Source organism: Alteromonas sp. B31-7, assembly GCF_015767655.1.
GTDB lineage: Bacteria > Pseudomonadota > Gammaproteobacteria > Enterobacterales > Alteromonadaceae > Alteromonas > Alteromonas australica.
On record NZ_CP065233.1, the window covers coordinates 1 to 57,671 of the forward strand.

The 57,671-nt window shown below is 44.8% G+C and carries 49 protein-coding genes and 3 rRNA genes (1 of these 52 running past the window's edge); 25 read left to right on the forward strand and 27 right to left on the reverse strand.

What is annotated here, in order from left to right:
* Window positions 1-495: 495 nt before the first annotated feature.
* The 4 genes from dnaA (at window position 496) to gyrB (ending at window position 6,782) form a co-directional block, all read left to right on the forward strand.
* On the forward strand, window positions 496-2,058 hold the full coding sequence (gene dnaA, locus IUA53_RS00005) for a chromosomal replication initiator protein DnaA (protein WP_196897745.1): 1,563 nt from the start codon (window positions 496-498) through the stop codon (window positions 2,056-2,058).
* 32 nt (window positions 2,059-2,090) lie between these two features.
* A complete protein-coding gene (gene dnaN, locus IUA53_RS00010) occupies window positions 2,091-3,191 on the forward strand; it encodes a DNA polymerase III subunit beta (RefSeq protein WP_196897747.1) in 1,101 nt (366 codons plus the stop codon).
* Between the two features lie 73 nt (window positions 3,192-3,264).
* Complete coding sequence (gene recF / locus IUA53_RS00015; RefSeq protein ID WP_196897749.1) at window positions 3,265-4,353, forward strand: DNA replication/repair protein RecF; 1,089 nt, start codon at window positions 3,265-3,267, stop codon at window positions 4,351-4,353.
* Between the two features lie 8 nt (window positions 4,354-4,361).
* Entirely contained in the window at window positions 4,362-6,782 is a 2,421-nt protein-coding gene (gyrB, locus tag IUA53_RS00020) for a DNA topoisomerase (ATP-hydrolyzing) subunit B (RefSeq protein ID WP_196897751.1), read from the forward strand.
* Window positions 6,783-6,987: 205 nt separating this feature from the next.
* Here gyrB and IUA53_RS00025 read toward each other — a convergent pair whose 3' ends face one another.
* From IUA53_RS00025 to glyQ, 3 genes are all read right to left on the reverse strand, one after another.
* The gene (locus IUA53_RS00025) at window positions 6,988-7,431 is read right to left on the reverse strand and encodes a hypothetical protein (protein WP_196897753.1); all 444 of its coding nucleotides are present in this window, start codon (window positions 7,429-7,431) and stop codon (window positions 6,988-6,990) included.
* A 100-nt stretch (window positions 7,432-7,531) separates the two neighbouring features.
* Entirely contained in the window at window positions 7,532-9,607 is a 2,076-nt protein-coding gene (gene glyS / locus IUA53_RS00030) for a glycine--tRNA ligase subunit beta (RefSeq protein ID WP_196897755.1), read from the reverse strand.
* A gap of 2 nt (window positions 9,608-9,609) precedes the next feature.
* Window positions 9,610-10,515, reverse strand: a complete 906-nt coding sequence (gene glyQ / locus IUA53_RS00035; protein WP_196897757.1) for a glycine--tRNA ligase subunit alpha — start codon at window positions 10,513-10,515, stop codon at window positions 9,610-9,612.
* A gap of 138 nt (window positions 10,516-10,653) precedes the next feature.
* On the opposite strand from glyQ, the gene IUA53_RS00040 reads away from it, so the two are divergent.
* Window positions 10,654-11,238: a DNA-3-methyladenine glycosylase I gene (locus tag IUA53_RS00040; RefSeq protein ID WP_196897759.1), complete on the forward strand. Its 585-nt coding sequence runs from the start codon at window positions 10,654-10,656 to the stop codon at window positions 11,236-11,238.
* A 77-nt stretch (window positions 11,239-11,315) separates the two neighbouring features.
* Here the strand turns inward: IUA53_RS00040 and IUA53_RS00045 are convergent, their stop codons facing one another.
* From IUA53_RS00045 to IUA53_RS00060, 4 genes are all read right to left on the reverse strand, one after another.
* Window positions 11,316-11,780: a DUF2489 domain-containing protein gene (locus IUA53_RS00045; protein ID WP_196897761.1), complete on the reverse strand. Its 465-nt coding sequence runs from the start codon at window positions 11,778-11,780 to the stop codon at window positions 11,316-11,318.
* A 19-nt stretch (window positions 11,781-11,799) separates the two neighbouring features.
* Window positions 11,800-12,312: a Der GTPase-activating protein YihI gene (gene yihI / locus IUA53_RS00050; protein WP_196897763.1), complete on the reverse strand. Its 513-nt coding sequence runs from the start codon at window positions 12,310-12,312 to the stop codon at window positions 11,800-11,802.
* Between the two features lie 53 nt (window positions 12,313-12,365).
* The gene (locus tag IUA53_RS00055) at window positions 12,366-13,013 is read right to left on the reverse strand and encodes a class I SAM-dependent methyltransferase (RefSeq protein ID WP_196897765.1); all 648 of its coding nucleotides are present in this window, start codon (window positions 13,011-13,013) and stop codon (window positions 12,366-12,368) included.
* A gap of 338 nt (window positions 13,014-13,351) precedes the next feature.
* A complete protein-coding gene (locus IUA53_RS00060; RefSeq protein ID WP_044055410.1) occupies window positions 13,352-13,975 on the reverse strand; it encodes a c-type cytochrome in 624 nt (207 codons plus the stop codon).
* 174 nt (window positions 13,976-14,149) lie between these two features.
* Between IUA53_RS00060 and yihA the strand changes: the two genes are divergently transcribed.
* On the forward strand, window positions 14,150-14,791 hold the full coding sequence (yihA, locus tag IUA53_RS00065; protein WP_196897767.1) for a ribosome biogenesis GTP-binding protein YihA/YsxC: 642 nt from the start codon (window positions 14,150-14,152) through the stop codon (window positions 14,789-14,791).
* A 395-nt stretch (window positions 14,792-15,186) separates the two neighbouring features.
* Here the strand turns inward: yihA and polA are convergent, their stop codons facing one another.
* A complete protein-coding gene (gene polA / locus IUA53_RS00070; RefSeq protein WP_196899368.1) occupies window positions 15,187-17,982 on the reverse strand; it encodes a DNA polymerase I in 2,796 nt (931 codons plus the stop codon).
* A gap of 411 nt (window positions 17,983-18,393) precedes the next feature.
* Between polA and elbB the strand changes: the two genes are divergently transcribed.
* Together elbB and IUA53_RS00080 are read left to right on the forward strand one after the other, a co-directional pair.
* The gene (gene elbB / locus IUA53_RS00075) at window positions 18,394-19,047 is read left to right on the forward strand and encodes an isoprenoid biosynthesis glyoxalase ElbB (protein WP_196897769.1); all 654 of its coding nucleotides are present in this window, start codon (window positions 18,394-18,396) and stop codon (window positions 19,045-19,047) included.
* 134 nt (window positions 19,048-19,181) lie between these two features.
* Window positions 19,182-20,633, forward strand: coding sequence for a TrkH family potassium uptake protein (locus IUA53_RS00080; protein WP_196897771.1), 1,452 nt, complete (start codon window positions 19,182-19,184; stop codon window positions 20,631-20,633).
* Window positions 20,634-20,647: 14 nt separating this feature from the next.
* Here the strand turns inward: IUA53_RS00080 and trkA are convergent, their stop codons facing one another.
* From trkA to def, 4 genes are read right to left on the reverse strand one after another with little or no spacing between them, the layout of a single operon-like run.
* Window positions 20,648-22,027: a Trk system potassium transporter TrkA gene (gene trkA, locus IUA53_RS00085; protein WP_196897773.1), complete on the reverse strand. Its 1,380-nt coding sequence runs from the start codon at window positions 22,025-22,027 to the stop codon at window positions 20,648-20,650.
* Between the two features lie 24 nt (window positions 22,028-22,051).
* Window positions 22,052-23,374, reverse strand: coding sequence for a 16S rRNA (cytosine(967)-C(5))-methyltransferase RsmB (rsmB, locus tag IUA53_RS00090; protein ID WP_196897774.1), 1,323 nt, complete (start codon window positions 23,372-23,374; stop codon window positions 22,052-22,054).
* Window positions 23,374-24,330 (reverse strand): methionyl-tRNA formyltransferase, encoded by a 957-nt coding sequence (gene fmt, locus IUA53_RS00095; protein WP_196897776.1) that lies wholly within the window; start codon window positions 24,328-24,330, stop codon window positions 23,374-23,376. The genes rsmB and fmt overlap by 1 nt, the downstream gene beginning before the upstream one ends.
* A gap of 8 nt (window positions 24,331-24,338) precedes the next feature.
* Window positions 24,339-24,848, reverse strand: coding sequence for a peptide deformylase (gene def / locus IUA53_RS00100; protein ID WP_196897778.1), 510 nt, complete (start codon window positions 24,846-24,848; stop codon window positions 24,339-24,341).
* 205 nt (window positions 24,849-25,053) lie between these two features.
* Here def and IUA53_RS00105 point away from each other — a divergent pair, with 205 nt between their 5' ends.
* The 7 genes from IUA53_RS00105 to IUA53_RS00135 all read left to right on the forward strand — a co-directional run bounded on the left by IUA53_RS00105 (window position 25,054) and on the right by IUA53_RS00135 (window position 30,698).
* The gene (locus IUA53_RS00105; RefSeq protein ID WP_196897780.1) at window positions 25,054-26,130 is read left to right on the forward strand and encodes a LysM peptidoglycan-binding domain-containing protein; all 1,077 of its coding nucleotides are present in this window, start codon (window positions 25,054-25,056) and stop codon (window positions 26,128-26,130) included.
* Between the two features lie 36 nt (window positions 26,131-26,166).
* Window positions 26,167-27,288 carry a DNA-processing protein DprA gene (gene dprA / locus IUA53_RS00110; protein ID WP_196897782.1) on the forward strand — a complete coding sequence of 374 codons (1,122 nt, stop codon included), beginning with the start codon at window positions 26,167-26,169 and terminating at the stop codon, window positions 27,286-27,288.
* A gap of 1 nt (window position 27,289) precedes the next feature.
* On the forward strand, window positions 27,290-27,766 hold the full coding sequence (locus tag IUA53_RS00115; RefSeq protein ID WP_044055419.1) for a DUF494 family protein: 477 nt from the start codon (window positions 27,290-27,292) through the stop codon (window positions 27,764-27,766).
* Between the two features lie 26 nt (window positions 27,767-27,792).
* The gene (locus tag IUA53_RS00120; protein ID WP_196897784.1) at window positions 27,793-28,347 is read left to right on the forward strand and encodes a DNA topoisomerase family protein; all 555 of its coding nucleotides are present in this window, start codon (window positions 27,793-27,795) and stop codon (window positions 28,345-28,347) included.
* An 18-nt stretch (window positions 28,348-28,365) separates the two neighbouring features.
* On the forward strand, window positions 28,366-28,941 hold the full coding sequence (locus tag IUA53_RS00125) for a Sua5/YciO/YrdC/YwlC family protein (protein WP_196897786.1): 576 nt from the start codon (window positions 28,366-28,368) through the stop codon (window positions 28,939-28,941).
* Entirely contained in the window at window positions 28,938-29,870 is a 933-nt protein-coding gene (gene hemF, locus IUA53_RS00130; RefSeq protein ID WP_196897788.1) for an oxygen-dependent coproporphyrinogen oxidase, read from the forward strand. Before IUA53_RS00125 ends, hemF begins: the two co-directional genes overlap by 4 nt.
* A 153-nt stretch (window positions 29,871-30,023) precedes the next feature.
* Complete coding sequence (locus IUA53_RS00135) at window positions 30,024-30,698, forward strand: OmpW/AlkL family protein (RefSeq protein ID WP_196897790.1); 675 nt, start codon at window positions 30,024-30,026, stop codon at window positions 30,696-30,698.
* A 68-nt stretch (window positions 30,699-30,766) separates the two neighbouring features.
* Here IUA53_RS00135 and IUA53_RS00140 read toward each other — a convergent pair whose 3' ends face one another.
* Complete coding sequence (locus tag IUA53_RS00140; RefSeq protein ID WP_196897792.1) at window positions 30,767-31,198, reverse strand: group II truncated hemoglobin; 432 nt, start codon at window positions 31,196-31,198, stop codon at window positions 30,767-30,769.
* Between IUA53_RS00140 and aroE the strand changes: the two genes are divergently transcribed.
* On the forward strand, window positions 31,197-32,018 hold the full coding sequence (gene aroE / locus IUA53_RS00145) for a shikimate dehydrogenase (protein ID WP_196897794.1): 822 nt from the start codon (window positions 31,197-31,199) through the stop codon (window positions 32,016-32,018). The genes IUA53_RS00140 and aroE overlap by 2 nt on opposite strands.
* Window positions 32,019-32,086: 68 nt before the next feature.
* On the opposite strand, the gene IUA53_RS00150 is transcribed toward aroE, so the two are convergent.
* Window positions 32,087-32,620, reverse strand: coding sequence for a gamma carbonic anhydrase family protein (locus IUA53_RS00150; protein WP_196897796.1), 534 nt, complete (start codon window positions 32,618-32,620; stop codon window positions 32,087-32,089).
* A gap of 534 nt (window positions 32,621-33,154) precedes the next feature.
* On the opposite strand from IUA53_RS00150, the gene IUA53_RS00155 reads away from it, so the two are divergent.
* The 3 genes from IUA53_RS00155 to rrf all read left to right on the forward strand — a co-directional run bounded on the left by IUA53_RS00155 (window position 33,155) and on the right by rrf (window position 38,183).
* Window positions 33,155-34,680: ribosomal RNA gene (locus IUA53_RS00155) — 16S ribosomal RNA — on the forward strand.
* 380 nt (window positions 34,681-35,060) lie between these two features.
* A 23S ribosomal RNA gene (locus IUA53_RS00160) occupies window positions 35,061-37,938 on the forward strand.
* A 129-nt stretch (window positions 37,939-38,067) separates the two neighbouring features.
* A 5S ribosomal RNA gene (rrf, locus tag IUA53_RS00165) occupies window positions 38,068-38,183 on the forward strand.
* Together the 16S, 23S and 5S rRNA genes form the textbook arrangement of a ribosomal RNA operon.
* Window positions 38,184-38,231: 48 nt before the next feature.
* On the opposite strand, the gene IUA53_RS00170 is transcribed toward rrf, so the two are convergent.
* The 10 genes from IUA53_RS00170 to IUA53_RS00215 form a co-directional block, all read right to left on the reverse strand.
* On the reverse strand, window positions 38,232-39,083 hold the full coding sequence (locus tag IUA53_RS00170) for a DUF2785 domain-containing protein (RefSeq protein WP_196897798.1): 852 nt from the start codon (window positions 39,081-39,083) through the stop codon (window positions 38,232-38,234).
* A 158-nt stretch (window positions 39,084-39,241) separates the two neighbouring features.
* Complete coding sequence (locus IUA53_RS00175) at window positions 39,242-39,769, reverse strand: acyloxyacyl hydrolase (protein ID WP_044055426.1); 528 nt, start codon at window positions 39,767-39,769, stop codon at window positions 39,242-39,244.
* Between the two features lie 163 nt (window positions 39,770-39,932).
* Window positions 39,933-40,667, reverse strand: a complete 735-nt coding sequence (locus IUA53_RS00180) for a substrate-binding periplasmic protein (protein WP_231401211.1) — start codon at window positions 40,665-40,667, stop codon at window positions 39,933-39,935.
* Window positions 40,668-40,769: 102 nt separating this feature from the next.
* Entirely contained in the window at window positions 40,770-41,561 is a 792-nt protein-coding gene (locus tag IUA53_RS00185; protein WP_196897799.1) for a hypothetical protein, read from the reverse strand.
* 46 nt (window positions 41,562-41,607) lie between these two features.
* Entirely contained in the window at window positions 41,608-44,679 is a 3,072-nt protein-coding gene (locus IUA53_RS00190; RefSeq protein WP_196897801.1) for an error-prone DNA polymerase, read from the reverse strand.
* Window positions 44,679-46,079, reverse strand: coding sequence for a Y-family DNA polymerase (locus IUA53_RS00195; RefSeq protein WP_044055430.1), 1,401 nt, complete (start codon window positions 46,077-46,079; stop codon window positions 44,679-44,681). Before IUA53_RS00195 ends, IUA53_RS00190 begins: the two co-directional genes overlap by 1 nt.
* Window positions 46,080-46,081: 2 nt before the next feature.
* Entirely contained in the window at window positions 46,082-46,765 is a 684-nt protein-coding gene (gene imuA / locus IUA53_RS00200) for a translesion DNA synthesis-associated protein ImuA (protein WP_044055431.1), read from the reverse strand.
* Between the two features lie 126 nt (window positions 46,766-46,891).
* Window positions 46,892-47,407: a hypothetical protein gene (locus IUA53_RS00205; protein ID WP_231401212.1), complete on the reverse strand. Its 516-nt coding sequence runs from the start codon at window positions 47,405-47,407 to the stop codon at window positions 46,892-46,894.
* The gene (locus IUA53_RS00210; protein WP_196897803.1) at window positions 47,404-49,164 is read right to left on the reverse strand and encodes a DUF885 domain-containing protein; all 1,761 of its coding nucleotides are present in this window, start codon (window positions 49,162-49,164) and stop codon (window positions 47,404-47,406) included. Before IUA53_RS00210 ends, IUA53_RS00205 begins: the two co-directional genes overlap by 4 nt.
* 42 nt (window positions 49,165-49,206) lie before the next feature.
* Complete coding sequence (locus IUA53_RS00215; protein ID WP_044055433.1) at window positions 49,207-49,542, reverse strand: DUF1820 family protein; 336 nt, start codon at window positions 49,540-49,542, stop codon at window positions 49,207-49,209.
* A 158-nt stretch (window positions 49,543-49,700) separates the two neighbouring features.
* On the opposite strand from IUA53_RS00215, the gene IUA53_RS00220 reads away from it, so the two are divergent.
* Window positions 49,701-51,338 (forward strand): M28 family metallopeptidase, encoded by a 1,638-nt coding sequence (locus IUA53_RS00220; RefSeq protein WP_044058618.1) that lies wholly within the window; start codon window positions 49,701-49,703, stop codon window positions 51,336-51,338.
* Between the two features lie 94 nt (window positions 51,339-51,432).
* Here IUA53_RS00220 and IUA53_RS20215 read toward each other — a convergent pair whose 3' ends face one another.
* Window positions 51,433-52,272, reverse strand: a complete 840-nt coding sequence (locus tag IUA53_RS20215; protein WP_231401213.1) for an adenylyltransferase/cytidyltransferase family protein — start codon at window positions 52,270-52,272, stop codon at window positions 51,433-51,435.
* Window positions 52,273-52,389: 117 nt separating this feature from the next.
* Here IUA53_RS20215 and IUA53_RS00230 point away from each other — a divergent pair, with 117 nt between their 5' ends.
* Window positions 52,390-53,454 carry a CDP-glycerol glycerophosphotransferase family protein gene (locus tag IUA53_RS00230; RefSeq protein WP_196897805.1) on the forward strand — a complete coding sequence of 355 codons (1,065 nt, stop codon included), beginning with the start codon at window positions 52,390-52,392 and terminating at the stop codon, window positions 53,452-53,454.
* A 90-nt stretch (window positions 53,455-53,544) separates the two neighbouring features.
* Here IUA53_RS00230 and slmA read toward each other — a convergent pair whose 3' ends face one another.
* Together slmA and coaBC are read right to left on the reverse strand one after the other, a co-directional pair.
* On the reverse strand, window positions 53,545-54,132 hold the full coding sequence (slmA, locus tag IUA53_RS00235; protein ID WP_044055435.1) for a nucleoid occlusion factor SlmA: 588 nt from the start codon (window positions 54,130-54,132) through the stop codon (window positions 53,545-53,547).
* A gap of 128 nt (window positions 54,133-54,260) precedes the next feature.
* The gene (gene coaBC, locus IUA53_RS00240; protein ID WP_196897807.1) at window positions 54,261-55,463 is read right to left on the reverse strand and encodes a bifunctional phosphopantothenoylcysteine decarboxylase/phosphopantothenate--cysteine ligase CoaBC; all 1,203 of its coding nucleotides are present in this window, start codon (window positions 55,461-55,463) and stop codon (window positions 54,261-54,263) included.
* Window positions 55,464-55,643: 180 nt separating this feature from the next.
* On the opposite strand from coaBC, the gene radC reads away from it, so the two are divergent.
* The 4 genes from radC to IUA53_RS00260 form a co-directional block, all read left to right on the forward strand.
* Window positions 55,644-56,321 carry a RadC family protein gene (gene radC / locus IUA53_RS00245; RefSeq protein ID WP_044055437.1) on the forward strand — a complete coding sequence of 226 codons (678 nt, stop codon included), beginning with the start codon at window positions 55,644-55,646 and terminating at the stop codon, window positions 56,319-56,321.
* A 92-nt stretch (window positions 56,322-56,413) separates the two neighbouring features.
* Complete coding sequence (locus IUA53_RS00250; RefSeq protein ID WP_196897809.1) at window positions 56,414-56,773, forward strand: hypothetical protein; 360 nt, start codon at window positions 56,414-56,416, stop codon at window positions 56,771-56,773.
* Between the two features lie 100 nt (window positions 56,774-56,873).
* Window positions 56,874-57,566 (forward strand): YjbF family lipoprotein, encoded by a 693-nt coding sequence (locus tag IUA53_RS00255; protein WP_044055439.1) that lies wholly within the window; start codon window positions 56,874-56,876, stop codon window positions 57,564-57,566.
* Window positions 57,563-57,671, forward strand: the beginning of a protein-coding gene (locus tag IUA53_RS00260) for a capsule biosynthesis GfcC family protein (RefSeq protein ID WP_196897811.1). 632 nt of this gene lie beyond the right edge of the window; 109 of the gene's 741 nt are visible here — the first part of the coding sequence; its start codon is at window positions 57,563-57,565; its stop codon lies off the right edge, out of view. The genes IUA53_RS00255 and IUA53_RS00260 overlap by 4 nt, the downstream gene beginning before the upstream one ends.

Consider the following 57,671-nt stretch of genomic DNA (forward strand, 5'->3'; position numbering starts at 1 on the left):
GACGCTGAATTCTAGAGATCTCGGGGGCTGCTGTCAATGGATAATCCACTTTTTCCGTAGAAAATGTGAACAAACCGGGTAGAAATTTTTATCGCTTGTATATTTCGACATCTGGGCATTGTGAATAACGCACCTGAAGTGGGCACTTTATCCACAATTTGTTCATTTCGATGTGTGAGAATTGCGATGATTTGCAGAGATCAAGCCTTTATTACCCCCATGTTAATACTGTTTAATGCTAAATTAATGAGAAAACAGAATATAAATAAAGTTGTTATAAATCATGTATATGTCATTTTGATCTCAAAGATCGATCGAGATCGGGATTTACTTTTTGTTGATAAAATAAGATAATCCACAGCGATTAAAACATATAACTAAACTTCTTGCTGCTACCCGACACAATTTCCACCGTTCTCTTTAAGGTGCGCATTTCGGTGCCTTGTTTTCTATGTTGTGGGTTTCCTAGCGAGTCACGGGAGCTGTATACCTACCATGTCATTATGGAACCAATGTCTTGAGCGACTTCGCCAAGAATTACCCACCCAGCAATTCAGTATGTGGATTAGGCCGTTAGTTTCTCAAGAAGAAGATGGGACTGTTGCCTTATATGCACCTAACCGTTTTGTATTGGATTGGGTGCGGGATAAGTATTTAGATAACATTACAGGCTTACTTCGCGAGTTTGCGGGTAGCGACGCTCCGCAACTGCGCCTTGAAGTGATGAGTCGAGAGTCATTAAGTCGAAGCAGAGCTAGCTCGCCTAACTCAAACGGAACGACAGGCTCTAATACGTTTTCTGGCAGTGGCAATTCGAGCCATGCTAGTCACCATGCTACCGCGCCTAGTGCACCCGTTTCGTATAGCGAGAGTCAAGGTGTTTCGCCTACGCGATCGCAACATAATCCTTATGTGGGATCGCCACAAAATCAACAGTATGATCAAAGGCGGGATCATCAAGCACATGCACCAGTGCAACCACAACGATCGCAGCCTCCTTCACCCAAGGTGATCCCGATCCCTGAAGCAATGAAGCATAAAAGTAATATCAATCCAACCTATCAGTTTGATAACTTCGTAGAAGGTAAATCTAACCAGCTTGCGCGTGCTGCGGCTACGCAAGTGGCTAACAATCCGGGCGGGTCATACAATCCACTGTTTATTTATGGTGGTACGGGTTTAGGTAAAACTCATTTATTGCACGCAGTGGGTAATGGCATAGTCGCAAACAATGCTGACGCTAAAATTGTTTATATGCACTCTGAGCGTTTTGTACAAGATATGGTTAAGGCGTTACAAAATAATGCTATTGAAGACTTTAAGCGTTTTTATCGTTCAGTCGATGCTTTGTTGATTGATGATATTCAATTTTTTGCCAACAAAGAGCGTTCGCAAGAAGAGTTCTTTCATACCTTTAATGCGTTGTTAGAAGGTAATCAACAAATCATACTCACCTCAGATCGTTATCCTAAAGAAATTGATGGGGTAGAGGATAGATTAAAATCTCGTTTTGGTTGGGGCCTAACTATTGCTATAGAGCCACCAGAACTGGAAACCCGTGTTGCCATTTTAATGCGCAAGGCAGCAGAGAACAGAATTCACCTACCTAATGAAGTTGCCTTCTTTATTGCTAAACGTCTACGTTCGAATGTACGTGAATTAGAAGGCGCATTAAACCGGGTCATTGCCAATGCAAACTTTACTGGCCGCCCTATAACTATAGATTTTGTCCGCGAAGCGTTACGAGATTTATTGGCGTTACAAGAAAAGTTAGTCACAGTGGATAATATTCAGAAAACTGTCGCAGATTATTATAAGATTAAAGTTGCTGACATCTTGTCTAAGCGCAGAAGTCGAAGTGTGGCCCGTCCAAGGCAAGTCGCCATGGCGCTAGCGAAGGAGCTCACCAATCATAGCTTACCAGAACTGGGTAATGCTTTTGGTGGCCGAGACCATACAACGGTTCTGCATGCATGTCGTAAAATAGAGCAGCTTAGAGAAGAAAGTCATGATATAAAAGAAGACTATAAGAACCTCATACGGACTTTGTCTTCGTAAAAAATGACCTTGAGAGGCGAGATAGCACTGCGATGAAATTTTCTATAAGCCGCGAACAGTTTTTACAACCCCTGCAATTGGTATCGGGTGCCGTTGAGCGCCGTCATACTTTACCTATTCTTTCAAACATACTCATAAAAGTGAGTGAAGACGCACTTTGGCTAACGGGTACCGATTTAGAGGTTGAGTTAATCTCAAGCGCTAAATTAGAAGGTGATTTTACTGAAGGTGAAATTACCGTTCCTGCCAAAAAGCTCTTCGACATCATTAGAGGAATATCTGAAGGTACAGATATTCATTTCAGTTTAGATGGCAATAAAGCACTCATTCGTGCTGGTCGTGGTCGCTATACGTTATCGACGTTGTCGGCAAATGATTATCCTAACCTTGAAGATTGGGAAGGCGAAGTAGAGTTTGAGCTATCATGCACTGACATGAAACGCCTTATCGATGCCACCAGTTTTTCCATGGCGCAGCAAGACGTTCGCTATTATTTAAACGGTATGTCGTTAGAGACTGAAGAAAACGTTATTCGTACTGTTGCTACTGATGGTCACCGGTTAGCCTTATGTCGTCTTAATTACGAAACCTCATTGCCATCTCGCCAAGTTATTATACCGCGAAAAGGGGTGTTAGAAATATCTCGCTTAATTAGCGAAGATGATAAATCGATAAAAGTACAAATTGGTGCAAATCACCTCCGTATTTTTTCGAACGACTTTATTTTCACCTCTAAGCTTGTAGATGGTCGTTTTCCTGATTATAGACGTGTGCTTCCACAAAATGGTGACAAAGAAATTACTGCCAGCAAAGCGGTATTAAAAGACGCGTTCTCTCGTGCGGCTATTCTCTCAAATGAAAAATTCCGAGGCGTGAGGCTAAATCTAGCGTCAGGTGAGTTAAAGATTACTGCGAATAACCCAGAGCAGGAAGAAGCTGAAGAAATTGTTGATGTGCAGTATCAGGGCGACGATTTAGAGATTGGTTTCAATGTTGCCTACCTTATTGATGTCTTAAACTCACTAGGGTCTGACACCGTTAAAGTCAGTTTGTCTGATTCTAATGCCAGTGCATTAATAGAGGATAATGCTGATGACGCGGCTTTGTATGTGATCATGCCAATGCGTCTTTAATTTTGTATTCTTGTCTCAAGGTGAGCTGTATACATACTGCAGCTCACTTTCGCGTTTTAGTTAGAGTTTCCTCATGAAACTGGACCAAGTCCAGCTTACGAATTTTCGTAATATAAAGTCAGCTTCGTTTTCACCTTCATCTTCATTGAGTGTGTTTCGTGGAGTAAATGGTAGTGGTAAATCATCAATTATAGAGGCTTTATATTATTTAGGGTTTGGGCGGTCGTTTCGTACTGGCAAGCCAAGCTCTGTCATCCAGCATGGGGAAGAAGGGTTTAGTGTCTTTGCATCGTGTAAGGATGAAAATGATGTGCTAATGAAGCTGGGGTTTCAAAGAAGTAGAAGTGATAGCTTTCTTTGCAGCATTAACGGTGAACATTCGTCTAAGCTTTCTAAACTTGTCAGCCTAGTACCCACGCAACTCTTTACGCCACAAAGTACCGATTTGATTATAGGGTCGCCTTCAGAGCGTCGAAAGTTTTGTGATTGGGGATTGTTCCACGTGGAACATGGTTTTCAAAAGCTAGCCAATCAATACACAAAAGTATTGAAACATCGCAATGCGTTGTTGAAGCAAGGCGCGAATTTACAGCGTCCGGAAAATCGGTATTGGGAACACATTTTCATTGAAAATGCTGAAGCACTATCGAAAAAACGCGTAGCGTATGTGGAATCGCTCATTCCAATCTTCGAGCGTTATGCTAATGAATTTCTACCAGACTTCGATGTGGTACTTTCATATCAAAAAGGTTGGGAAAAAGACGCCTCTTTAGCAGAAAGCTTAGTTAAAAAAAGTGAGTATGATGTTAAAATGGGACATACCACTTCTGGGCCTCACAAAGCCGATGTACGGTTAAAAGTGAATGGGGTTAATGCACAGGAGTTACTATCGCGGGGACAACTGAGAATGGCTGTCGCTGCGTTACAAATGGCGCAAACTGCGTTGTTTAATTCGCTTACCAATAGAAAAAGCATATTTTTGCTAGATGATGTTGGTGCGGAACTAGATGCTGAAAAGCGAGAACGATTTATTGACGGGTTGTTATTTATGGATACGCAGGTTTTCGTTACTGCTATTGAATCTTCGCAACTCGAATTTATACAAAAATACAACGAAAAGAAAATGTTTCACGTGGAACATGGAAGCGTGAAAGAGGAGTAAAAGCTAGTATGTCAGAACAGAACAACTACGACTCGTCGAGTATTAAAGTACTTAAAGGATTAGACGCCGTACGTAAACGTCCCGGTATGTATATCGGTGACACAGATGATGGTACGGGACTTCACCACATGGTATTTGAGGTGGTCGATAACTCAATTGACGAAGCACTAGCTGGGCACTGCTCAGATATTGTCGTGCAAATACATTCAGACGGTTCTGTCTCTGTCTCTGATGATGGTCGAGGGATACCCACCGAAATCCATTCGGAAGAAGGCGTTTCTGGAGCGGAAGTTATCATGACCGTACTCCATGCCGGCGGTAAGTTCGATGATAACTCGTATAAAGTATCAGGTGGATTACACGGCGTAGGTGTATCGGTAGTAAATGCGCTTTCAAGCCGATTAAAATTGCGTATTCGCCGAAATGGTAAAACCCATGAGCAAGAATACAAGCATGGTGTGCCTCAAGAGCCATTAGCCGTAGTAGGTGAAACGGAAAAAACTGGGACTACCATTCGTTTTTGGCCTAGTGAAGATACGTTCACGAACACGCTATATCACTACGATATCTTAGCTAAACGTCTTCGCGAGCTTTCATTCCTAAACTCTGGTGTTTCAATTCGTCTTAAAGATGAACGCGACGGTAAAGAAGACCACTTCATGTATGAAGGCGGTATCCAGGCATTTGTGGAATATTTGAATCAAAAGAAAACACCCGTGCATCAAAAGGTGTTCCATTTTGCTTCGGAGCGAGAAGATGGCATTTCAGTAGAAGTGGCCATGCAATGGAACGATAGCTTCCAAGAAAACATCTTTTGCTTCACAAACAATATTCCTCAGCGCGACGGTGGTACTCACTTAGCGGGGTTCCGTGGTGCATTAACGCGAACGTTAAATAACTACATGGAAAAGGAAGGCTTAAATAAAAAGGCTAAAACCAACGCCAGTGGGGATGATGCCCGAGAAGGTTTAACGGCCGTTATTTCGGTGAAAGTTCCTGATCCTAAGTTCTCGTCTCAAACCAAAGATAAGCTAGTATCTTCAGAAGTGAGACCAGCCGTAGAGTCAGCGATGAATGAAAAGCTTGCAGAGTTTCTACTGGAAAACCCAGTAGAAAGTAAAATAATTGCAGGCAAAATTATTGATGCAGCGCGTGCGCGAGAAGCAGCACGTAAAGCCCGTGAAATGACCCGTCGTAAAGGCGCGTTAGACTTAGCAGGCCTTCCTGGAAAGCTCGCAGATTGTCAGGAAAAAGACCCGGCACTCAGCGAACTGTACATAGTGGAGGGTGACTCTGCCGGCGGTTCAGCTAAGCAGGGTCGTAACCGTAAAAACCAAGCAATACTTCCGCTTAAAGGTAAGATTCTAAACGTAGAGAAAGCGCGTTTCGATAAAATGTTGTCTTCACAAGAAGTGGCGACGCTAATTACCGCATTAGGGTGTGGTATCGGTAGGGATGAATATGATCCTGAGAAATTAAGATACCATAGCATCATTATCATGACTGATGCGGACGTGGATGGTTCACACATTCGTACACTGCTGCTAACTTTCTTCTATCGTCAAATGCCTGAAATAATTGAGCGTGGTTATGTATATATTGCTCAGCCGCCACTATATAAAGTGAAGAAGGGTAAACAAGAACAGTATCTGAAAGACGATGATGCGCTGACCAACTATCTCACCTCTATTGCAATAGATGGCTCTTCGCTGCATACAAGCTCGGATGCGCCAGGGATCACAGGGCTTGGTTTAGAAAATCTAGTGAAGCAGTACCAGAATATTGAAAAGATGATTGCGCGTATGAGACGTGTAATGCCTTCTTCAATTCTATATCGCATGCTATACACACCTACGCTAAATCTAGCCGATTTAAAAGATGAGGCAACACTATCTAATGTAGCTGAGCACTTTGTCGCACAGCTTACCGAGCGTGAGAAGGATGGTGCAACCTATCGCTATGAAATAAGAAGAGATGCAGAACTCAGCGAATTCTACATCACGATTATTATGCGTATGCACGGTATCGACTACGAATACATCATTGACCATGAATTTATTGAATCTCCAGAGTATCAACGACTGAAAACGTTGAATCTCGAAATCAATGACATGATGGGCGAAGGCGCATACATTCAACGTGGTGAGCGTAAGCAACCTGTTGAGTCATTTAAAGAAGCACTTGAATGGTTGATGAACGAAGCTAAACGTGGCCAGTACATTCAACGCTATAAAGGGCTAGGTGAGATGAACCCAGAACAGCTTTGGGAGACCACCATGGATCCTGAAAGCCGCCGTATGTTGCAAGTTACCATTGAAGACGCTATTGGATGTGACCAATTATTCACAACTCTGATGGGCGACCAGGTAGAACCTCGCCGTGAGTTCATTGAAGCCAATGCACTTAACGTAGAGAACCTTGACGTGTAGTGAAAGCGTGTTGCCCCTTAGTGCCATTCACTATGGGGCGCTAATTCACACGTTTAAAACGAAAAAACCGACATTTTCATGTCGGTTTTTTTATATCTACAAAAAAGAAAAAGCTGAGTAAGAGCAAAGATGAAGCGTGCTAAAAAAAGGAAGCGCGCTAACTCTGCTCAAGAATACGGAACAATAGAGGGGTAAAGCGAAGCGACTACTCTCGTGTGATCTTAATAGCTATTTCGCCGCTGCCAATGTCAGTAATGGCGAACCGATAGTTGCCTGTATTAGAGGGCGTGAATTGTAGCGTCTCAGAGGCTTGTTCACAGGTTAAATACACCTCAGTGTTTAGCATCACAGGCTGGCCTTTATATTTGCCTCCACAGCTTTGCGAGGGCGTCCATTGGCTATCAGACAGCTTAAAGTCATAAGGTTGTCCATCCGCAATTAATTCCACATTAACGTGCCAATTAACGCCATCTTGCTTAAAGCGATAGGCGGGTGTTGCCTCCCACCAATTAAATACGCCGCGCAAATATAGATCTTCAACTGCAATACGTGGCGATGAAGACGGCAATTCTGGCAACGCTATTTTACCGCTGCTTGTACATGCGCTAAGTAGAAGGGTAGCTGTAACAGCTAAGAGTAACTTTTTCACATAAACTCCATCTATAAAAAAGCCCAACAATTGCTGGGCTAATTTCTACCTATCGTTCTGTGCTGCGTCGCAGGTAATCACTTATGCGACTAAACTCAGTTTACGATTTAGCTAACAAAGAAATATCAGCTGTGGTTAAAAATAACTGCCTCAATAATGATAGTAAAGCTAGCCGGTTAAGTTTAATCGCTTCATCCTCAGCCATCACCATAACATTGTCAAAGAAACTATCGATAGTGTTTCTTAGCGTCGCAAGGGTAGATAAGATCACTGGGTAATCTTGAGCTTCGATGGCGCCAGCAACTTTTTCTTTCGCTTCCATTAAGGCGCTATGCAAAGCAATTTCCGCCTCTTCTTGTAACAAACGGCTATCTACGTCAGCCACCGATTCGTCTACTTTTTGCTTAGCGAGAATGTTGGCAACACGCTTATTGGCAGCCGCTAGTGCTTCTGCTTCATCCAACGTCTTGAATTTAGCGACAGCATTTACACGGGCAAGGTAATCCGCTGGTCGAGTCGGACGGCGCGCAGAAACAGCCTGAATAACATCAATGGCTACGTTTTGATCTTGTAGCAGGGCAACGAAACGGCCCAAAACAAAATCAACAACTTGTGTTTTGTACTCGCTGTTCGTTAACTTATCGCCGTAAACTTCACCTGCTTTTTCTACCAATTCAGACAAATCTAGTGGCAGAGACAACTCAGTGATAATACGTAAAACACCAATAGCGGCTCGGCGTAACGCAAAGGGGTCTTTATCACCCTTTGGCAATTGGCCAATACCAAATATGCCCACCAGGGTGTCTAGCTTGTCAGCAAGGGCTACAGCCGCGCTGACACTATTAGAGGGTAGAGCATCACCGGCAAAGCGCGGTAGATACTGTTCGTATAGCGCCGCTGCAACTAACGTGTCTTCACCATCATTCAAGGCGTAGTATTTACCCATTACACCTTGAACGTCTGGAAATTCCATAACCATATTGGTCATTAAGTCGGTTTTAGCTAACAGACCTGCACGTTGTGCTAGCGTTGCATCAGCATCAATGTGTGTTGCAATGAAAGCAGACAAGCTGGCAATACGTGAAGATTTTTCTTTTAAGGTGCCTAATTGCTTTTGAAAAAGCACACTGTCTAAACTTTCTAGACGACTTTCTAGGCTATGTTTCTTGTCGCTATTAAAGAAAAACTCCGCATCTGCAAGACGCGGTCGTATCACTTTTTCATTACCAGAGACAACTTGAATAGGGTCGCGACTTTCAATGTTACTCACAAAAAGAAACTGATTTGAAAGGTTCCCATCGGCGTCTAAAAGCGGGACGTATTTTTGGTCGTCCTTCATGGTGTAGATAAGCGCTTCTTTAGGGACGTCAAGAAACCCTTTATCGAAACTGGCTTGCATAACCACTGGCCACTCAACAAGTGACGCTATTTCTTCTAATAGTGCTTCATCAAAGTCTGGTGTTAAGGAAAGCGTTGCTGCAGCAGATTCTAATTGCTCTCTAACCTTATCTTTCCGTGCTTGGAAATCGGCAATAACATACTGAGCTTCCAACGCTTTTGCGTAATTATCAGCATGATCAAGCTCAAATCGCGCTTCGCCATGAAAGCGATGACCTTGAAGGGTTCTGCCGCTGGTGAGACCTAGAGAAGTAATATTAACCACTTCACTACCATAAATGACCGCCAACGTATGAACAGGGCGAATAAATTGCGTGGTATTGTTACCCCAACGCATTGGCTTTGGAATAGGAAGTTTAGAGACGGCTTGATTTAGCATGCCCTCTAATAACGCGGCTACCGGTTGGCCTGGTACATGGGCTTTATGTAGCAACCATTCACCCTTGTCGGTAACGAGTCTTTCGGCGTCTTCAACATTAATGCCGTTTCCACGCGCCCAGCCTTGAGCTGCTTTGGTCGGGTTTCCATCTGCATCAAAGGCAGCTGATACCGCAGGCCCACGTTTTTCCACGGTTTTGTCTGATTGACCTTCAGCTAACTGAGACACATAAACCGCAAGACGACGAGGGGCTGCAAACCAGTTAACTGAGGTAAAGGCTAAATCTGCACTGGTGAGTGCAGCTTCAAATTGAGTAGCGAAAGCCTCACCTAAAGACTTGAGTGCCTTTGGTGGTAGTTCTTCTGTGCCTAGTTCAATAAGTAAATTTTCTGTGCGCACGCTTACGCCTCCTTGTTACATAAGGGGAAGCCAAGTGCTTCGCGTTTTTCAAAGTAACTTTCTGCACAGGCTTTGGCTAATGTTCTTACGCGAAGAATATAGCGCTGTCTTTCGGTTACCGAAATGGCATGTCTTGCATCTAGCAAGTTAAACGCATGCGATGCCTTCATTACTTGCTCGTAAGCAGGCAAAGGTAAGTTCTCTTCGATTAACTTCTTACTGGCAAGTTCACATTCATCAAATGTGCGAAAGAGAGAAGGAACATCAGCGTGTTCAAAATTAAAGGTTGATTGCTCAACTTCATTTTGGTGGAAAACGTCACCATAGGTGACCTTACCTAAAGGCCCATCTGTCCATACCAGGTCATAGATGCTGTCTACGCCTTGCACGTACATCGCTAAACGCTCAAGTCCGTAGGTGATTTCGCCGGTTACCGGTTTACACTCTAAACCACCCACTTGTTGGAAATACGTGAACTGGGTGACTTCCATACCGTTAAGCCAAACTTCCCAACCCAGACCCCATGCGCCAAGTGTGGGAGATTCCCAGTTGTCTTCTACAAAGCGGATATCGTGTACCAGCGGATCGAAACCTAATTCTTTTAATGAGCCAAGGTATAATTCTTGAATATTATCGGGAGAAGGTTTCAACATAACCTGGAATTGATAGTAATGTTGAAGGCGGTTAGGGTTTTCACCGTAGCGACCATCAGTAGGGCGACGGCAAGGTTGTACATAAGCACTACTCATAGGCTCAGGCCCCAAAGAACGTAAAAACGTCATTGGGTGGAAGGTACCTGCACCAACTTCCATATCAAGGGGCTGAATTATGACGCAGCCCTGGCGCGCCCAATAATCCTGAAGCGCAAGGATCAACCCTTGAAAGGTTTTAATATCGTATTTCTGCATACATCCGCTGCTTATTGGTTAACTGACTCTGTAAAGGTGGGATAGTATACAATTACTGGGGCCTAGTATGTAGGTGTAAAGCGTTAAAAATCGCCTACAATCGCCTTGAAGCGCATAATCTTGACGAGGAGTTTAGCTGTGTCTAATGTCGTACAACGCTGTAGCTGGGTATCTAATGACCCCTTATACCAAAGTTATCACGATAATGAATGGGGCAGACCTGAGCTAGAGAGCCAGCCGCTATTTGAAAAATTGTGCTTAGATGGTCAACAAGCCGGGTTGTCGTGGATTACCATTTTAAAAAAGCAGCCCGCATACCGTGCAGCGTTTCATCAGTTCGACCCACAACGCGTGGCCGCGATGACGGAGGAAGAATTGTTAGCTTGCATGGAAAATAAAGGCATTGTTCGTAATAAATTGAAAATTCACTCAATCGTTAAAAATGCGAAAGCTTATTTAGACATTGAAAAGACAGCATCATTTAGCGACTTTATTTGGCAGTTCACAAAGGGGAAAACTATCATCAATGAATGGGCATCACCTCAACAGATTCCAACGTCAACAGACGAATCTAAAGCAATGTCAAAGGCACTAAAGAAGAGAGGCTTCACCTTCGTAGGAGAAACCATTTGCTACGCATTTATGCAGGCTGTAGGCATGGTCAATGATCATCAAACAAACTGCCATTGCTATGAAGAGGTATGCAAGCAAGCGCGTCGGTAAATCGAGATTAATGAGAAGTGACAACGCCGCAAACTAAAAAAGCACATGGGGTGAATCCATATGCTTTTTTACATTGGCTATTTTAGGGTAGGAGAGAGCTCGCAACAGTAGGACTTAAGGCTAGATAATTCCCCAAGCACCTTTGACTCATATTCAGATTCTATATGTTCTCTCGCTGCATCTTGTTTGCGCCTTTCCTGTTTACTTAGCTTTTGCCGTGCTTCAAGGATGGCGAACCCACTGACCTCGACGAAGAGCGCATGTATCTGTGGATAGCGAGCGCTATAATCTATCGGCGAGGAGACCGGAAGCGCATTTAGCAAATTAACAATTCTAATGACCCCTTCGGAAAGGTCGCACTGTTGTTGCTCCATGGCTTTTGCAATAGTAAATATGCTTTCCGAGATGGTCGCTATACGTTGTTCTCTTACTTGCTGCTGGCGTTGATTTTGCTGCTTTAATAAAAACAGCAATCTGCCAGCATAAAACCCAAGCGCGATAATAATACATGCTGCAATAGCTATAATTACTGCCCAAATCATCGTCTAACTGCTGCCCGTACTATTTTTTGAAGTCGTTAATGTCTATAGCGTTTAAATCGTCAAAAGGATCCATTTCATCGTCTTCATCGTCGTTATCCACAATACCTAGCAGATCACAAAGAATACGATATCGCGCCATTTTCTCATCAACATAAGCTTGTTGCTCTTTGGTAAGCGGCTTATCTTCGTCAAGCTTATCGAGCAAGGAAGCTAATCGCTGGTCGGCTTCAAGAGCGGCAAGCTCTTCAGCTGGCGTCGCATACTTCTTCTTTTGTAGCGGCGTATTAATAGGGGCCGCATTTTGCTTAACCAACGCTATAGGCTTTTTACTGCCATGACGCGGATCTTTATTTTCCTGGCGTTTATTGCCAGAAGAGGTGGTGCTTTCTACATTGTGGCGAGAACCTGCTGGTCTACCTTTGCGCTTTTTAGGGCGAGGGTTTTCGCTTGTGCGTTGTTTGCTTGGATTAAAATCAGGATCTTTACGAACCCCAATTAGACCAACTTTACGCGATTTCTTTGAACGTCCCATAAATTACAGTATCAAATCTGGTGAATAGAAAAGTCTATTATAGCGCGAATAGGCTAAACCTTCTTCATGAAAACCACATCATTGCTGGGAAATTCCACAATAAAACCGTGTTGTTCTGCAAGATAGGTAAAAGTAACTTCACTAAAAAAACTGACATGGGTAGGATCGTTTTTATAGTGCCATTGAGCAAAACGGGTTTTATCAATAACACGTTTAGTCATTATCGCGAGCATACCGTTTGGTTTAAGCATTTTTAACCAAAGCGCCCATTCTTTGTGGGGCTGATGAAAGTGTTCGATGGCTTCGGTACAGGTAATAATATGATATTGCCTAGTGAGGTTTTCAGGCTGGTTGGCGAAAAAAGGGTCGTAGAGTGCAACCTCAGCACCTTTCTGTTCCATCAGTTGTGCTAAGACAGGTTCAGGACCACAGCCAAAATCAATAACGCTAACCTGCTTAGAAAGATAAGGCAGCAATGGGTGCAGCAGGCGGGATAAAAACCTAACATAGCCTTCATCGTCTGCGCTATTTTCATGCAAGCTGTATTCTAATTTCTCTACGTCTTTTGAAGGTAAGTTGCTTGGGTGAACGTAAACCAAATGGCATCGTGGGCATTGCAAATACTCGCGCTTCCTATCTTGGTGATAGTGTTCGGCTGGAGTATCTGTTAGGCAAAGTGGGCAACGAGGTAATTGAGTCATGATTTTTAGGCAAGAAAAAAGGTGATGGTAAACCATCACCTTACTTTGTATGAGTGTCTGATGACACCTCTCCCGTTATTTACACTTCAATGTGCAGCTGGCTTCCCTAGTTGTGCAACTCCCCTTATTGTTTTTTTTAGCAGAGCGCTTTTTGTTTTTGGCCTTCGTGGGGCTTTATCCAAATCTTCCATGCTGATTTTTATTATTATTATATTGTTATCTCGTCTGTAGTATTACACGAATGCCTACAAACTAAGCCGCTAGATTACACGAATAATTATAAAATACAACTGATCTGGTAACAAATATTTAACAAGATTGTTTTTATCTTGAGCTAATTAATGTAAGCCCGCGATATAATTAGATAAAATTTCGATATCTTCATCGGTAAGTTTCATCGCGATATCACGCATCATGCCGTTCATATCGTTGTGACGCTCACCTGCACGAAATGCCTTTAGCTGGGAGGCAGTATACGTAGCGTGCTGACCACTGATATCTGGGAAACCTGCTAACCCCATGCCGTTCCCTTTCGGTCCGTGACATGCGATACATGCGGTCACGCCACGTGACTCATCACCACCTTGGTAAAGTGCGCGGCCTGCTTCTACATATTGCTCAGGTGTTTCACCTGCTTTTGCATCTTGGCTAGAGAAATAAGCAGCTAGGTCCTTCATGTCTTGCTCTGACAATGGTGCAGCCATGCCATTCATCACTGCATTATTACGGCCTTCTTCACCGCCAGTTTGTGATGCAAGTTTGAATTCCATCAACTGTTTAACTAGGTATTTCTCATGTTGACCCGCAATCTTAGGGTTCATGTCAATCATGCTGTTACCATCTGGCCCATGACAGGCTGCGCATACAGCAGACTTCGCTTTACCTGCTTCAGCATCGCCTTGTGCCATAACAGACGTAGACAAACCTAAAGACATACACACCAACAAACACAGTTTTTTCATAATAAATCTCTTAAATGGATCCAACGGCTCGCGTGATATACGTGATATCATGCGTATTTTACACATTTAACGCGTCAGAAAAACCTATTCCATGATAAAACTATGGTTTTTAGTCTGTTTTAACATTAAAAAGCTGTAAACCAGACGTTGTGACGCATGTGGAGGTAAGTCTAGATGTCGTATTACACCAAAGCAAAATTCTTTACCAGTGCACCGGACATTCGTCACTTAAAAGACGATACCGGTATTGAAGTGGCTTTCGCGGGTCGCTCCAACGCTGGAAAATCCAGTGCATTAAACACCCTGACACGTCAAAAGAACTTGGCGCGTACCAGTAAAACACCGGGCAGAACCCAGCTCATCAATATATTCGAGCTAGAGGAAGATCGCCGATTGGTGGATTTACCAGGGTACGGTTTTGCACAAGTACCTATTGCCATGAAGAAAAAATGGCAGCAATCCCTAGGTGAGTATCTTCAAAAAAGAAAATCACTGAAGGGAATAGTAGTACTTATGGATATTCGCCACCCCTTTAAAGACCTCGACCAAGACCTCATTCACTGGGCGGTGGACTCAGGTATTCCTGTTCTAGCGCTACTCACAAAAGCAGATAAGTTAAAGTCTGGTAAGCGAAAAGCCCAGTTGTTGATGGCCCGTGAAGCGGCACTGGCATTTATGGGTGATGTCACGGTACATACATTCTCTTCATTAAACAGACATGGTTTACCTGAGCTTGAAGGGGTGTTGAATCATTGGCTTCAGCTTGATAGAGACAAAGGTGATGTAGACGATGACACAAGCGTGCTAGACGCATAAAAGAAAACCCCACGAACTCGTGGGGTTAAAGAGAGAAAACACATAAAAACCGTAGATATAGAGCACGCTAAATTAAAATAGTTCAACGTTATCTGAAAAAAAGTGATTTATTCAATTTTTGCGAGAGTAGGTTGAATTAGGCAAGCTGGGTGGGGCACAACAGATTTGCCCTCGAAGATGTAGTGGACAAAATGTAACGGACATAAAAAAACCCCGACAAAGTGTCGGGGTTAAAGCAAAGGTTTGAAAACAGCTTTCTCACCTCTGTACCCTACACTGCACAGGGTACAAGAAAATCCATAAAAGGTAACCCTTTTTGTAATTAAATTACCAAAAATCACGAAATTTAATGGATTAAGTTCTCAATACTGTAATCTAATTACCAGTTATGGCATCTAATGGGCTTCATCCCAATTACTTCCAACACCGGCTTCCACTACCAAAGGCACATTTAAACTTGCTGCCGTTTCCATTAATTTGACGATAGTCGCCACATGTTTATCTACGTGTTCTTCTTTAATTTCAAATACAAGTTCATCATGCACTTGCATCATCATAGTGACCTCGTCTGAGGAGGAAGTCGTAATCCAATCGTCTACCTTTATCATCGCCATCTTTATAATATCTGCTGCGGTGCCTTGCATGGGGGCGTTAATTGCTGCTCGCTCTGCACCTTTTCTACGTGCGCCATTACTGGCTTTAATATCAGGTAAATATAAGCGACGGCCAAATACGGTTTCAACATAGCCTTTATCTTTTGCAACTTCACGGGTGCTGTCCATATAGTCTAAAACACCAGGGTAACGCTCGAAGTACAAATCCATATAACTTTGCGCTTCGTGGCGAGGTACATTTAACTGCTTCGCGAGGCCAAATGCACTCATACCATAAATAAGTCCGAAGTTAATGGCTTTTGCACTTCGTCTTTGTTCGGTTGTCACTTCGTCTAAAGCAACACCGAATACCTCACTTGCGGTGGCTTTATGGATATCTTCGCCTTTTGCAAAGGCACTGAGTAACCCATCATCGGCTGATAGATGAGCCATAATTCGCAATTCAATTTGCGAGTAATCCGCCGCGACAATTTTATAGCCAGGACGCGGGACAAACGCTTGCCTAACTCGCCGTCCTTCTTCATTTCGAATGGGGATATTTTGTAGATTAGGGTCGGTTGAAGAGAGCCTCCCCGTGGCCGTTATGGCTTGGTGGTATGACGTATGTACTCTGCCGGTACGGTGATTAATCATCTTCGGCAGTTTATCCGTGTAAGTATTTTTTAGCTTAGTAAGACCACGGTATTCCATAATCTTTTGAGGAAGCGGGTAGGAAAGCGCCAATTCTTGAAGCACATCTTCCGATGTTGAAGGCGCACCCTTAGGCGTTTTCTTGATAATGGGAAGTGCCATCTTTTCAAACAAGATGTGCTGAAGTTGTTTGGTAGAGCCTAAATTAAAGGCTTCACCTGCTTCTTCGTGAACCTCTTTTTCAAGCTCGGCAATTCTGGTGGCGAGATCTTGGCTTTGTTGATTCAGCTTCTGGCTATCAATAAGCACACCTTGTTGTTCCATTCTAGATAGGACACAGGCCAGTGGTACCTCTACATCAATAAGCAATTGTTTGAGTGGCTCAATATCAGACACCTTTTCCCAAATAGCTTGATGAAGACGCAGAGTAATATCGGCGTCTTCTGCCGCATAAGGGCCTGCTTCATCAAGAGAAATTTGATTAAAGGTAAGCTGCTTGGCACCTTTTCCTGCGATGTCTTCGAAATGAATGGTTTTGTGACCAAGGTAGGCCAGTGCCAACGAATCCATATCGTGACGTTGGGCAGTACTGTTAAGTACGTAGCTTTCTAACATAGTATCAAAGCCAATGCCGTTTAATGTAATATCATAATTTGCCAGTACATTTTTATCGTATTTAATATGTTGACCCACCTTAATGTGGGTAGACGAGGTAAGAATTGGCTTTAACGCTGCCAGCACTTTCTCCCTGGAAAGCTGTTCTGGTGCATCTGGGTAATCGTGAGCCACGGGAACATACGCCGCTTTCCCTGGTTCTATACAAAATGAAACACCCACAATTTCCGCTTCCATGTAATTTAAGCTAGTGGTTTCAGTGTCAAAGGCAAACAGCGCTGCTTGGTTGAGTCTTTCAACCCATTCATCAAACTGTGCTTGATCAAGCACGACTTCGTAGTCTGATTTATCAATGGGGATGCCTGAAGAAGCATGAGAAGAAGAGGCGCTACTTACTGTATCAGACGCCTCATTACTGCCTTGAGGGCCTCCTGCGCTATCACCACTGAGTAAAGCGGTGACTTCTGAATGCCAACGCTTAAACTCGTACTCCGCAAAAAGTGATTGGAGTTGTTGGTGGTCTGGCGCTTGGGGACGAAGTGCCTCAATTTTGTAATCTAAATCTAAGTCGATACTGATAGTGGCAAGCGTATAGGAAAGACGCGCTTGCTCTTCGTATTCTTGCATTTTCGCTGCCATGGATTTGCTACCACGGAAAGACAGATCGGCGATTTTATCGAGATTTTGATAAATAGCATCAATACCACCTATGCCATTGAGCAAGGCTTGGGCACTCTTATCACCAACACCCGGAACACCCGGTATGTTATCAACCTTGTCCCCCTTGAGTGCGAGAAAGTCGATAACCAATTCGGGGGGGATCCCAAATTTAGTATTAACCCCTTCAATGTCCATAATTTGATTGGTCATCGTGTTGATTAACGTAACATTCTCATTCACCAATTGAGCCATATCTTTGTCGCCCGTACTGATGAGTGTATCAATACCATGGGCTGTGGCTCTGCAGGCCAAGGTGCCGATAACGTCATCGGCTTCAACCCCAGACTCGACAATCAATGGAAGACCCATGGCTTCAATAATGGCATGTAGTGGGGCTATTTGACTGCGAAGTTCATCCGGCATAGGGGGGCGGTTCGCTTTATATTCTTTATAAATGTCGTCACGAAATGTTTTGCCTTTAGCATCAAAGATCACCGCCATGTGAGTGGGGTTATATTGCTTTATCAGGCTTTTAAGCATATTAACTACGCCATAAATAGCACCTGTATCCTGGCCTTTCGAGTTAGTAAGGGGAGGCAGTCCGTGGAAGGCTCTAAACAGATAGGAAGATCCATCAACGAGTATAAAAGGGGGCTTTTTAGTTTCAGTCATCGCCATGCAGTTAATTCAGCTTATCATTAGCCGCAAGGATGCCATAGGCAGGGGTGGATCACCATAGAGCAAGGCAAGAATAATACGATCCTTGTCTGTGGATAACTTTGTGATCTACTGTTTAAGCAAATAAGATCGAAGCGATCTTTGTCAAGTTAAAGATCACCTTCTAACGCAATAAAAATAGGGGAATGAAAGCTAAGAGTGAAGACAGCTTACCTGCGACTCGCCATTCCTTATAATGTGGATAACTTGGTGAACTTGTTTTTTTGGTTTAACCAAGTTGGTCAAGTAATGTAGCATAAGAAATTAACAAGCTTACACCGTTTATTAATAATTTTTTTTCTGGCGTTGACTGTTTTATAGCCAAAAATAGTATAAGTCAGTTTGCTCAAGGTCTAGGAGGCATTTATGAAAAAAGTGGCGGTTATTTTAAGTGGCAGCGGCGTATTCGATGGGGCAGAAATCCATGAAGCGGTATTAACCCTATTAGCCATTGAGCAGTGTGGTGGAAGCTATCAATGTTTCGCGCCAGATAAACCTCAACTGCACGTCGTGAATCATTTAACCTCAGAGGTTAGCGAAGGTGAGACTCGAAACGTATTAGTTGAATCTGCCCGTATTGCCAGAGGCGACATTAAACCTGTTACGGAATGTCATGTTGAAGACTTTGATGCGTTAATCTTACCTGGCGGCTTTGGTGCAGCGAAAAATCTGTGCACATTTGCAGTGGCGGGGCAAGATAGTGAACCCGATAAAGATGTATTACGCATTTGCCAGGCGTTTGCCAAAGCGAAAAAACCGGCGGGGTATGCGTGTATTGCACCGGCATTAGCCGCCAGTGTTTACGACACAGGGGTAAAACTCACCATAGGCAGTGATGAAGCTACCGCTAACGGCATCAATGCCATGGGCGCTACCCATGTCAATTGCGCCGTAGACGAGGTGGTGGTTGATAATGAAGCGAAATTAGTGACGACGCCTGCATACATGTTAGCCCAGTCAATCAGTGAGGCGCATGAAGGGATCAGCAAAATGGTAGAAACCGTATTGGCAATGAAATAGCAATAAACCCTTAACAAGGGTTTTCTCTTGTGTGGTAAACGCCCTATAATCAGTTGAGGTTTTAGGGCGTTTTATTGCCCCAGCATCCCCGCCACGACTTCGGGTAACACAATAACAAAAAGGCAAAAAGCAGCATGCACTATCGTGCGATTATACGTATTTTGGGGCTTCTCATTGCCCTTTTCAGTGTCACAATGATACCACCTGCCATTGTTTCACTTATATACCAAGATGGTAGTGGTTTGCCTTTTACGCTGGCGTTTTTCCTATGTGTGCTAGGGGGCATTGCCCTGTGGTATCCCAATCGATTAGAAAAACATGATCTGCGAGCGCGGGAAGGCTTCTTGATCGTTGCGCTTTTTTGGTCCGTGCTTGCCAGTGTTGGGGCCATACCTCTGATCTTATTAGAACAGCCTTCTATGTCGGTTACCGACGCTTTTTTTGAATCCTTTTCGGGACTAACAACCACAGGTGCCACCGTTATTGAAGGCATCGATTTTCTGCCACACTCAGTGCAGTTTTACCGTCAGCAACTACAGTGGTTAGGCGGTATGGGTATCATTGTATTGGCCGTGGCTATCTTGCCAATTCTTGGTGTGGGGGGAATGCAGCTGTATCGTGCGGAAACGCCGGGTCCAGTGAAAGATAACAAAATGACGCCACGTATCGCAGATACAGCCAAGCACCTTTGGTATATCTATCTGAGCCTTACTATTGCTTGTGCTGGCGCGTACTGGTTGGCCGGTATGAATCTTTTTGATGCTATCTGTCATGCATTTTCTACCGTTGCCATTGGCGGTTTTTCAAATCATGACGCCAGTCTAGGGTATTTCAACAGCCCCTTAGTGAACATCGTGTGTACGGTATTTTTGCTAATTGCAGCACTTAATTTTTCTCTGCATTATGCGGCGGTAAGTAGCCGTTCGGTAAAAGGCTATTTTAAGGATCCTGAATTTAAGGCGTTCTTTTTTATTCAGGCTACCCTTATTTTAATCTGCTTTTTGGTATTGGTGTTGTCTGGGTTTTATGAGTCGGCTGAAACCGCCCTTGACCAAGCTATGATTCAAGCGGTCTCCATTAGTACCACCGCAGGTTTTGCGACCACCGACTTTTCCGTATGGCCTACTTTCTTACCTATTCTTCTTATTTTTTCCAGTTTCATTGGCGGGTGCGCTAGCTCAACAGGCGGTGGCTTGAAAGTGGTACGAGTTTGCTTACTGTTTTTACAAGGCAAGAGAGAAGTCGATAGACTTATTCACCCTAAAGCGGTGTATGCCGTTAAGCTAGGGGAGCGGGCAATGCCAGATCGGGTGGTAGAGGCCGTATGGGGGTTCTTCTCAGCCTATGCTGTGGTGTTTGTGATATTGATGGTAGGGCTTATTGCCACTGGCTTAGACAACTTAAGCGCATTTACCGCTACCGCTGCAATGCTAAACAATTTAGGCCCTGGCCTGGGCAGTGTGGCGTCAAATTACGCTGATGTTAGCGACCCTGGTAAATGGATTTTAGTGGTGGGGATGGTGTTTGGGCGATTAGAAGTATTTTCGTTATTGGTACTGTTCTCACCCACATTCTGGCGTAGCTAGGGCGGGAATATCACTTAGCCAAAAAAGAAAGCACTTGGTTGGAAGAGTTTTTCTACATCACTGATGTATTTCTTGTCTACCAAGAACAGAATAACGTGGTCGTTGGCTTCTATTTTGGTATCACTGTGAGCAATGATGACTTGTTCATCTCTAACCACTGCTCCTATGGTGGTACCTGGAGGCAGTTTTATATCACTGATTTGCCGACCAACAACTTTAGAGGTGTTTTCATCACCATGAGCGATGGCTTCTATTGCTTCAGCTGCGCCACGCCGCAATGAATACACATTGACAATATCACCTCGACGAACATGGGTTAACAGCGCAGAAATGGTGGCTTGTTGCGGTGAAAAAGCAATATCGATTTCGCCGCCTTGCACTAAATCTACGTAGGCGCTGCGCTGTATCAACACCATGGCTTTTTGTGCACCCATACGTTTGGCCAGCATGGCAGACATGATATTGGCTTCATCGTCATTGGTTACCGCAATAAAGGCATCCACCTGTTCGACGTTCTCTTCACTTAATAACTCTGGGTCAGACGCATCGCCGCTAAATACAATGGTTTTATCTAAATGGGCAGATAGGTATTTGGCGCGTTCGTGACTATATTCAATCAGCTTTACGTTGTGTTTGTGCTCAAGCTTTTTAGCCAGGCCTGCGCCAATTAGTCCGCCCCCCGCAATCATTATGCGCTTATAGCTGGACTCTAGTTTTTGCAATTCACTCATTACGGCACGAATGTGCTTTGTGGCAGCGATAAAAAACACTTCGTCATCTGCTTCAATCACGGTGGTGCCTAATGGCCGAATGGGACGACCGCGACGATAAATTGCCGCCACACGGGTTTCCACGTTGGGCATATGGTCTTTTAATGCTGAAAGTGCATGGCCGACAAGAAGACCACCATAGTATGCCTTTACTGCGACTAGGCTTGCTTTGCCATCCGCAAATTCAACCACCTGTAATGCTCCAGGGTAATCGATAAGGCGTTTAATGGCTTTAGTCACAAGTTGTTCAGGCGCAATAATATGATCAACCGGAATGTCTTGTTGTTTGTATAATTGCTCTTGATAGATGATGTATTGTTCTGAACGAACACGGGCTATTTTGGTGGGCGTTTTAAATAAACTATAGGCCACTTGGCAAGCCAACATATTGCTTTCATCGCTATTGGTGACCGCGATGATCATGTCAGCGTCTTCAGCGCCAGCTTTCCTCAGTACATCGGGATGAGAGCCTACGCCGTTAACTACCTGTAAATCTAATCTGTCTTGCAGTGCACGCAAGGTAACAGGATCGGAGTCGATAACTGTAATTTCGTTTTTTTCTCCAACCAAGTTTTCAGCAAGTGTTCCGCCTACTTGGCCTGCGCCCAAAATGATGATTTTCATCTAATTTAACGTGCCTTATTGCTTTTATTTGCTAGTCGACTTTACCAGCCTCGCATAATAGAAACCATCCATTTGTTGCTCGCCGGGTAAAATCTGTCGGCCTGGCTTCTCAGGGGTTTCTGTTTTAACGATAGGGCTAAGTTTTGCGTCTTTATTATCCGCTAGAAAACGTTGAATTTGCTCGCAGTTTTCTTGCGGTAAAATAGAGCAGGTTGCATAAAGTAATGTACCCCCTGGTTTCAATGTCGTCCACAAGGTATCAAGAATTCGGCGCTGTAATAAAGCGAGGTTGTCAATGTCACTGGCTTTGCGTAGCCAGCGGATATCAGGATGACGACGAATAACGCCCGTAGCCGAGCAAGGGGCATCGAGAAGAATGCGGTCAAAGTATTGGCCGTCCCACCAAGAAGACAGGTCGGAGGCATCGCCTTGTTTAATCTCTGGGTTATGCCCAAGTCTATGCATGTTTTCATGCACCCGAGCCAACCGGGAAGCATCAGCATCTAATGCAAGACAATAGGCAAGGGAAGGTGTGCGCTCTAAAATGTGCCCTGTTTTGCCGCCTGGGGCTGCGCAACAATCGAGAACACGTTCGTTGGTTTGTGCATCAAGGTACTGGGCAGCCATCTGGGCAGCGCCATCTTGAACGGCAAAGTGCCCTTCGTGAAAGCCGGGTAAACTGGTAATATCTTGTCGCTTAGAAAGTAAAATGCCGTCGCCATGCTGTTCGCTTAACTGAAACTCAATGTCTGCGTCTTCCAAGTTCGCGATAAAATCGGCACGTGAAATTTTACATTGGTTTACTCGCAACCAAATCGGTGCCATCGCATTGGTTGCCTCTCGAACGGCATCTGCTTCATCGAGATAGGCATTATCTATGGCTTTGTACAACCACTTCGGAAGCCCGCTTTCTATAATGGGGTTGTCGATGGCTTTATCTGCCAAGCCATCTCGCTCAAAATTTCGAAGTACAGCATTCACTAAACCTTTAAGTGCGGTGCCGCCTAAATACGGCGCTGCGTTAACAGTTTCGCCCACCGCAGCATGCTGGCTTACTCTCGAAAAAGCAAGTTGATACAAACCAAGTAAGATTAAGTGTTCAATCACCTTCTTATTGCCTTTCAAGGGTCTATCTAATAGCCCTCTAAGCCAATTCTGTAGCAAGGGCAGCTTGCGCATGACACCTAACGACATTTCCTGAATCCACGCATTGTCTCTGGGATTGTGACGTCGTTGAACGCGCTCTAAACAGTCTCTGGATGACTTGCCATTTTCTAAAATTTGGTAAATAACCCACGCGCAATCGGCACGCAGGTTCTTTTGTTTGGGGAGGGGAGTGGGTTTCACTAGTCGTCCAAGGTGTTAAGAGAAGTGCCAGGTTCAAACCATGCCTTACGTGCATTAACCACGTCTACGGCGGGCAAGGCTTTTTTACCGGGAATTTGCAGCGAATGAATACGCAAACCACCACGGCCCGTGGCAACAACTATCCCGTGTTTATCTGCTTGGGTGATAGTGCCTGGCGCATTCCCTGTCGCTAGGTCATCGATGACATCAGCGGCCCAAATTTTAATATTCTGATCGGCAATGGTGGTCCAGGCCACAGGCCAGGGATTAAACGCCCGGATGTTGCGCTCTATCTGCTGGGCATCATCACGCCAGTCAATAAAGGCTTCTTCTTTTGAGAGCTTTTTAGCGTAGGTGGCGTCTGCATCATCTTGCGGGCTTGGCGTAAGCGACGCTAAGTTATCTAGCGTGTGTAAAAGCGCAGTAGGGCCCAAATCGGCTAATTTCTCATACAAAGATGCGCTGGTATCGGTGTTGGCAATGGGAATGCGAGCAATATGGAGCATGTCGCCAGTATCAAGCCCTTCATCCATTTGCATAATGGTGACACCTGTTTCATCATCACCGGCCCACACGGCTCTTTGAATCGGTGCTGCCCCTCGCCACTTAGGTAAAATTGAACCATGTACGTTTAAACACCCTAACTTAGGCGCTTCTAATACCGCAACAGGAAGGATTAACCCATAGGCCACAACCACCATAATATCCGCATTCAGTGCTTGTAGCTCGGCTTGTGCATCACTGCTTTTTAGCGAAGCTGGCTGATAAACAGGGATTTCGTGGCTAAGTGCCATGGCTTTCACTGGGCTTGGGGTTAGCTTTTTCCCTCGTCCTGCCGGACGGTCTGGCTGCGTATACGCGGCAATAACCTGATGGTCACTTTCAAGTAACGCAGCTAGGTGTTTTGCCGCGAAGTCGGGTGTACCCGCGAATACAATGCGTAGTGGTGTAGTCACATCAACCCTTAGGCACGCGCTGCAAGGCGAGCGTCTTTTTCTAATTTTTTACGAATACGTTGGCGTTTAAGTGGTGAAAGGTAATCAATAAACAACTTACCCTTTAGATGGTCAAGTTCGTGTTGAATACAAATAGCCAAAAGCCCTTCAGCATCAAGCTCAAAGGCTTCACCTTCTTCGTTTAACGCTTTAACAGTAATCGCTTCTGCGCGTTCCACTTTCGCATAATTACCCGGAACCGAAAGGCAGCCTTCTTCGCTAATAGTACTGCCATCTTTACGGGTTATTTCAGGATTAATGAATACGCGGGGCTCGTTTTGATCTTCCGAGACGTCCATGACAACAACTTGAACGTGACGGTTGACTTGCGTTGCCGCTAAACCAATACCATTTTCGTCTTTCATGGTTTCAAACATGTCAGAAACAAGTTGTTTAATTTCGTCGTTCACTTCTTCTACCGGCTTTGCCACGGTACGAAGGCGTTCGTCTGGAAAACTTAATACGTCTAATATAGCCATGTGTCGCTTACTTAACCTTTTCGCTGTATAAATTCATATACGATCTAATAGCCAGCACACTTTACAGTGCCTGTTGAGTTACTATTCTAACGTATATCACGTCATTTGGTGCACTTTTTTAGTCAAACTCACTATTCTGAGTTATTAGTGCATATAACGTTATTGTCTGAAATTTCAACAGCAATGGGCAGCGAAAAAACTACAAATGTTTAATTCAAAAAAGCGATTACAACATGCCGCGTTAGGTATTCTAATTTTTATTATGCTGATAAGTGTGCCTGCCTCTGCCCGCCAAGTTAAGGCCGATGCGCCGCAGACCTATACGGTAAAAAAAGGGGATACCTTGTGGGACATTGCCTCTGTTTTTCTTGATGAGCCATGGGTGTGGCCGGAACTATGGCGAACCAACACCCAAATACAGAATCCACACCTTATTTATCCAGGCGATGTTATCAATTTAGCCTTTTTTAATGGTCAGCCAGTGATGTCTTTAAAAAGGGAAAAGCCGGTTATTGTCCTTAGTCCCGCTTCACGCAAAAGCGTGAAAGCTGTCCCTATCGATATTCTGCCTGCCTCCGCTATGCAGCCCTATATTCATCAACACCACGTGGTGGATGAGGACACCTATCAGACCTTGCCTTACGTATTAGGCAATCATCATGGAAATGTCCGCTTTGTCGACGATAATTTAATTCTTAGTTCTCTAACAAACGGTACTGAGGATCAGTTACAAGTGGTAAGAAAGCAATCTACTATCTATGCACCAGATGGAGAGGTACTTGGGGTACAGCTTACTCATATTGCTAATACAACACGGTTTTCTTCTGCACAAGATGGCGTAGATGTCCTAAGAATGACGCAATCTTTTCAAGAAGCGAAGCGGGGCGACAAACTCATTCCCTATATGCCCGATCGGATGCCAGATTTACATCTTCAAGCGGCTAAGCAACAACAGGGTGTAATTGTAGGCGACTTACACGATCACAATTTATTAGGGAAGTATGATGTGGTCATTGTTAACTTAGGTAACGCTGACGTGGCGCCCGGTATGGTCATGGGTGTTTACACGGCGGGCCCCGACATTATAGATGGAAAACGGCCACAGTATATTGATGAGCCAGGTGGTGCCGACGGTCTCAATCTCTTTTCAAAAAAATTGGCACAGCCAGCGCTAAAAGTTGGCGAAATCATTATTTTTAAAACTTTTAATAAGGCGAGCTACGGCCTTATATCGCGGGCAAGTGAAGGCATAACAAAGGGGTTTATTGTAGCTAAGCCCTAACAACACGCCCAGTGCCGCATAAAACCAGGAGCGGCAATGAACACCAAAAACTTGGCTCAATTAAACCAGCACCAAAAAGCATGGTTAATTCTTGCATCAGCGTTGAAAGTGGGGGCGGGTAAGTGGCTTGATGCCATAGACAAACTGCATCTTGACGCCATTGAAATCGTCAAAATGCACAGTGAAGGGAATCTACAAAATCCTAAATTGGCCGAGCTATGCCAACATATCAACCTTCGACTGGTGTTGCGAGCTGAGCAATGGTTGGCACAAAGTCACTCACACCATGTCGTCACCATAACTTGCGAACATTACCCTCGCTTATTGAAGCAATTAAAAAACCCTCCGCTTATCTTGTTCGTATTAGGTAATGTGACGCTGCTCAATGCACCTCAAATTGCGATTGTAGGCAGTCGTAATTCGAGTTTTCAAGGTAGAGACATTGCACAAGGGTTTGCCGAACAATTAGTTAACCATGGTGTGGTGGTCTCAAGTGGCCTTGCAACGGGTATTGATGCGTCCGCGCATAAAGGCGCGATGATTCAAAACGCGGGGACTATTGCTGTTATGGGAACTGGGCCTGATAAGGTTTACCCTAGAAAGAACTCGGCGCTTCACCAAGACATCATTAGCGCAAATGGTGCCTGTATTACAGAGTTTTTCCCAGGGGTAACCGCGAACCCTTGGCATTTCCCTCGGCGAAATAGAATTATTGCCGCGATGACACTGGGTACGTTGGTGGTTGAGGCGAAAATAAAGAGTGGCACCTTGATAACTGCGAATTTGGCCGCAGATATGGGGCGAGAAGTATTTGCAGTTCCGGGTAGTATATCCCATGCTTATTCTGAAGGTTGTCATTGGCTAATTCAGCAGGGCGCTAAACTGGTGACGCGTGTTGACGATATTTTCGACGAAATTGCAGTTCAACCTTATGCTGATTTAGGTAAGGGCAACAACATTAGCGAAAAAAGTGAAGTGAATAACTTGGCAACCGATAAATTATTAGATAGTGTGGATTACGACATCACCGCTATTGATGTAATAGCGCAGCGTTGCAGTATGCCTGTTCAGCAGGCTATGGCAGAATTATTAGAATATGAGTTGCGTGGTCTTGTAGCTGCTATCCCTGGTGGCTACGTTAAATTGAGGGGGAAATAACATGTTCGACATCCTCATGTATCTGTTTGAAAACTTCATTCACAGCGAAACTGAAATTCGTGTAGATCAGGACGAATTAACAGAAGAACTTGTGCGCGCGGGTTTTCATCACGATGAGATTTACAAAGCATTAGCGTGGTTGGAAAAGTTGGCTGCGTTACAAGAAACAGATATCAATCCTTATTTCTGTAAAGGGATTAGCACCAGCTTAAGTCGAATTTATACTCATGAAGAGCAAATGCGTCTTGATGTAGAGTGTAGAGGTTTCTTATTATTTCTAGAGCAGGTGGCGGTGTTGGATGCGTCAACCCGAGAAATGGTGATAGACAGAGTGATGGAAATAGACTCGACGGAATTTTGTCTAGAAGACCTTAAGTGGGTAGTGCTGATGGTGTTATTTAATGTGCCAGGAAAAGAAAAAGCCTACGCACAAATGGAAGATTTATTATTCGATGAACCCGATGGCGTGTTGCACTAATGTGCAACTCGTCACTGTAGTTACCTATGTCGAAAATCGATCATTCGCTGTTTTCTGCAGATGCTCACGCCCTTGAGCATAATTTTGGCCAGTGTCCGCAGTGCAATAAGCCGTTGGAAATAAAACACAGTAAGTCTGGCCCTTTTATCGGTTGTAGTGGGTATCCGCAATGCGAGTTCAGTAAACCCCTTCACGATAATCAAACCGCACTTTTAAAAACGCTAGAGGGTGTTCAGTGCCCTGAATGTTCGTCTGATTTGGCCATTAAAAAAGGTCGATTCGGTATGTTCATTGGCTGTACTCATTTTCCCTCGTGCCACTATATCTCTGCCATAAAGCAGAAAGAAGACACCCAGGTTACATGCCCTAAATGTGAAAAGGGGCAGTTAACTGCTCGCACAAACAAATATGGCAAACAATTTTTCGCGTGTAATCATTATCCCCAATGTCGATATGTGCTAAATTTCAAACCCATCGATGAAGCTTGCCCAAGCTGTGGTTGGTCTCTACTCATAGAGAAAAAGGGGCAAATATGTTGTCCTCAGCCCAGTTGTGGTTTCAAGAAAGAACACATTAGTTAACTTTAGAGACACGTTAGAATGACGAGTGAAAACCAGTATTCGGTAGCCAGCCAAGATCCTATGGTAGCGGCATTCGAAAACGGTATGTTATTGGTATATCCCACCGAAGCGGTAATGGGCATTGGTTGCGATCCTGACAGCGAATCTGCTGTGTTAGCGCTTCTAGAGATAAAACAGCGACCCATTGAAAAAGGCGTTATTCTCGTTGCAGCCAATTATTCCCAACTTTTACCCTATGTAAATGACAACGCAATTCGCCCTGATATGCGCACAGAGATTTTCTCTAGCTGGCCTGGACCAAATACGTGGTTGTTGCCCAAGTCGACATCAGCGCCAATGTGGTTAACCGGGAAGCACGATAAAATAGCGGTGAGGGTATCTAATCACCCAACAGTGCGCGCCATGTGTGAAACCTTAGGAAAGCCAGTTGTCTCCACAAGCGCTAACCTTACTGGCCAACCCCCAGCACGAACCCTCGATGAAGCAAAAACTATTTTTGCGGACAGCGTGTTGTATGTAGAGGGTAGTGTAGGGAAGAGCAGCAAACCAAGTACCATCAGAGATGGCGAAACTGGGGATATTATAAGAGCATGAGTGAAGCACTGACATTAGATGGCAAAAGCGCGAAAGACATTATTGAGCAAGTAAAGCACTACTTGTTAAGTCTACAAGACAATATTTGTCAGACGTTAGAGTTAGCCGATGGCAAAGGGCAATTTGTAGAAGACAGCTGGATAAGAGAAGAAGGTGGCGGTGGCCGTTCTCGTGTGATCAAAAACGGGGCGGTTATTGAACAAGGCGGTGTCAACTTTTCTCATGTTTTTGGCAGTCAAATGCCTGCGTCAGCAACGGCAAATAGACCTGAGCTGGCGGGGCGAAACTTCCAAGCCATGGGCGTGTCACTTGTCATTCATCCTCATAACCCTTACGTGCCCACTTCGCATGCCAATGTTCGTTTCTTCATTGCCGAAAAAGAAGGTGAAGCCCCCATCTGGTGGTTTGGTGGTGGGTTTGACCTCACGCCATTCTATCCGTTTAAAGAAGATGTTGTGCACTGGCACGATACCGCGAAAAAGCTTTGTGCGCCTTTCGGTGAAGAGGTTTATCAAACCTATAAAGACTGGTGCGATAAGTATTTCTATTTAAAACATAGAGATGAAACCCGAGGCGTAGGTGGTTTGTTTTTTGACGACCTAAACGAATGGGGGTTTGAAAAATCCTTTGCCTATATGCAGGCAGTAGGCAATGGTTATCTTGATGCTTATATCCCTATTGTCGAAAAACGAAAAGAAAACCAGTACTCAGCGCGAGAGCGGGATTTTCAGTTGTATCGCAGGGGGCGTTACGTCGAGTTTAATTTGGTGTTTGACAGAGGCACGTTGTTTGGCTTGCAAACGGGCGGAAGAACCGAATCTATTCTTATGTCAATGCCACCCCTAGCCAGATGGGAGTATTGTTATACCCCAGCACCAGGGAGTGCAGAAGCAAAGCTGACAGATTGGCTGAAACCAACAAACTGGTAGTAATTTGTGCCCTTCAAGAAGGGCGCATTTGATCTATATCAATCATGATGACAACGTAACGTCACTGGATTAGGCTATTTGCGCTGGATCAAAGGTTGATAAAATTAAACCTGTAAAGTGCGTGTATCTTCAACAACACACAAGAGACACACTATGCGCACAAAGACACTTTCAGCACTATGCCTTTCCGTTCTAATGGCTTCACCTGTCGCCCTAGCTCATCAACAAGGTGATTGGATTATTCGAGGCGGCCTTACCTCAGTTGCACCTGACGAAAGCGCATCTAATATCACCGCAGGCGGCAGTGACTTGGGGGTATCGCTCACCATCGATAACAATACCCAGCTAGGTTTAAATATCGCTTATTTCGTAACTGACAATATCAATATTGAATTATTGGCAGCTACACCATTTACTCACGATGTAAACTTCTCCCTACCCGATCCGCTAACAACAGGAAATAAACTTGGGGAAGTCACGCATTTACCCCCCACACTCACTGCTAACTATTACTTCAACAATCCTGATTCAGCATTCCAACCCTATATTGGGGCAGGTATAAACTACACCTTCATCTTTGACGAGGAATTTACTGACGCCAATAGCGATGCGGGTTTAAGTGATTTGTCTCTCGATAATTCATTTGGGTTATCAGCGCAGGTGGGGATGGACTACAACATAGATAAAAAATGGCATATTAATGCGTCGGTGCGGTTTATTGATATTGATACCGAAGCCTCTTTTAACGTGGGTGATGCAAAAGGTAGCGTAGACAGTATTGAAATAGACCCTTGGGTGTACACGGTTTCTGTGGGCTACACTTTTTAGCCTGACGCAAAAAACGGTAAACATACCGCAATAATCCATGCATACCGACAAGCGTGTCGGTATGCATTTTACTTCGTATTAATCATATGCTCGGCTAGCTGATCTAGGGCCTGTAACAGCGTTTGCGCAAGGGCAACATCACTTACTGTTGTCATCATTGCTTTGCGCATGCAGTACATCCATTGTTCTTTTAATGCTGGCGACACAGTAAAAGGTAGGTGGCGCGCGCGTAACCGAGGGTGGCCAAACTCTTGCTGATAAATATCGGGGCCCCCAAGCCACAAGCTTAAGTAAAGAAAGAACACATGGCGGATCCTGTCGAGTGGTTGAGGATGAATGGACAGTAGCTCGCTGGCATAAGTATCATTTTCCATCACGTCGTAAAACCTATTCGCCAATTCCCGAACCTTCTCTTCTCCACCTATGCGGTAATATGGTGTAGTCTCATCAATCTGTTTGTCACTTTTTTGTTTTGATTTAAAGAAATCGCGTATCGCCATGAAAAAATTCGCTGTATTTGGAAACCCTATTGCTCAGAGTTTATCACCAACTATTCATCAAATGTTTGCTCAGCAATGTAATGAAGACATCTCCTATGAAAAAATACTTGCCCCTGAAGAGGGGTTTGTAGAGGCAGCCACCCGTTTTTTAGCGCAGCCAGATGCTGTTGGGTGTAACGTCACCATGCCGTTTAAGCTAGATGCTTATCATTTAGCACAGGTGGATGATCAAGCGGCGAAAGATGCCAAAGCAGTAAATACATTAATGAACCATGAGGATGGAACCATAAAGGGGTTCAACACTGATGGCGTAGGCTTGGTGAATGATTTACTTAATAATGGCGTAGCCTTAAAAAATAAACGAGTATTGCTCATTGGCGCCGGTGGTGCAGCGAGAGGGGTGATTTCACCCTTGCTAGAGGCGGGCGTGGCATCTCTTATTATGACCAATAGAACAATCGCTCGGGCAGAGCAGGTAGCAAATGAAACCAACCACACTCGCTTGTCGGTTGTGTCACTTGATAATATCGCAAGTGTAAAACCCCACGTCATCATTAATTCCACAGCGGCAAGTTTGCACAATGAACTGCCTTGTCGCATGAACGCAAAAGTCTTAGAGGATTGTGAGGTGGTCTATGACATGGTTTACAAAAATTCTCCCACGTTGTTTATGCGGGAAGCAAAAGCGCTAGGCGTGAATCAGTGTTTCGATGGGCTAGGTATGTTAGTAGAGCAAGCTGCTAGCGCTTTTCAGATTTGGACCGGTAAAACACCACAGACAAAAACAGTCGTGTCTGAGCTACGTGCCATAGTGAGTTAAAAAGCGCCTCGAATCGGTGATACAGCGTAGTCACTTGAGGCAGATTACGCTGTATAAAAGAGAGGGGATTACACCAGTGACAAATACTCATTTTTGAGATTAACGTAATTCACGGCAGACTGTTTCAAAAAAGCCCGTTCAGACGCTTTTAGGGGACGCTTCTTCTGCATCGGGTTGCCCACATACAAATAACCGCTTTCTAATCGTTTATTTGGCGGCACCAGCGTACCCGCCCCTATAAACACATCGTCCTCTACCACTACACCATCCATTATTATTGCGCCCATACCCACTAGAATCCTATTCCCTAAGGTACAACCATGCAGCATACACTTGTGACCGACGGTAACATCATCACCAATGATTAATGGAAACCCGTCAGGGTTTTGTGGTGACTTCCGGGTGACGTGAAGTACGCTGCCGTCTTGTATATTTGAGCGTTGGCCAATTCTTATTTTATTTACATCACCGCGAGCTGCCACTAAGGGCCATATACTGGCATCGTCTTCTAATATGACGTCGCCTACTATTATCGATGACTCATCAACATAGCAGCCTGCACCAAGTTGCGGATTAATAGAATGATAAGTACGTAGCGCCACTGTTGCTGTCCTTTAAACCTCTTATTTGTGGATACGATGGTATACCTTTATTTAATCAGTACCAATACCCTCATTATTTCAGGCTACAGCCGCTAGAGAAGGTAGGTACCCATAAAAACTGTGAAAAACAGTACAATATATATGCATGGTGAGGGTATTTTGAGCAAACAAAAGGAATATGACACTTTTTTGAAAATACTTGTTGACGTGAGCGCTCATTTCCCTAAAATGCGCATCCGCTTCGGGGGAAAAGCAAAACAGCAAGCCTCCTGAAGTAAGTCTCTACTACCTTTATAGGCCAGTAAAGACGGGAGTTTAGAAGGAACGCTTCAGAAAATAAATTTTCAAAAAGTGTTGACAACAAAAACTTCCAGCGTATAATGCGCACCTCACTCGAACAGGGTGAGCCACTAAGAAGCAACGGCTTCTAGTGAATTGCGACGAAGTTGCAATGTTCTTTAACAATTTAAACAAGACAATCTGTGTGGGCACTCGTTAAGAGTGTCACAACGACGATTCATATTTCGATATATTTAATTGAAGAGTTTGATCATGGCTCAGATTGAACGCTGGCGGCAGGCCTAACACATGCAAGTCGAACGGTAACATTTCTAGCTTGCTAGAAGATGACGAGTGGCGGACGGGTGAGTAATGCTTGGGAACTTGCCTTTGCGAGGGGGATAACAGTTGGAAACGACTGCTAATACCGCATAATGTTTTCGAACCAAACGGGGCTTAGGCTCCGGCGCAAAGAGAGGCCCAAGTGAGATTAGCTAGTTGGTAGGTAATGGCTCCAAGGCACGATCTCTAGCTGTTCTGAGAGGAAGATCAGCCACACTGGAACTGAGACACGGTCCAGACTCCTACGGGAGGCAGCAGTGGGGAATATTGCACAATGGGGGAAACCCTGATGCAGCCATGCCGCGTGTGTGAAGAAGGCCTTCGGGTTGTAAAGCACTTTCAGTTGTGAGGAAAAGTTAGTAGTTAATACCTGCTAGCCGTGACGTTAACAACAGAAGAAGCACCGGCTAACTCCGTGCCAGCAGCCGCGGTAATACGGAGGGTGCGAGCGTTAATCGGAATTACTGGGCGTAAAGCGCACGCAGGCGGTTTGTTAAGCTAGATGTGAAAGCCCCGGGCTCAACCTGGGATAGTCATTTAGAACTGGCAGACTAGAGTCTTGGAGAGGGGAGTGGAATTCCAGGTGTAGCGGTGAAATGCGTAGATATCTGGAGGAACATCAGTGGCGAAGGCGACTCCCTGGCCAAAGACTGACGCTCATGTGCGAAAGTGTGGGTAGCGAACAGGATTAGATACCCTGGTAGTCCACACCGTAAACGCTGTCTACTAGCTGTTGTGCTTTAAGTCGTGGTAGCGAAGCTAACGCGCTAAGTAGACCGCCTGGGGAGTACGGCCGCAAGGTTAAAACTCAAATGAATTGACGGGGGCCCGCACAAGCGGTGGAGCATGTGGTTTAATTCGATGCAACGCGAAGAACCTTACCTACACTTGACATGCTGAGAACTTTCCAGAGATGGATTGGTGCCTTCGGGAACTCAGACACAGGTGCTGCATGGCTGTCGTCAGCTCGTGTCGTGAGATGTTGGGTTAAGTCCCGCAACGAGCGCAACCCTTGTCCTTAGTTGCCAGCCTTAAGTTGGGCACTCTAAGGAGACTGCCGGTGACAAACCGGAGGAAGGTGGGGACGACGTCAAGTCATCATGGCCCTTACGTGTAGGGCTACACACGTGCTACAATGGCATTTACAGAGGGAAGCGAGACAGTGATGTGGAGCGGACCCCTTAAAGAATGTCGTAGTCCGGATTGGAGTCTGCAACTCGACTCCATGAAGTCGGAATCGCTAGTAATCGCAGGTCAGAATACTGCGGTGAATACGTTCCCGGGCCTTGTACACACCGCCCGTCACACCATGGGAGTGGGATGCAAAAGAAGTAGTTAGTCTAACCTTCGGGAGGACGATTACCACTTTGTGTTTCATGACTGGGGTGAAGTCGTAACAAGGTAACCCTAGGGGAACCTGGGGTTGGATCACCTCCTTACCATTACGTCGAAAGACGCACTTGATGCAGTGCCTACACAGATTGTTTTGTTCGTAAATGAACAAACTTGGATACTTACGATACTCCTGAGAGTACTGTGAGTCCTCCTTGCGCAAAAGTCATGACAAAAAGCGTCATGATTTTGCACGATAGTTCTTTAACAATTTGGAAAGCTGATATTAATAGTAATCAATCAAAATTGAGTAACTGAGAAGTCGAAAGACGTACTTTTTACTCTACTTGACTTGAATTGCTTGTTATCAACATTGATTGATAGCAAGGCAATTCTTCCGATTAGCTTGTCATGCATACAACATTACCCTTGTCCGATTTCAAAAGGCGGACATGAGGCCGATACTCAAGGCTTTTTAGGGTTGTATGGTTAAGTGACGAAGCGTATACGGTGGATGCCTTGGCAGTTAGAGGCGATGAAGGACGTGTAAGTCTGCGAAAAGCTGTGGTGAGCCGACAAAATGCATTTGAGCCACAGATGTCCGAATGGGGAAACCCACCTGTTTACAGGTATCGTTACATGAATACATAGTGTAACGAGGCGAACGAGGGGAACTGAAACATCTAAGTACCCTTAGGAAAAGAAATCAAACGAGATTCCTCTAGTAGCGGCGAGCGAACGGGGAACAGCCCTTAAGCTGTTTAGTGTGTAGTGGAATCCTTTGGGAAGAGGAGCGATACAGGGTGATAGCCCCGTACACAAAGCGTGCTTTACAGTGAAATCGAGTAGGTCGGGACACGTGTTATCTTGACTGAATATGGGGGGACCATCCTCCAAGGCTAAATACTCCTAACTGACCGATAGTGAACCAGTACCGTGAGGGAAAGGCGAAAAGAACCCCTGTGAGGGGAGTGAAATAGAACCTGAAACCGTATACGTACAAGCAGTGGGAGCCCTTCGGGGTGACTGCGTACCTTTTGTATAATGGGTCAGCGACTTATATTTAGTAGCAAGGTTAAGCGAATAGCGGAGCCGTAGCGAAAGCGAGTGTTAACTGCGCGTTGAGTTGCTAGGTATAGACCCGAAACCCGGTGATCTAGCCATGAGCAGGTTGAAGGTTGAGTAACATCAACTGGAGGACCGAACCCACTAACGTTGAAAAGTTAGGGGATGACTTGTGGCTGGGGGTGAAAGGCCAATCAAACCGGGAGATAGCTGGTTCTCCCCGAAATCTATTTAGGTAGAGCCTCGGACGAATTCCATTGGGGGTAGAGCACTGTTAAGGCTAGGGGGTCATCCCGACTTACCAACCCTTTGCAAACTCCGAATACCAATGAGAACTATCCGGGAGACACACGGCGGGTGCTAACGTCCGTCGTGGAGAGGGAAACAACCCAGACCGCCAGCTAAGGTCCCAAAATATTGCTAAGTGGGAAACGATGTGGGAAGGCACAGACAGCTAGGAGGTTGGCTTAGAAGCAGCCACCCTTTAAAGAAAGCGTAATAGCTCACTAGTCGAGTCGGCCTGCGCGGAAGATGTAACGGGGCTAAGCAATATACCGAAGCTGCGGCAGCACAGTTTACTGTGCTGGGTAGGGGAGCGTTGTGTAAGTGGATGAAGGTGAGTTGTAAAGCTTGCTGGACATATCACAAGTGCGAATGCTGACATGAGTAACGATAATGGGAGTGAAAAACTCCCACGCCGGAAGACCAAGGTTTCCTGTCCCATGCTAATCAGGGCAGGGTAAGTCGGCCCCTAAGGCAAGGCAGAAATGCGTAGTCGATGGGAAACGGATTAATATTTCCGTACTTATATAATCAGTGATGGAGGGACGGAGAAGGCTAGGCAAGCTTGGCGTTGGTTGTCCAAGTGAAAGTGCGTAGACCGAGAACTTAGGTAAATCCGGGTTCTTAAAGTCGAGACACGAGACGAGCTCCCAAGGGAGTGAAGTTGTTGATGCCCTGCTTCCAGGAAAAGCTTCTAAACTTATGATTATATGAACCGTACCCCAAACCGACACAGGTGGTCAGGTAGAGAATACTAAGGCGCTTGAGAGAACTCGGGTGAAGGAACTCGGCAAAATTGTACCGTAACTTCGGGAGAAGGTACGCCTCTGTGTGTGAAGACTTCGCGTCGTAAGCACATGGAGGCCGCAGTGACCAGGTGGCTGGGACTGTTTATTAAAAACACAGCACTCTGCAAACTCGTAAGAGGACGTATAGGGTGTGACACCTGCCCGGTGCCGGAAGGTTAATTGATGGGGTTAGTTTTCGGACGAAGCTCTTGATCGAAGCCCCGGTAAACGGCGGCCGTAACTATAACGGTCCTAAGGTAGCGAAATTCCTTGTCGGGTAAGTTCCGACCTGCACGAATGGTGTAACCATGGCCACGCTGTCTCCACCCGAGACTCAGTGAAATTGAAATCGCAGTGAAGATGCTGTGTACCCGCACCTAGACGGAAAGACCCCGTGAACCTTTACTACAGCTTGGCACTGAACATTGAACCTACATGTGTAGGATAGGTGGGAGGCTTTGAAGCATTGTCGCTAGATGATGTGGAGCCGTCCTTGAAATACCACCCTTGTATGTTTGATGTTCTAACATAGTTCCCTTATCGGGAATGTGGACAGTGTCTGGTGGGTAGTTTGACTGGGGCGGTCTCCTCCCAAATAGTAACGGAGGAGCACGAAGGTTAGCTAATCACGGTCGGACATCGTGAGGTTAGTGCAATGGCATAAGCTAGCTTAACTGCGAGACAGACACGTCGAGCAGGTACGAAAGTAGGTCATAGTGATCCGGTGGTTCTGTATGGAAGGGCCATCGCTCAACGGATAAAAGGTACTCCGGGGATAACAGGCTGATACCGCCCAAGAGTTCATATCGACGGCGGTGTTTGGCACCTCGATGTCGGCTCATCACATCCTGGGGCTGAAGTCGGTCCCAAGGGTATGGCTGTTCGCCATTTAAAGTGGTACGCGAGCTGGGTTTAGAACGTCGTGAGACAGTTCGGTCCCTATCTGGTGTGGGCGTTGGATGATTGATGGGAGCTGCTCCTAGTACGAGAGGACCGGAGTGGACGAACCGCTGGTGTTCGGGTTGTCATGCCAATGGCATTGCCCGGTAGCTACGTTCGGAACGGATAACCGCTGAAAGCATCTAAGCGGGAAGCCGGCCCAAAGATGAGTCATCCCTGACCTTTAAGGTCTGGAAGGGTTGTTATAGACGATGACGTTGATAGGCAGGGTGTGGAAGCGTTGTAAGGCGTTAAGCTAACCTGTACTAATTGCCCGAGAGGCTTAACCATACAACGCCTAAAAGGCTTCGTGAGAAGTTGGCGTTGTAAGCAAAGACAAGCTAAAAGCAAGATAGAGTAAAAAGTAAGTTACTCACTGATTGAATTAATATCAAACTTTCCCAAATTGTTACCAAATTTCTTGGCAGCCATAGCGATACGGTACCACCTGATCCCATTCCGAACTCAGAAGTGAAACGTATTAGCGCCGATGGTAGTGTGGGGTTTCCCCATGTGAGAGTAGGACACTGCCAAGTCCCTATTAGAAAAACCCGCCTTACGGCGGGTTTTTTGCTTTCTGGCGTTTACCTTACACGTCTTAACTGTGCTAGCGCATGCGCGTGTACCAGTGCAATCCTTTCGTTCTGTTTATCGTAGCTTGTCAGTAATAGTCGGCCTAAAAAGCCCTTCACATTATGCATGGCTGCTAGTCCTTTCTTACTTTGATAAGCGGCTTCCCAACTACCATTGGGGGGCAAAGACACGTCTTCTAACCATTGAGTAATAAATGCTTCACTTAGCTCTTTTCGTAAGAATAGGTAAATACTGGCTCTTGCTAATCTATCCGGTTCATTTGTGTGATAGAAAACGACTTGGCTTGGGTTGATCACTGTTTTCAATGATTGTGCTAAGGCAATAAGTTGGTGTTGAGAAATACGTTCATTTAACGCTAGCTGCAAGACTAGATCAGCAGTATGAGGAATTTGATGAATATAGCCGTACTTATCATCAAAGCCAGTAAAGTCTGTGGTGGTTTTAAATAGAAATACTGCTGTTTCTACTAACGCCTTGCGCTGACTCTCATTAAGAAACGGCGTAATTCTATCAACGCGAGCAATTTCAGCTAACCCTAAGGTAAGAAAGGCTTTGTGGTACTGTTTAATACGCGGATTGCGCAACTGTTCTTGAATATCCAATATCATACTAACAAGCGCGGCCTCACTGACCTGACCCGTGCGCAGAATATGGCTAAATGTAGTCAATGCGTAGTCATCCCTTATAGCAGGAGAAGGGGAGGCAAAGCAGGGAAGCAAACTTGCTGGCGCTTGCGCCGTTATTTTAGTGTTTTTCTCAATATCGCAGTCAGGGGTTGGGTTAGCATACACAGGTAATGGGTAGCACATACCGCACAATAGTAGGGTGCATTTTAGGTTCATAAGGGCGCTTTATTCTTCTTTGTATACTTTACTCATAGCCTATCTATAGAGTAATAGACAAGGATTAGCGGTAGGTACTAGGGAAATGTAGGTTGAATTGCGTTATACGGTCACCAACCGTTGAGCCCAACGCATCGGTGACCATAAGAAATCGGTGTTTAAAAGTGGTAGGCGTAAGATAAATTAAGGAAGTCTAGCCCAGGGTTATCGTTGTTTAGGCCGCCATTAGAAAAGTGCATGTAGCGTAATGCCACATGCTGATTTTTATCCAACTCTATAAATACACCTAGCCTATCTTCAAATTGATAATTTGAGCCTATATCTTTACCTGCAACCTTTTGATCACCAATATAACTAGCGCCTATACCAGCTTCTAAATAGACGGGGTATTTGTCATAAAGTGTGGTTACTTGTTTCATGAATACCGGAGTAAGAGACACACCATAACTGGTACTGTGTGTATCATCTTCACCATATTCCCATACCACTGCGCTCACTTCCCAATACAACTTAAGATCGCCAAACCAGTCAGTCGCTAGCGTTTGTTCAACGGGGCGATACGCAAACCTCACGCCATCAATATCGTCAAAACCGTGCATGTAATCCACACTGACAGTTTGCTTAGCAAGCGCTAAGGTAGGCGTGAACAATGCGAAAATTAATAAATGTTTGAATACCTTATTCATGATTACTCCTTATCTATGCTCTAGATAAGCAAAATCATGACCACTGAATAAAGGGTATACTTTTCAATTGGTTATATTTATTTTTATGAGCGGGCTAATGGGCGGGTGTTTCTGTATTACTTACCTTAAGTATTTCTTACAGTGGGAAATACTTAAGGCTCGACTACTGATTGTTTGCCGTTTCGTTGATACCAAGAGTAAGCTGTTTTACCAACGCATCAGGTTGTTTTATCTGATAGGATTTTACAATTTGGGACACTTCACTAGCATGTTCAATTAAAAACTGATTCAGCTGCGCGATAACCTCAGGTTGATTGACGGTTGAAAGCTGAAAGGGCACATCTTTATAAGGAAGGGTAATATCCAGTTCAATGCCAGCGAGTTGTGGGTAACGTTTTACAAAATAGTCCACCACATGATACTCAAGATCAATCGCATCTGCCTTACCCTGATTTACAAGTTGTAAGCCCTCGTAAACGTCGTCGACTTCAATCACTTTAACGAGGTTACTATTGATTCGCTGCTTCCATTTAACCGGGGTAAAGCCTTTAGGTACTGCAAGGGTTTTAATGGATGAAATAGTGTGACCCCGTTTCTCTTCTGTGAGGAAACTGCCGGTTAGCGTGTGAACAAGTGGTTCGGAAAATACTTTCTTTTGCGTAGCCTGAATACCGTTATCCCAGCGAGGGTTGTCAGGAAAGACGAAATCTATATTCCCTTTTTGTAGCTCTATTTGTAGGCGTTTCACCGGCAAACTTAAATACACTAATTCATGGCCGGAGTACTTAGAGAAAGCTTCTAATATCGCCCAGGCTACCCCTCTATCTCTGGATGAGGTGAAATCATAGTGAGGGAAGTAGTCAAGGCGCTGTGCACCAATAACGAATTTATCGGCCATACTGTTAGCACTGCATACACTAAAAATAGTGAATGCTATTAGTCTCAGAACCCATGTGTTCACTTTTGATTTCATCGCGTTAACGTCATCCTTCGTTACTCATTATTGCCATACTTGCGCTTCAGAGACACGTTGCTCTTTCATCAATTCTGGCTTAAGTTTGCGAAAACTTATAATACCGTATGTATTTTTTATTTCCCTTATCTTATTTGGGTTATTTTCAATAAATTGATTTAGCTCATCAATAATACCTTTGTGGCGCAATGACGAGAGCATGAAAGGGATTTCATTATGGGGCAGGGTAAGATCTAACGTGAGAGGCGCCAGTCCATTCACATTTTTGCTAATATGCGAAGCCACATGCATTTCTAAGTCAATCGCATCTACTCTGCGCTTTTGTACCAACCACATTCCTGCCTCAATATCGGATACCCATACCAGCTTAGTTTGTTTTTTGTCTACCTGTTGCTGCCAATTCACTGGCGTAAACCCTAATGGCATCGCTATTCGCTTAATGCGAGCCATGGTATTACCTGTGTTATCTTTTGATACAAAGGTGCCCGTAATGGCGTTGGTTAGCGGAGAGGAAAAGTGCTTGTCGGTATTTTTAGTGACTTGGTTGTACCAACCAGGGTTGTCAGGGTACACAAAGTCTACATGGCCTTTCAGTAGCTCAAGTTGTAAGCGACGTATTGGCATGCTTAGATAAATAAATTCATGGCCAGAGTGTGCCGAGAAGGCTTCAAGAATGGCCCAGCCTACGCCTTTGTCCTCTGATGCAGAGAAGTCATAATGCGGGTAGTAGCCAATATTTTGCGCGCCAACGATGTACTTTTCTGCGCTTAGTTGCGTGCTAAATAGCATAAGCAGTAGACAAAGTAATACCTGCTTCATACGTTACTCCAATTCAGCATTAATGTTTTACCACCGAGTCTCAGCTTTAATGAAAATCCCGTGAGGTTAACGACAAAGACGCTAACCAGGGCGTTCGGTCTATCAGCTTACCTGCAATAATATGAATGACTCCCTCTTTAGAGCGCTCAATCACGCCATTGACTTGAAGTAGCTTCGCTTTTAAAAACGTGGGTTGCTGCGCTCTTGCAGTAGATACCCATACCACAACATTCATGTTGCCAGTGTGATCTTCAAGGGTAAGGAAAGTAACCCCTGCTGCGGTTCCCGGTGCTTGGCGTCCTGTCACACACCCAAGTACCTTTACCACCGACTTGTGCGTTTTTCCGTGTAACTTATCTGCCGTTGTAATGTAGTTAAGTGACTTTTCGCGGTGTAGTAATGCCACAGGGTGATCGTGTGTACTCAGCCCAGTAGCCGCATAATCTTCAAGTAAGTTGTCTGCATCATTTGGCGTAATGGCCAAACTATCATTATTAGGGCAGTCATCGAATAATGGCAGGGTTGCTTGATTGTCCATCATTCGCCACCGTGCTTGATAGCGGTTACCCGTTAGCGCATTGAATGCCCCTGCACTGGCAAGTGCTTCAAGTTCGTCCCGCCTGATGTTTAGGCCTTGTATTGTTTCAATGCGTGTAAACCCTTCAAGTGGGCGTTGCCGGCATAACTCATGGGCGGTTGCCTCTCCCAGCCCCTTAATTATAGCTAATCCCAATTGAATTTTCTTATAGCCTTTATGATAAACCACCTGATGTTCGTAGCATGATTGGTTGATACAAGGGGGGATTACCGTAATCTTATGACGTTTTGCGTCTTGCACCAATTGAGAGGGAGAGTAAAAGCCCATAGGCCAGCTATTCAGTAGCGCCACGTAGAATTCAACCGGAAAGTAAAACTTGAGCCAACAGGATACATAAGCTAGCACTGCAAAGGACGCCGAGTGAGATTCCGGAAAGCCATAGCCGGCAAAGCCTTTTATTTGTTCGAACAGGTTATGGGCAAAATTCTCGTCATAGCCTCTTGCTACCATGCCTTTTATTAATTTATCGCGAAATTCGAAAATTCTGCCGTCTTTTTTCCAACTGGCCATAGCACGGCGAAGTTGGTCGGCTTCTCCACCGCTAAACCCCGCAGCAACCATAGCAAGTTGAATCACTTGCTCCTGAAAAATAGGGACGCCCATGGTGCGTGATAGCACGTTTTTTACTTCATTCGAGGGGTAGCTAATGCTCTCGTTTCCATGACGCCTTAATAAGTAGGGGTGCACCATGTCGCCTTGAATGGGCCCAGGCCTGACAATGGCGATTTGCACAACCAAGTCGTAATAACAGCGGGGCTTAAGCCGCGGTAACATAGACATTTGAGCCCGTGATTCAATTTGAAAGACACCCACGGTATCGGCTTTACAAATCATGTCGAAAACCTGAGGGTCGTCTCCCAGTTTGGTAATGAAAGGAATGCTCACAGGAACGGGGTAATGTTTGTTTATTAATGCGAAGGTGCGCCTTATTGCGCTAAGCATGCCTAATGCTAATACGTCCACTTTGAGTAGCCCTAAGGTCTCTATGTCGTCCTTGTCCCATTGAATAATGGTTCGCTCTGGCATAGCGGCGTTTTCTACGGGAACCAGTTCATAAAGGGGGCCTGAACTAATAACAAAGCCCCCAACATGCTGTGATAAATGCCGCGGGGTACCCAGTAATTGCTCGGTGATATTAATCAGCTGCTTTACGCGTTTGTCATCTCCCTTAAGGCCAAGCCCCTCCAGTTGGGATTGCCAAGGAATAACACTGTCTCTACGGTTAATTTGTTTCACAATAAAGCTCAGTTGAGACTCATTGAACCCCAGTGCTTTACCGGCGTCCTTAAAGGCTGATTTAAAGCGATAGCAAATGACGGTGGCAGCGATGGCCGTGCGTTCGCGCCCATATTTTTTATAAATGTATTGAATAATTTCTTCCCGTCTTTGATGCTCAAAATCCACATCAATGTCTGGGGGCTCGTCACGCTCTTTAGAAATGAAACGCTCGAATAGTACATTAATTTGCCGAGGGTCTACCGCCGTAATTTCTAAGCAGTAACACACCACAGAGTTCGCGGCTGAACCTCTGCCTTGATACAAAATTCCCTGCTGTTTGGCAAATTGCACAATGTCGTAAAGCGTCAGGAAAAAGTAGGCATAATCCTGCTCTTCTATCAGCTTCATTTCCTTTTCAATTATGGCCCGTACTTTTTTGCTCAGGCCTTCTGGGAAGCGTATGCGAATGCCTTTTTCAACACACTGGCGTAAGTAGGCTATGGCTGTATAGCCTGTAGGCACCAATTCGGCAGGATACTGATAACGTACTTCATTGAGTGAAAAGTGACAGCTTCCAGCGAGTACAGATGTGTTGTCTATCCACCGTTCGGGATAGAGTTTTTGAATTTTATTGATGGGCCTTAAACTACGCTCTGCATTACTGATTGCATGGCGACCCAGGTTGCTCACGGTGGAATGTTCACGGGTAGCCTGTAATACATGTTGCAGGGCTAAGTCGTCGCTATGGTGCATTAATACCCCCGTGCAGGCTACTACGGGGAAGTCGTAGTGCTGTGCTAGGCGGTTATAGGTCGCAAACCTGTGATGGTCGTTACCGTCGAGTAAACGTTGAGCCCCAATATGGGTGTGAATAGCCGAGTGTTGACTTAGCCATTTGGCCCAATAGTCGTCGTGGGCTTGCTGAGTACTAGGCAGCCAGATGAGTTTGCAGTGCCGAATAGTACGCAAGTCCCATTCCGCTAATTGGTATTCCCCCTTTTTCGAGCGCCTTCTGGCATTGGTAATGATACGGCATAGCTCAGAATAGGCGGCCTTATTTGGACATAACAACACGAAGGCAAAAGTGTCGTCAAAAACAAAATAGCTACCCACAATCAGTTTTATGGGTAAACGTTGCTGGGTAATAGACGCATAAGCGCGTACCACACCTGCCACCGAGCATTCATCCGTTATGGCTAGTGCGTCGTAGCCTAAAAATGACGCCGTGGTGACCAGTTGAGCGGGGGAAGATGCACCGGTTAAAAAACTATAGTGACTTTGGCAAAAAAGCTCGCTGTACATTAGCTATATATTCCCTGCATCCACCATCGCTTGTGATGATCTTTAAACACGAGTAAGCGCCTGCCTTGTAGCGTTTGCGCAATAAAGTAATCCCGTGGTTGCGCTTCTTCTTCCCACCACAGGGTTTGCAATCGTAATGGGCCAAAACAAATTTTACTGCCTTGCGTGAGAGGTTTTGGTTGGCTAAACAAAAAGGTGGGTGCTGCATCAAACTGGTAAGTCTCGGTGGCATGCTGTACATCATAGGTACACATTTTCTCAAAGGCATGACTGTTACCCATCAAAGGTTGTTGTGTGCTTGTGTCGCCCAACTTTGCTTTTAAGCGGCCAATAAGCTGTTTTTGCGCTAATGTGGTGAAGCGGTTCGAGAATAAATCGCCGTTGTCGCCTGCGGTCGGCTCAAATTCGCAACATGTCAGGGTTAACGAAATAGCGGGGGCGGGTAACGCTAAGCGCTCTGTCTTGAGTACGGCTAGCTCCAGCCAATCTTTTAGTGCTGTTGTGGGCAAGGCGGCGTTTACCGCCAGCCGTAGGGGGCTTACCTCTCTGAACGAAATACGAAATTCAATGGCGGACGTTGTAAGGTTACGGGCTCTTAAATAATGGCTCAGGGTTTCAAGCTGAATGTTAAGGTAAGGCTGTAAGTGTTGGGTGTTTTCTACTTCAAACGACAAAGCGGTGGTTTTTTCAAAGGTATCGCTAGGCCTAAATACTTGTCGTGTTGGAAAGGTCTCTCCTCGTAAGGCGGTAAGGTAGCGAATGGTGTCATTGGTGAAACGACGGCCTAATTCGTGAACTGGCATACTGAGTAATTGCCCTACTTGAGTTATGCCCACTTTTGCTAGCGACGTAATGGCTTTACTGTCTAACTCTGTTTGAGAAAGGGCGCAGGTGGAGAGACTTTCCCTAATATCTGCAGTCTGGATACTCACTTTATTATGATGATTTTTGGCTAGCAGTCGCGCAGCTTCTATTCCCCACGCTGTAGCATAATTATAGTGAATGCCTGAGAGAGAGATTTCGTGGGTTAAGGTACTCCACAATACCTCGTAGCTGCCGTAATACTGCACTAAGTTATCTAAACGTATTGCCAAGCTATTTGTGTCTTCAAGGACAATATCCGAAGCTAATGGATATAATCGGTGAGCCAAGCTAATCAAAGTGTCTCTTTCTGCCTCAGCACGGTAAGTTAAAATATTGACATGAGGGCAAAGGGCGGCGGTTTGTGCTAAACCAAACCCCACGTCTAGCCCCGTGTCTTTTGCTGGTGGATTTAATTGTACGACAGCGTTATTTTTTTCGTTATATACCACCGTTGGCACAGGGCAAGGCGATGCACTTTGCTGTGACACATAAGTGTCGAGGGTGAGTTGGTAGCAATGAAAGTAGGCCCAAAGCATGACTAACTCACAGAGTGTAAAGGGCGCGGGTTCCTTTTGTTATTCAACATTGCCCATTGAATGGCGTGATTGCTAGGCGTCCAAGTAAAGGGAATAACAAGGTTATTGATTGGCCAGCCCTGCCGATGTTTCAGAATATCCACCACGATGTTGCTTTCTTTTACGGCTAATTTGATATCAAGTACCACCGGAAGGGATGTCATATTTTTATTCAAGTGTGAAAATAAAAAACATAGAGCATCGTTGTGGCTGGCCGCCACTTGCAACCGACGGGCTTCTTTTGGTGATATTGCGTTACTCCATAACAGTACGCAATGACATGCTGCGCTTTTAAGGCATTGCTCAGCCGCCCATAAGGCGTCGGCGTCGTTAGTGGGAGTGATGATCAGTACTTGCTCTATGGCAATGCCTTGGCTAACAAGCCAAGGGGCTTGTAGTTCAGCCGGTGGGTTAATGAATACACGTAATTTATGCTCCCGAGGCTGACTAATCACTTGTTTAAAGAGCGACAATTCCCCCGAGCCTGTTGCGCAGGACACTCTAATCATGCCTGATGTATGAATACCACCTTGTAATACCTCATCTAGTTTATCCACACCCAAGGCAAAACGTGCGCATGCGCCATGCTGATCACGGGCTCGCCATAGGTTTGGATTGTTATGTAAAAGAGATAATGGGTCTTTCATAAACACTATAATACTGTATTTATGTACAGTATTATAGTGTACGTACTTGGGTTTTCAAGCAAAGCGGCAGCGTTTCACGCTGCCTTTTAGCTAACTCAATGAAAAATAGAAATAAAGGAAGGGTAACTAAGACGCTTGGTTTTCTTTTTGTGCAGCCGACTTTGTGGTGCCACTGATGGTGATTGTAATAAGCTGACAAGCGGCAATAAACCCATCAGCTGAGTTTTTAGACCAAGCCATTCGAACATTACTTGGCATTTCCTTTAGTACTTCTTGCAGGTCTGTCAGGCTTAATTCTTCATTTTTTAACACCTGATTAAGCGCTTCTTCAAGGGAAGCTCCTTTTTCACAGCAGGCCATTACAATGGTGGAAAAGTTACTCATAAGCACCATAAAAGCAGCATGCTGCTGGGCATTAATAAGCCTGCGTTTAAAGGCGTTTTCAGTGCGAGTAGACAGGTTTTTCTCTAATGCTTCTGTCACCAGCACTAGGTTGCGGTACGCATGAGAAACCTTACTATTGCTTTGTTTTGCCGAGGTGCGTGTAAGGGCTAATTCCCTTTGCAAGTTTTGCATGCGAAGCACAAGGTATACGGAAAATAGGAGAAGAACTCCCATCACTGCAAATGCCACCACTATCATTGTGTTATTGCCTTTTGTTGTTTTATAAATGTATTGATGTGTTGCTCTAAGATAAACAAGGGAACCGAACCATTTTCTAATACCGCCCGATGAAACTTACGTACATCAAAATGCTGTCCCAATGCCTTTTCTGCTTTTTTACGTAATGCTTTTATTTTTATCTCACCAATTTTGTAAGATAACGCTTGCGCGGGCCAAGATATATAGCGGTCAATTTCCGTATTCACATTGTGCTCAGAAAGGGCCGTATTTTCCATCATATAATCTACCGCTTGCTGACGGCTCCAGCCCATAGTGTGCATGCCAGTATCAACCACTAAGCGACACGCCCGCCACATTTCATAGCTAAGACGACCAAAGTTATCATAAGGGGTTTCGTAAATACCGGCTTCTATCCCCAGAAACTCTGAATACAGCCCCCAGCCTTCACCAAAGGCGGAAATATAAGTATTGCGGCGCACCATGGGAAGCGCGTCTAACTCTGCCGCCAGCGATATCTGTAAATGGTGGCCAGGCACAGCTTCATGCAAAGTGAGAGCAGGCAAGGCATACAGCGGGCGCTTATCTAGGGCGTAGGTGTTTACCCAATAATAACCAGGTTTATCATCGCCACTAGGATGAATGTAGCGGCCAGTGGTGTACTTAGGTGCAATATTATCGGGTACTGGCGCAACGCCATAAGGGGTGCGGGGTAAGTATTCAAAAAGTGAAGGTAACTTAGCGTCCATTTTTTTTGCAATAAACGACGCTTCTTTTAGCAAGTCTTCCGCTGATTCTGCGTAAAACTGTGGGTCCTCACGGAGAAATTGAATAAAATCGTTGATGTCACCGTGGAATTTGACCTCATCCACAATGCGTTGCATTTCTTCTCGAATGCGCGTTACTTCGCGAAGCCCGAGCTGATGAATTTCTTGCGGCGTCATATCCGTGGTGGTGTAGTGCTTGGCTCGGTTAGCATAGTAGGCGTCGCCTTCGGGCCAATGCTGAGCGGCAATAGACTGGCGAGCGCCAGGTATATACTCATTTACCATGAAGTGATAAAACTTCTGATAGGCCGGTAATACACTTTTCTCAACGGCCTCTCTACCGGCAGCGTTAAGGGCTTTTTTCTGAGTAGCTGAAAAGTAATCAGGAAAAGACGTAAAAGGCGTATAAAAGCCACTGTCTTCAGGCCGGTCAACTAAGTAGGCTTTTATTGCCTCATCAAATCCTTTCAGCACCACCTTCGGTTGCGTATACCCTTCTTTTAAGCCTTGGCGCATATAGCTAATTTGTTGTTCAAAGTAAGGCGGCAAACTATGGAGCCGGTGAATGTAGGCGAGGTAGTCTTCGTCGGTTTTGAAACGAGATAAGTGAGGTAATCCGGCCATGGTAGCGTGGAAGCCATATTCCGAATTAATTGGAATAAGGTGCGCGCGAAAGCGGTATTGATCAATATAATCATCTAACCGGTATTTTTGCATGAGCAAAGCAATAAAACCGTCATTGGAGAGGTTATCAACATTATATTTCTCCAACGCGTTTCGGTATTGAACCCACATACCGTGCTTGCGAGCTAATGCTTCAGGAGAAATATCAGGCAGTTGTGCCGCTAAAGAATGGTCACCGTGACGAGATGCAAGTAGCGGTGACACACTGAGTTCATATTGCCAAATTTCCTCTAGCAAGGTGTAAAATTCGGCATCTTTAGCGGCGGTGGCAAGTGATGAAAAACTTGCCAAGCTAAGCAATAAAGCAAAAAAATAACGAAAAGTCATTAGGCCTCCGGCAACCTTAGTGCCGGAAACAAACCCGGCGGGTTACTCTTTGTTGGGTGTATATATGGGTCGGGGGAATGACGTTACTTTATCAGACTTATTGTCTAATTGAGTAATTTTAGCCGTTCCTTTTTTATTCACAGCATCAATACGTAAGACATTATGCATAGGTATATAAGTTTTTGAAACATCGCCAAATTCTGACTTCAGTTTTTCATGACTAGGGTCTACCACTACACTGGTGTGGGTGTCCCACACAAAGTCACCTATTTCAACGAAGCCAAAAAGCGCGCCTTGGGTTAGGGTTTTTACGTACAGTTCGTAGCGTTCACCGTGACTAATAAATTGTATTCGATATAAAGGTTCGTTGTTACTCATGGTTTGTTCTTAGTTGCTCAAATAAACACTATGCCAAAGAAGCGGAAGTTTACATTGGTCTATTTATACGGGCAATGATGGAAAAATACAGGGTTAAATATTGCCAAAGCACTTCTGTACGATACTATGTTGGCAGATTTAAAGACGGTGAAAACATAATGATAAAAAAACTACTTATAGGTGGTGCAGTGGCGGCAATGACATTGTCGGCATGTGCACAAAAACCTGAAACGACAGACAGTGGCTTTAATCCTGATACACAACGAATAAAGTCACACTTATTTTTTCTTGCAGACGACTTGTTAGAAGGCCGTGACACAGGGTCGAAAGGCCATGAAATGGCGGCGTTATACATAGCCACTGAATTTGCTAAATATGGTTTGAAGCCAGCTGGGACCGACGGTTACGTTCAACGCGTTAACTTTCGTAAGGCTAATCTTATTCAAGAATCGCCAGCGTTTACCCTTACCCGTGGCGGCGAAACCATTAATTTTGAATACCCCAAGCAATACTTAGCAGGCCCAAGCCTACTTTCCACTGACGCAAAAGTAGAAGGTGAGTTAGTGTTTGTCGGCTACGGTATTGTGGCTGACGAACTTGACCATAACGACTACGAAAATATGGATGTAGACGGCAAAATAGTGGTAACACTTGCCGGTAAGCCAGGCGACTTCCCCTCAGAAGAAGGCGCTCACTTTGCTTCAGGGTATCAAAAACAAAAATACGCTGCTGAGCGTGGCGCTATTGGCATGATCACCATCACGACGCCAAAAAATGAAAAAGTTCGTCCGTATCAAAGCCGTTTAAGCTATATACATACTCCCCGTATGGCATGGCTAAACGAAGACGGTGAGCCAGCGAATACCTTTGCACAAATAAAAGGTGGTGCTTACCTTAGTGAAGGGGCAGCAAAAACCTTATTTGACGGCGCAGAGCACTCGCTAGAAGAAGTGTATGCTGAACTAGAAGCAGACAAAGTGCCTAAAGGTTTTGAACTACCAGGTACAGTTTCTCTTAGTAAACAAAGTACTCACGAAGTGGTAAGCAGCCCCAACGTAGTAGGTATGCTAGAAGGTTCAGACCCCACTCTGAAAAACGAGTACGTGGTTTTCTCTGCACACTCAGACCACATTGGTTTTGCGAAAACGGTAAAGAAAGACAACATCAATAACGGTGCCATGGACAATGCCTCTGGTACCTCTGTGATGCTTGAAACGGCGCGTTTGTTTAGCGAAATGAAAGAAAAGCCTAAACGCTCAATTTTATTCGTTTCGGTAACGGGTGAAGAAAAAGGCTTATTAGGTGCAGATTACTTTGCCCGTAACCCGACCGTTCCTGTTACTTCAATGGTGGCTAACGTTAACCTAGACATGCCTATTTTAACTTACGAGTTTGCAGATGTTATCGCCTTTGGTGCAAACCACAGCGATTTACAAGACTCGGTGGAAAAGGCCGCTGCTAACGCAGATATCGAACTAAGCCCAGACCCATGGCCAGAACAAGCCTTATTCACTCGCTCTGATCACTATGCGTTTGTAAAGCAAGGTGTGCCTGCGGTGTTTATGGTACCAGGCCTAAAATCGAAAGATCCTAATGTGGATGGAAGCAAGGTATTCGGTCAGTTTTTATCAACTCACTACCACAAGCCTAGCGACGATATTCACCAGCCGTTTAACTGGAATGCAGCAGAAACCTTTACCAAGGTAAATGCACAAATTGGTTGGACACTGGCAAACCAAGAAGACAAGCCAAGCTGGAATGAAGGCGACTTCTTCGGTACCACCTTCGGTCAATAAGACAGTAAAAAGAAGAGCCAGACATCATCAGTCTGGCTCTTCTTTCTTTATCGCTATTCTCGCGGCTAACGGCTAACGGCTAACGGCTAACGGCTTACAGCTTGCGCTTTAATACGGTAGAGCTAACATTTGGCGTATAGTCAAAATACACCATTTCACAAGTGACGCTTGGGTATTTACCCTTCCAATCCGACCCCACCGAGATAGCATCAATACGATATTCATCCACCACTTTTTGCTTATTCTTATCGACTTGTGGGATAACTTCGTCCACATAGCGGTTTGACTCTAATATAGAAATTCGCTCTTCAAATGGAATGAGGGGCGGGCGACCTTTCGACTGAATAATTAACTCATCGGTAGACACGCCTACAATTAAATAGTCACATAATTGCTTGGTTTTTTTCAGGATATTGAGATGGCCTTGATGGAAAATATCAAAGCACCCTGAGGTATACATACGACCGTACTTCTTACCTGAACTGATTTGCGGAACAGAAAGCAATGCAAAGTCGGCCTTAAGGGTAGATAACAACTCATCACGATAAATGTCATCTAAAGGCAAGACAGATTTTAAGTTAGGTGGGCTAGGCCAGCTGGTGTCTTCAAATTGCTTCTCACAAAATGTGACAGGGCTATCGTAACGTGGAATAACATGAAAATGCACGGCGGGATCGACCATCATCAGCATAAGGTAATTAATTTTGCTGAAGTTGAAGCGCTTTTTCAGTATCCTCTCGATATCAGCAATAACCTGTTTTTGCTCTCTAGCAGCCTCTTCAGAGATATCGGCATATTGATAGACATCTTCTTTGCAAATAAGTACCAAAGAACCAATAGTGACTTGGCCTGGTCTTAAGAGTACATGCCAGTAATCGTAAGTCTTAATAAGGCTTTCTGGGTATCCGAACTTTGATAATGTGGCGTTTAGCATGGCTCTCAACGATTAGTTTATAAATTGACATCTCATTATAATATAAACAAAGAGTTACGCTAGTTAGCAAATTTACAAAGTTACTTTTCTTATTGTAAAAAGAGTCTAATTATCTGTATGAATATCGTTTTTGACACCGTGAATGTCTACTACTTGCCTCAATTTCTTCCTATTTGTGAAGAACTCACTCGACGAGGGCATCAGATAACGTTTGTTTGCTATAAAAATAAGAATAGCGAAGATAAATTTACGCAAGTACTCACCGCGCTTGCCTATAACTATCATTGGGTAGAAGACGACAAGTCTGCCCGAGACTATTACGTAGAACATAAGCCAGACTGGATCTTTTTTGGTAACGCTTTTGCGTACTTAGATGAAATCCATCAAGCCAGCAAAACCGCTCAGTTAGGGCATGGCGTAGGCCCAAAACCCAGCTATTATCATAAGTCGGTAACCCCAATGACCGTGCGTTTTATTGAGGGTGAGTTTAGGCTTAAAAAAATAAGAGAGCTATATCCCAACGACAACTTTGTGCAGGTGGGCTTCTCCAAACTCGATCCGCTTTACAACAACACAGAGGCCGGGCTCGATTATGCCAAGCTAGGTTTAGACAAAAGCAAAAAGACGCTGCTATTTGCCCCTACTTTTAACCCAAGTTCATTAGAGCGCTTTCCTAATGATTGGCCTCGCTACTTTGAAGATTTTAATATTCTTATTAAGCCTCACACCTTCACCTACACCCGTGAAGCTTATAAAAATCAACGCAAGAAGCTAAAAAAGTGGGCGGCATTTGAAAATGCGTATGTGGCTAGCGAATACGAATTGTCTCTTCTGCCGTTTATGAAAGACGCTGACATCTTATTAAGTGAAGCCTCCAGTACGTTATTTGAATTTGTCGCACTGTCTAAGCCGGTGATTGTATGCAATTTCTTCAAGTTGAAATGGTCTTATCGCGGAATTTTCAAATACCGTTTCGAAAAACGATTTGGCAAAGACAATGTTATTTATGAAAACATAGGGCTGCACATCAATAGCTTTAGTGAATTAAGAGAAGCGGTAGAAAAGCAATTGGCCGAGCCCTCTTTGTACGCCAAGGAACGGGCAGAATATACACGAGACCATACTGGCCCTACCGACGGCAAAAGCTCAGCACGTATCGTGGATTACTTAGAAGCATACTAACGAACTACGCCTTCGGGCGTGAATAGTACTAAGGTAAGGCGAGGTGTGCGTGAGTGTTAGCCTGTGCGGCGAAGGCACAGGCTAAACGAGTTAGATAAACAGCTGTTTAAATACTTGCCACTGTTCACTGAATTGTTCGGTGGGTTTACGGGTGAAGCCGCTACGAATATAAAGGTTAATTCGACCGTCCACATAACAAATCATCAAGTTGGCAATAACTTCTTCTTCTGCCGATAAGGTCTTGCCTTCACGCAACTTGCGCTCTCTTAACACTTGCTTCATTTGCGTTTCTAGACGCTCATATAATTTCGCTATACGGGCACGCAAACGGTCTTGCTCTCCCATTAAGGCATCACCGTTTAATATGCGGGTAATCCCTGGGTTTTTCTCAGCAAAGCCTAAAATAAGATGCAAAATAAGTTGGCAGCGAGCCGCAGAGTCTTTTTCTTCGTTCACAATTTTGTTGATGCGTGTGAACAAGGTTTCTTCAATAAACTCTATAAGTCCTTCAAACATACGAGCTTTGCTTGGAAAGTGGCGATAAAGCGCCGCTTCAGACACGCCCACTTTTTCTGCAAGTTTGGCGGTAGTAATACGTTGACCAGCGTTAGTTTCCAACATTCCCGCTAAGGCTTGTAAGATTTGCGCTCTGCGATTTGTTTTTTTGACAGCAGGCATGATGAGAGTAATTCCTCCACAATCGAGCAAGAATCGCTCGTATTCCATGTTAAGTTGGCCAAAGCCAATGGCGTTATAATTTGTCGTTATTATTATCGACGTAATAACCGCTTTATTAAGTCGTGTTGCTAATTTTTATTATATTGCTGCGCTATTAAACTCACCAAGCCTTTCGCTAATTCAGCTTTACTGGTGGCAGGTAAGTGTTTATCGCCGTCGTTCCAAATTACATGCAGCGCATTGTTATCACTGTTAAAGCCTAACCCTTCTGCGGTGATATCGTTGGCGGCAATCATGTCTAAACCTTTATTCACCAACTTGCCGCGGGCGTAGGCCTCTACGTTTTCACTTTCGGCGGCGAAACCCACACAAAATGGCTTGTTCTGACGGGCAGCGATAGTAGCTAGAATATCAGGGTTTTTAATAAAAGTAAGTGTTAACTCATCGCCTACTTTTTTAATTTTATTTTCAGCCACCTGACTGGCTTTGTAATCTGCCACGGCGGCAGTAGCAATAAAAATGTCAGTGCTTTCAGCATAAGTTTCACAGGCCTTAAGCATGTCGTCAGCCGAGAGTACATTGTGGCGCTGACAGCCTTGAGGCGTGGGCAAATTAACCGGTCCTGCAACCAATGTTACCTGCGCGCCTGCTTTTACCGCAGCATCAGCAATCGCGAACCCCATTTTTCCCGAGCTATGATTCGAAATAAATCGTACAGGATCGAGAGGCTCTCTCGTTGGACCTGCGGTAACCATTATTTTTAAGCCTGCTAACTCAGACGTTGGCTCACTAAAGGCGTGATCTACGCTGTCGGCAATATCTACGGGTTCTACCATACGGCCAGCGCCTACGTCACCACAAGCTTGTTCTCCACTTGCAGGCCCAATAAAGCTGATGCCTTGTTGTTTTAACGTAGCGACATTGCTTTGCGTAGCCGGTGCTTTCCACATTTGCTGGTTCATTGCCGGGGCAATCATGATTTTCGCCGTGGTGGCTAAATATAATGTGGTTAACAAGTCGTCTGCCAACCCCACCGTTAATTTTGCCAGCGTGTTGGCGGTAGCGGGGGCTATAAGCAGTATGTCTGCCCACTTAGCTAACTCAATGTGCCCCATGGCCGCTTCTGCGGCAGGGTCGAGTAAATGTTGATGCACAGGGTTGCCCGATACTGCTTGAAGCGACAAAGGGCTAACGAACTCAGCGGCGGAGGCTGTGAGAACCACGCGCACATTGGCACCTAGCGCAGTAAGCTTACGCACTAAGTCTGGTGCTTTATACGCGGCGATTCCACCACTGATACCGAGTAAGACATTTTTGTTGGCTATGGGCATAGCGAAAACCTGCTTTTAATCATCTCATTAGCCTATCATGAAGCATGTTTTTAAGGTAGCTGAACGAAAGTACATACCCATAAATAGGCACGGAAAAAGCGCGTTTCTATTCTTTTGGTCAGTCGTTAATAAGGGGAATGAGCGGTATAAATAGAGGCCTACGTTTACACAAGGATAACTATGTCAATTAAAGTGTGGCCTATACAAGAACGTCCCAGAGAAAAGCTGCTGACGCTAGGTTCGCATCACCTCAGTGATGCAGAACTGATTGCCGTGGTACTGGGGGCGGGAACCATGGGAAAAACAGCTGTTGCATTGGCAAGAGAGCTGCTTGGTGAAATGGGCTCCCTTCGAGAAGTGGTCAACAGTACCCAAGCCACCTTTACTAAAACGCCGGGAATAGGCCCATGTAAGTACGCGCAGTTTCAAGCGGCCTTTGAAATCTTTAGGCGCAATTTAGAAATACCCTTGAAGCGCCAAGATGTCTTTCATAATGTCGACGACACTAAAATTTATTTACAGGCAGCATTACGGGATTGTCAGCAAGAAAAGTTCGGCATGCTCATGTTAGATAGCCAACATCAGCTTATCGCTTTTAGGATTATGTTCACAGGGACAATAAATAGTGCCGCAGTGTATCCTAGAGAATTAGTTAAGCAAGTAATGAAAGACAACGCTGCCGCGATCATTTTGGTCCATAATCATCCTTCTGGCGTAGCAGAACCGAGTCATGCAGATATTCGATTAACCCAAGAGATCCGATCTGCGATGACCATGATCGATGTCGCCGTGCTAGATCATTTTGTGGTTGGAGACACAGAAACTGTTTCATTTGCACAGCGAGGCTTGTTAAACTAAGTATCTAAATTTTTTTCGATTATAATGTAGTCAAGTAGTTGAAAATGATTTAGCATAGGATTCTAATGGGTAAGTTTCAGAAAAGGACTAATATGAAAAAGTCAATTATTGCTTTATTCGCGGCTGCTACTATGGTTGCAGGCGTAAACGCACAAGATGAGGCCGGTGGCACAGGTTTAGGTGTGACTACTGGTGGTTTAGTGGGAACAGGTATAATTGGTGCAGCGATTGTTGGCGGTATTGCTTCTAACAACTCTGCAACCACACCTGACGATGACGATGATGTTGTTGATCCAGTGCTTAGCTGTGAAGGCGACGACGAGATCGTAGACGGTGTATGTCTAGGTACAACAAATACCTTAACTAGCACAGTAACGGTATCTGGTACTCAAACAGTAACCAAAACAATTACTGTTCCTGTTACCTTTACCTACGCACCGACTATTCAGTAAAAATAGATTCGTGTGAAAAAGCCGCTTTTGTTAGCGGCTTTTTTATTGATAAAAATAAAGTTTCGCACTTTCCTTCCGTCTATTGCTGAAGCACTTTTCAATGAAAAATAAACACTTCTTGCTTATTGTAAGCCTTATGTCTCTTTTGATGACGGGATGCTCATCAACCACGCAGTCATATATCAAAACCATTCGTTTAGCGTTAAAAGATCGCTCCGTAAATTATACCCTTGATGAGATCGCCAACAACAAGGGCGATCTTATGCAGATCAAAGCTGGGGAGCGGGATCAAGCATCATTAGGTTTAGCCTTCATCGATGGCGACAAGCATCGCTGGGTATCCGGAGACGGGGTTGTATTTACCCTGCATCACGGCGTAATAGTACAAACCGAAGGGTTAGACAGAGATTTGTACTACACAGGAAACTTATTACGTAATCCTCTGTCTGGTAAAGACAGACTCGCCTATGAGTGGGACCGCAAAGTCGATATTGAAGGCACTGGGTTTGGATTACCGGTTTTCTCCACATGGCGTATTGAGGGTGAAGAAACGAAAGACTATTTAGGTTTTTCCATTCGCGTATTAAAACTCTCTGAACAGGTTAGCTTCCCCGATTCCACCCCGTTTATTGAAACAGGCCTTGAGTGGGAAAACACCTATTATCTTGATGCTACAACCAAAGAGTTGTTAGCGTCTAAGCAAAAGTTCTCGCCTCAGGGAGATGTCTACGACATGGTGTATTTAAGTCGCGTTGTGCGCCTTATGAAGAGCAAAGGAGTTATTGCACAATGAAACGATTAAACGTGCTTTTCCTTGGTGCGCTCATACTCATGGCGCCCCTTAGCGTATTTGCTCAATTAACCATACTGATCAATAAGCAGCCTTATGAATTTCCTC

Bases quoted from the DNA above. Each gene is read 5' to 3' on its own strand.
- dnaN (WP_196897747.1), top strand. From the start codon at position 2,091: ATGAAATTTTCTATAAGCCGCGAACAGTTTTTACAACCCCTGCAATTG.
- IUA53_RS00205 (WP_231401212.1), bottom strand. From the start codon at position 47,407: ATGATAGTGGTGGCATTTGCAGTGATGGGAGTTCTTCTCCTATTTTCC.
- IUA53_RS00060 (WP_044055410.1), bottom strand. From the start codon at position 13,975: ATGAAAAAACTGTGTTTGTTGGTGTGTATGTCTTTAGGTTTGTCTACG.
- coaBC (WP_196897807.1), bottom strand. From the start codon at position 55,463: ATGCCCATAGCCAACAAAAATGTCTTACTCGGTATCAGTGGTGGAATC.
- IUA53_RS00140 (WP_196897792.1), bottom strand. From the start codon at position 31,198: ATGGCGATACGCGATTTCTTTAAATCAAAACAAAAAAGTGACAAACAG.
- slmA (WP_044055435.1), bottom strand. From the start codon at position 54,132: ATGCCTGCTGTCAAAAAAACAAATCGCAGAGCGCAAATCTTACAAGCC.
- polA (WP_196899368.1), bottom strand. From the start codon at position 17,982: ATGACTGAAACTAAAAAGCCCCCTTTTATACTCGTTGATGGATCTTCC.
- IUA53_RS00215 (WP_044055433.1), bottom strand. From the start codon at position 49,542: ATGAGTAACAACGAACCTTTATATCGAATACAATTTATTAGTCACGGT.
- glyQ (WP_196897757.1), bottom strand. From the start codon at position 10,515: ATGCAGAAATACGATATTAAAACCTTTCAAGGGTTGATCCTTGCGCTT.
- IUA53_RS00175 (WP_044055426.1), bottom strand. From the start codon at position 39,769: ATGAATAAGGTATTCAAACATTTATTAATTTTCGCATTGTTCACGCCT.
- recF (WP_196897749.1), top strand. From the start codon at position 3,265: ATGAAACTGGACCAAGTCCAGCTTACGAATTTTCGTAATATAAAGTCA.
- IUA53_RS00045 (WP_196897761.1), bottom strand. From the start codon at position 11,780: ATGATTTGGGCAGTAATTATAGCTATTGCAGCATGTATTATTATCGCG.
- imuA (WP_044055431.1), bottom strand. From the start codon at position 46,765: ATGAAAGACCCATTATCTCTTTTACATAACAATCCAAACCTATGGCGA.
- radC (WP_044055437.1), top strand. From the start codon at position 55,644: ATGTCAATTAAAGTGTGGCCTATACAAGAACGTCCCAGAGAAAAGCTG.
- IUA53_RS00185 (WP_196897799.1), bottom strand. From the start codon at position 41,561: ATGAAGCAGGTATTACTTTGTCTACTGCTTATGCTATTTAGCACGCAA.
- IUA53_RS00055 (WP_196897765.1), bottom strand. From the start codon at position 13,013: ATGACTCAATTACCTCGTTGCCCACTTTGCCTAACAGATACTCCAGCC.
- IUA53_RS00195 (WP_044055430.1), bottom strand. From the start codon at position 46,079: ATGCTTTGGGCCTACTTTCATTGCTACCAACTCACCCTCGACACTTAT.
- hemF (WP_196897788.1), top strand. From the start codon at position 28,938: ATGAGTGAAGCACTGACATTAGATGGCAAAAGCGCGAAAGACATTATT.
- IUA53_RS00115 (WP_044055419.1), top strand. From the start codon at position 27,290: ATGTTCGACATCCTCATGTATCTGTTTGAAAACTTCATTCACAGCGAA.
- dprA (WP_196897782.1), top strand. From the start codon at position 26,167: ATGAACACCAAAAACTTGGCTCAATTAAACCAGCACCAAAAAGCATGG.
- IUA53_RS00220 (WP_044058618.1), top strand. From the start codon at position 49,701: ATGATAAAAAAACTACTTATAGGTGGTGCAGTGGCGGCAATGACATTG.
- IUA53_RS20215 (WP_231401213.1), bottom strand. From the start codon at position 52,272: ATGCTAAACGCCACATTATCAAAGTTCGGATACCCAGAAAGCCTTATT.
- IUA53_RS00080 (WP_196897771.1), top strand. From the start codon at position 19,182: ATGCACTATCGTGCGATTATACGTATTTTGGGGCTTCTCATTGCCCTT.
- yihI (WP_196897763.1), bottom strand. From the start codon at position 12,312: ATGGGACGTTCAAAGAAATCGCGTAAAGTTGGTCTAATTGGGGTTCGT.
- IUA53_RS00250 (WP_196897809.1), top strand. From the start codon at position 56,414: ATGAAAAAGTCAATTATTGCTTTATTCGCGGCTGCTACTATGGTTGCA.
- IUA53_RS00210 (WP_196897803.1), bottom strand. From the start codon at position 49,164: ATGACTTTTCGTTATTTTTTTGCTTTATTGCTTAGCTTGGCAAGTTTT.
- IUA53_RS00135 (WP_196897790.1), top strand. From the start codon at position 30,024: ATGCGCACAAAGACACTTTCAGCACTATGCCTTTCCGTTCTAATGGCT.
- IUA53_RS00170 (WP_196897798.1), bottom strand. From the start codon at position 39,083: ATGAACCTAAAATGCACCCTACTATTGTGCGGTATGTGCTACCCATTA.
- yihA (WP_196897767.1), top strand. From the start codon at position 14,150: ATGTCGTATTACACCAAAGCAAAATTCTTTACCAGTGCACCGGACATT.
- IUA53_RS00190 (WP_196897801.1), bottom strand. From the start codon at position 44,679: ATGTACAGCGAGCTTTTTTGCCAAAGTCACTATAGTTTTTTAACCGGT.
- IUA53_RS00255 (WP_044055439.1), top strand. From the start codon at position 56,874: ATGAAAAATAAACACTTCTTGCTTATTGTAAGCCTTATGTCTCTTTTG.
- IUA53_RS00120 (WP_196897784.1), top strand. From the start codon at position 27,793: ATGTCGAAAATCGATCATTCGCTGTTTTCTGCAGATGCTCACGCCCTT.
- elbB (WP_196897769.1), top strand. From the start codon at position 18,394: ATGAAAAAAGTGGCGGTTATTTTAAGTGGCAGCGGCGTATTCGATGGG.
- def (WP_196897778.1), bottom strand. From the start codon at position 24,848: ATGGCTATATTAGACGTATTAAGTTTTCCAGACGAACGCCTTCGTACC.
- aroE (WP_196897794.1), top strand. From the start codon at position 31,197: ATGAAAAAATTCGCTGTATTTGGAAACCCTATTGCTCAGAGTTTATCA.
- IUA53_RS00230 (WP_196897805.1), top strand. From the start codon at position 52,390: ATGAATATCGTTTTTGACACCGTGAATGTCTACTACTTGCCTCAATTT.
- gyrB (WP_196897751.1), top strand. From the start codon at position 4,362: ATGTCAGAACAGAACAACTACGACTCGTCGAGTATTAAAGTACTTAAA.
- IUA53_RS00105 (WP_196897780.1), top strand. From the start codon at position 25,054: ATGTTTAATTCAAAAAAGCGATTACAACATGCCGCGTTAGGTATTCTA.
- dnaA (WP_196897745.1), top strand. From the start codon at position 496: ATGTCATTATGGAACCAATGTCTTGAGCGACTTCGCCAAGAATTACCC.
- IUA53_RS00180 (WP_231401211.1), bottom strand. From the start codon at position 40,667: ATGGCCGATAAATTCGTTATTGGTGCACAGCGCCTTGACTACTTCCCT.
- trkA (WP_196897773.1), bottom strand. From the start codon at position 22,027: ATGAAAATCATCATTTTGGGCGCAGGCCAAGTAGGCGGAACACTTGCT.
- IUA53_RS00125 (WP_196897786.1), top strand. From the start codon at position 28,366: ATGACGAGTGAAAACCAGTATTCGGTAGCCAGCCAAGATCCTATGGTA.